Source organism: Stenotrophomonas sp. Steno-Z10-BAI, from assembly GCF_056393115.1.
Window position 1 is genome coordinate 564,680 of record NZ_JBWJOZ010000001.1, and the last position, 57,671, is coordinate 622,350.

Here is a 57,671-nt window from a genome sequence, read left to right on the forward strand (position 1 = left end):
CTGATAGCGCGCCACGATCTGTGCTTCGGTTTCCAGATCAAGGCGCCGCAGCTGATCGCGCAGACGGGCATTGGTGCGGTCCAGTTCGCCCATGGCGCCGCGGAAGGCACCGAGCTGCTGTTCCAGACGCGAACGGTAGATCGCCACTTCGCCGGCGTGGTTGACCAGCCGGTCGAGCAGATCGGCGCGCACGCGCACCTGTTCCTGCTGCGGCCGCGGCAGACCATCCTCCTCGCTGACGGTTTCCAGCGGCACCGGTGCCGACAGCGGCGCCGCCACGAGCGCGGCGATGGCGGCCTCCACCTTGGCATCGCCGGACGGCAGCGTGTCATGGGCGGTCTCGAGCGGCTCGGGCTCGGCGCGGCCCTGGGTACGCTGCTCGAACGCGGCGATCAGGTCATCCGGCATCGCCACGGTGCGGTGCTGGCCGGTACGGGTCAGCAACTGGTGCAGGCGATCGAACCCGCGCTCCAGCAGGTGCACGTCGCTGCGGTCGATATCGGTCCGGTTGGCCGCGACGGCCTCCAGCAGCGATTCAATGCCGTGGCCAAGATCGCCGATCGGGTTGATCCCGGCCATGCGCGCGCCACCCTTGAGGGTATGCAGGTCGCGCTGCAGGCCGGCGATCACGTCGCGGTCCTGGGGCGCGGCGCGCAGCTCGCTGATCAGGCCATCGCAGTGGTCGAGCAGGTCCTTGCCCTCTTCCACGAAGATATCGACCAGCTCCTGGTCGAGCTGGGTGAAATCGAGCGCATCGCCCGGCGCGAGGTCGTCACTGTCGGTGGACTCCACCGGGCGGGCGTCGTCGGCTTCCGGGGCGTTCGTGAAGGTTGCAGCGGGTGCGTCCTCCAGTTCGAAGAAGCGCGCCGGGGAGGCAGCGTCGGCGGAGGCATCGGGCGCCGTGGTCTCGATCGCCTCGGCGAACGCATCGGCTTCGCCGGCGTTCTCAGCCGTGGCGTCCAGACCGAGCACGCCGGTATCGGAGGCATCCAGCGCATCGACGACGGTCAAACCGTCATCCACCGCCTGCTGGGCGTCCACCACCTCGCCGAAGGCCGGCGGCGGCGGCAGGACCTCATCCAGCGCATGGGCGTCTTCGTCGCTGTCCGGATCGGTATCGCTCCAGCTGTCGTTGGCCGCGTCATCGACCGCGACCGCGTAGGCGCTGCCCTGCTCATCGTCATGGGCATGGGCATCGACATCAGCGGCGGCCGGACCGTCGGTGGTCGCCTCTGCCGAGTCGGACCGGCTGTCGGTCGCCGTGTCTGCCACGCCTTCGGCCTCGGCCTCGGCCTCGGCCCTGGTGCTGGTGCTGGTGCTGGTGCCGGTGCCGGTGCCGGTGTCGGTGTCGGTGTCCGAGTTGGCGTCGGTTTCATCGCCGACGTCGACCGGACGCTCCGGCGTGACCGGCTCGGCGAGATGATCGAAGTAGCGCGAGAGATCCTCGGCCGAGGTCAGCTCGACCGCTTCCAGGCCCGCATGCACAGACGCCAGATCCGCGTCCTCGGCTGCGACATCCGGCGAAGGCGGCGCATCTGCTGCGCGCGCGGTGTCCGGCAGCGCGGCATCGAAGTAGGCGGACAGGTCGTCCGTGCCGGTCAGCTCCATGGCGATGAGGGCATCGTCGTCGGCCTCAGCGGCCGCGCGACCGGGCTCGATCACGCTCAGGCCATCGGCATCGATCTCGGCCTGCTGCTCGCCGGTAGCCGTGGTGTCGTCGGCGGTCGCGAGCAGCGGCGCGGCGTCGTCCTGCACGTCATCACCGGTCGCGGCGAACGCATCACCCTGCGCATCGGAGACCGGGGCGAACGGCCCTGCCTCGGCATCCGCATCTGCTGCTTCGACGACTTCGTATGCCTCAACGGGTTCAAGAGCTTCAACCGGTTCAACGGCTTCAACGGTATCCGCGTCTGCTGCCAGGACCTCGACCGCAGCCACGTCGATGGCAGCCACGTCCACGGCATCTGCGGCCGTCGCTTCGGTGACCGCTTCCGCTTCCGCTTCCGCATCCGCTTCAGTCGCCTCGACGGACGCTTCGTCGTCCACCAGGTCAAGATCGTCCTCGACCAGTGCCGGCCAGCGCGCCTCGGGCAACGTATCGGCCAGGGCGACCAGGCGGGCCGCCAACGCGTTCTGCACGGGCACCCGCGGCGCCTCGTCCTGCAGTGCCGCCATGGTGGTGGTGATCGCGACGCTGGTCTCGGCGAGCGCGTCGATGCCCGCCGCGCTGGGCAGTGCATCGGCGGCCAGGGAGCGCTTGATATAGCTTTCCGCCGCACCGGTGACCGCCGTGATCTCCGGCACGTCGGTCATGGCGAAGGCGCCGTTCATGGTGTGCACGGCGCGCAGCAGCCCGTCGGTCACTGGCTGGGGTGCATCGGCGGCGACATCCAGCCACGCCTGCAGCGTCGCCTGATGGATCTCAACCTCGGCTTCCAGGATCTCGCGCAGCACGCTGTCGATGTTGGCCGGCGTGCTCTCGATCACCGGCGCAGCGTCAGGCGTCCCACTGTCCACGGCCGTCGCCACGGCGGCTGCAGCGGCACGCTGCAGGGGCACATGGAAGGTCTCCTCACCGGCGGCCACGCGATCGGCGATGGCCTGCATGGCCTGCAGATCGGCGGTGACACGGCTGCCATCGCGCAGCGCGGCATTGAGCTGCGGCAGCACCTCGTAGGCCTGGCCGACCAGGGCGACCACCGCCGGCGAGGCCGGGCGGCTGCCATCGAGCACGCGGTTGAGCATGCCCTCGACCTTCCAGCTGAACTCGCCCAGGGTGCGCGCACCGACCAGCCGGCCACTGCCTTTGAGCGTATGGAACACGCGGCGGATCGGGCGCAGGCGGTCCAGGTTGTCCGGCGCGATGCGCCAGGCCGGGAGCAGGTTGCCCAGGTTCACCAGTTCTTCGTCGAACTCTTCGATGAATACCTCGCGGATGTCCTGGTCGATGTTCTCGCCATCGTCCTCGAAGCCGGCCTCGATGCTGGTGTCGTCGGCGGGCACGGCCACTGCCGGGCTCGCCGCTGCAGAGGTGGCCGGCACGGTACCGGGGCCGGCGCCTTCCGGGCGGAACTGCGCGGCGGCGGCGTCCAGTTCGGCCAGGAAGCGGGTGGATTCGTCGTCCAGCTCGATACGGCGGATGACCGCATCCTGCACTGCGGGCGGCGGCAGCGCGGCATCTGCCTCGGCCTGCAGCACCGTGTCGGTGCCATCGATGAACGCATCGGTCGGCTCGGCGACACTGTCGTCCACCGAGGCTACCGGAATCTCCTGCAGGAACGTCGGCAGGGCTTCCACATCCACCGCGCTCTGCGCGAACGGGCTGGAAGCAGCCGTCTCCGCGGCAATGCCATCGCTATCGGTGTCGGTGTAGGTGCCGCTGTCATCGATCTGAAGCGACAGCACGTCGTCGGCGTTGCGCAGGTCCTCATCGAAGGTGAATTCGATCGGCTCGTCGCTCAGCTCCAGCATCTCGTGCTCGGCGGCCACCGGATCAAACCCGGTGCCCGTGGCCACGAAGGCCGGCATCTCCAGCGACACGTCCGAAACCTCGGGCGCACGCTCCGACGTCGGCACATCCACCGCGTCGTGCACAGCATCGGCGTGCACGGACGGCAGCGGCGCGACGTCCCACCCGGCGCCGGCGGGCACTTCGGCAATGACCGGATCGAAATGGGCGAACGTAGGCAGTTCGTCCACATCGTCATGGCTGGCCAGCGTCCACTGCGGCGCATCGGCGGCGACCGGGGCGGTGGAGGCGTCGAACACCAGCGCCACCGGTGCCGCGGGCAGCGGGGCGGTGTTCGCCGGCGGCGGATCGAAGGTGACCTCCGGCAGCGGCGGCGGCAGGTTGGCCGGGCGCGGGATGTCGGCAGTGACGCCGAGCTTGATCGGCTCCGGTGCAGGCGTGTCCCACGGCGTGAGCTCGATGGGTTCGGCCGCGACCGGCAACGACGCCGGCCCGGTATCGGGGGTGGGCTGGTTGGCAGCCGGCAGCGGCCAGTAACGCAGGGTTTCCAGGCTGCTGCGGGTGATGTCCAGGATTTCATCGCGGCCCGGGCGACGTTCGCGCAGGGCCTCGAGGTAATACTCCAGGCTGGCCATGGCGTCGGCCAGGGTGTCCAGCTGGCGCCCGCTGGGCACGCGCTGCTTGCCGAGCAGTTCAACGGCGATGTACTGGCGCACGCCCTGCAGGTAATCGGCCGGCACCGTCAGATCCAGCATGCGCAGTGCACCGGCGACCTCGCCGAGCAGGCGCGGTACTTCCTGCAGCTGCTGGTGGTTCCAGTTGGTTTCGATGAAGGCGACGAAATGCTCGCGCGCCGCAGCGAAGTTGGCGATGGCTTCATGCGCCAGCACCTCCACCGTGCGCCGGTTCTCCACCGCGCTCGGATCGTCTTCGCCACTGCCGCCGGCGCCCAGATGGGCGACCTGGTCATCCAGCGAGGCATCCACGTAGAGCAGCGCGCCGGCGATATCCAGCAGCAGCGTTTCATCGATCTGCTGCACGCCCTCGACCACGTCGCGCAGCGCGTCGCGCTGCTGTACGACCACGCCGCGGGCCACGCCCAGGCCCATCATGCCCAGCGTGTCGGCCACCGCGCCCAGCTCGTTGACCTGGGTCTGCAGCTGCACCGGCTCGCCGCCGGTACGCAGGTGCAGGTCCAGCGCATCCTTGATGCGCAGCAGTTCTTCCTTGACCGCATTGCCGACCGTATCGAGCAGCTCGCGATTGCGCCCGCTCAGGCTGCCGCGCGCGTGATCCAGCTCGGCTTCGGTGGCGCTCGCGCTGTCCGGCGCGAAGGCGAACAGCACGCTTTCATTGATGCCCGGCGCGGCGCGCGCCGAGCGGATGTCATTGAGCAGCGGCAGCAGCACGATCGGGATGTCGCGGTGACCGTTCTGCAGGCGCTCCAGGTAATCGGGCAGCAGTACGCTGCCACGCATCAGCGTGGCGCAGGCTTCATCACGGTCGGGCACCTCACCGGCACCGATCGCATTGGCCAGCTGCTCCAGCTCCTCGGCCACCATCGCCGGGGCATACAGCTCGACCATCCGCAGGGTGCCCTGCACCTGGTGCAGGTAGCCGGCGCAGAAGCGCATCCGGCTGCCATCGGCGGGGTCTTCCACGTAGTACTCGACCTCGTTGCGCACCTGGCGCAGGGTCTCGTCCAGCTCCGGCTTGACCCAGCCCAGCGCAGCGTGGCTCATGGCATCGCGCAGCGTGCTCATGCCAGGTCTCCCGGCAGCTCTGCGCACATGGCGTGCGGTGATTTCTCGCGATGCATCATCTGCTTGTTCCTTCCCTCTCCGCCCTGCCCGCGGCTCACGCCGGCAGCTTGAAGTCGGCGACCGAACGGCGCAGGTCGGCCGCCAGCTGTGCCAGGTGGCCGATCGACTCGGCGGTCTGTCCCGCGCCCTGCGAGGTCTGGCCGGTAATCTGACGGATCACGCCCATGGTACGGGTGATGTCCGATGCCGCGGCCGACTGCTGCTGGGCAGCGATCGAGATGTTCTTGATGAGGTTGTTCAACGCGTTGGAGACGCGCTCGATTTCGGTCAGCGCGGTACCGGCGTCTTCGGCCAGGCGTGCACCGGAGACCACTTCGGCGGTGGTCTGCTCCATCGAGCTGACCGCCTCGTTGGTATCGGCCTGAATGGCCTGCACCAGGTTTTCGATCCGTCGGGTCGCACCGGAGGTGCGCTCTGCCAGCCGCTGCACTTCGTCGGCCACCACCGCGAAACCGCGACCGGCCTCACCGGCTGAAGCTGCCTGCACCGCGGCGTTCAACGCCAGGATGTTGGTCTGCTCGGAAATGTCGTTGATCAGTTCCACGATCGAGCCGATTTCCTGCGAGGACTCGCCCAGGCGCTTGATGCGCTTGGAGGTTTCCTGGATCTGGTCGCGGATCTGGTCCATGCCCTGGATCGTTTCGCGCACCACGCCGGCACCTTCGGCGGCGATGATCACCGAGCGCTGTGCCACGTCGGCCGACTCGGCCGAGTTGCGCGACACCTGCTCGATGCTCGAGGCGATTTCGCCGATGCGGTCGGAGGCCGAGGTGATCTGGTTGGCCTGGTGGCCCGCCGCTTCGGCCAGCTGCATCGCGGTGGCCTGGGTTTCCTGGGTCGACACGGCGACCTTGGCCGAGGTGTCGTTGATGGTGGTCACCAGGTGGCGCAGCTCATCCACGGCGTAGTTGATGGCGTCGGCGATGGCGCCGGTCATGTCCTCGGTCACCGAGGCCTTCACCGTCAGGTCGCCTTCACCCAGCGAGCTGATTTCGTCCAGCAGCCGCATGATGGCCTGCTGGTTGCGGCTGTTGTATTCCACCTGGGTCTGGTACCGCAGTTCCTGTTCGCGCGAGCGGCTGCGCACCGTGCTGCCGACGAAGCCGATGATGGCGATCAGCGAGAACGCACCAGAGGCCACGCCCAGCCAGAAGTTGGGGAACAGGCGGGTATCGCGCAGCGAGCCGAACGAAGAGAAGGCTTCGAACAGCTTCTTGCTGTCGCGCAGCATGTCTGCCGAACCACCCGTCAGGGCCGCGGCCGAGGACTGCGCGGCGAACAGCTGGCGCGAGCTGGCCAGGATCGCGTCGGCATCCTGCTTCATGGTGTCCCACTGCTTCTGCGACTGCTCCAGCGCGGCCAGCGCCGGACCGTTGCGGACCGCGGCAATGCCCAGTTCCTCGTTGCCGTTGCGCAGCGCATCGAGCACCTGGGTGAAGACCACCGAGTCGCGGGCGAGCGCATCGCCCGCGGCAGCCGCATTGGCGCCACCGGCGCGCATTTCCGTCACGCGGCGGGCCATCGAGCCGACCACCACGACCTGCTGCAGGGCGTTGTAGACCTGCGAGGACGGCGCGCCACTGGCCGACATCGCGCGGACCACTTCGTTCAGCTGCGCCTGCAGTGCGGGCACGCCGTTGACGAAGTTGTTGGCGTTGCCGGCCAGGGCCAGCACGGCCGGTTCGCTGGCGACCAGCTGGCCGGCGCTCTTGCCGAGCGGCTCCCAGGTCTGGATCAGCGTGTTCAGCGGCCCGGCGACATTGGTCTCGGTGCCGTAGCGGCCCTGCAGGCCACTGACGGTACTTTCGATGTCGCTCTTGGTCAGCTTGAACGCGGTGAACGCCTGCGCGTTGCCCGAGACCGCCTCACGGCCCTGGTTGGCCAGCTGCTGCGAGAGCACCTGCAGGTTCGCCGCATCGGTGCTCGCACTGGCCAGGCGACTGCCCTGCCAGGTCGCTACACCGGTGTTGACGCCGAACACGATCATCGACACGGCCAGCAGGCCGAGCCAGAAATTGGTGCCCACCGAGCCGAGCTTGCCGGCCTTGGCGGATTCCGAAGCAGTACTCATCGTTCAACCTCGATCTTCAATACGGAGAGACAGGCGCCTGCGGTCAGGCCGCGGCCTGCCTGAATTCGGGGGTACGCGACAGCAGCGACAGCGAGAACACGCCCCAGTCATGGCCATCGCCGTGGAACGCACGGTCGATGAAGTGCGCATAGCGGCCGGTAGCCAGATCGCCGGCGACAATGTCCTGGTCCAGCTCGAAGCTGCGCTGGCCGAACAGTTCATCGATGGTCAATGCCACGTCGCCGCCGGCCTGGCGCATGATCAGCACGCGCTGACCCTCCTGCTGCACGGTGCGCTCGCCTTCCAGGAAGAACTTCAGGTCCACCACCGGAAACAGGTTGCCGCGCAGGTTGCCCACGCCCAGCAGCCACGGCTGGGCGCCCGGCACCGGGGTGATCGGCGGCATCGGCACGATTTCCACCACTTCGCGGAAATCCGAGACCAGCCGGCGCTTGCCCACGCGGTAGCCGACGCCACGCCACAGGTCCTGCGAGAACTGCCGCTCGGGCAGCTGCACGGCATGGGCCAGGCTGCGCCGCTCATAGGCCTGGAGGATGTCGAAAGGAGAACGCATCAGACCACCAACTGGTTGATCCGCGCGATCAGTTCCTCCTCGCGCGGCGGCTTGACGATGTAGTCGGCCGCCCCCTGGCGCAGCCCCCACGCCTTGTCGGTTTCCATCGCCTTGGTGCTGACGATGACCACCGGAATGTGCTTGGTGGCCGCGTCGCGCGCCATCGCACGGGTGGCCTGGAAGCCACTCATGCCGGGCAGGACCACGTCCATCAGCACCAGCTGCGGTGACTGCTCGCGCACGAGCTTGAGCCCGTCCTCGGCGTTGTCCGCTTCCAGGACTTCATGACCGGCCTTGGTCAACCACTGCGTGAACACCGCACGGTCGGTCGGTGAATCCTCGATCAGTACGATTCGAGCCATTGTGCCTTTCCCCCCTGGTCAGGCGTTGACGTATGTGCGGATGGCACCCAGCAGTTCTTCACGCGTGAATGGCTTGGTCAGGTACTGCTCCGAGCCGACGATGCGGCCGCGTGCCTTGTCGAACAGGCCGTCCTTGGAGGACAGCATGATCACCGGCGTGGACTTGAACAGCTGGTTGCCCTTGATCAGCGCACAGGTCTGATACCCGTCCAGCCGCGGCATCATGATGTCCACGAAGATGATCTGCGGCTGTTGATCGGCGATCTTGGCCAATGCCTCGAACCCATCGGTCGCGGTCACCACTTCGCAGCCTTCCCGCTTCAGCAGGGTTTCCGCGGTTCTGCGGATGGTCTTCGAATCGTCGATGACCATCACGCGCAGCCCTGCGAGTTCCCCACCCGCAGCCATGTATTCAGTCATTACCTTTCCCCAAGCGCGCGACGCTTGCCTGATCCCCGGCGTCGCTGCGAAAGCGTATCTATATCCCAATACCGCCGCGCGCTTCAAGCACACCCACCGCGGCCCCGGCGCCAGCGGCCCGGCGGGCGCCCGGGCCGGGCCGTTTGCGCAAATCCGGGGCGGCGCCCGCCCGGCCGGACACTGCGTTCCGCGCCCCCGGGCAGGCATTGCGGACCCATTGTCGCTACCATCATCGGCCTGCCCGCCAGGTTGCGACCATGCCGTTGAATGTCATCGTGGTGATGGACCCCATCGCCCATATCAAGATTGCCAAGGACACCACCTTCGCGATGCTGCTGGAAGCCCAGCGCCGCGGCCATGCGCTGCACTACGTCAGCCCCGGCGGGCTGGCCCTGCGCGATGGCCAGGCCATCGCCCGCACCGCCCCGCTGCAGGTGCGCGAGGACAAGAACGACTGGTTCACCTTGGGCGAGTTCAGCCAGACCGTGTTCGGCCCCGGCCAGGTGGTGCTGATGCGCAAGGACCCGCCGGTGGATGCCGAATTCATCTACGACACCCATGTGCTCAGCGTCGCCCAGCAGGCCGGTGCGATGGTCGTCAACGACCCCCAGGGCCTGCGCGACTACAACGAGAAGCTGGCCGCCCTGCTGTTCCCGCAGTGCTGCCCGCCGACCCTGGTCAGCCGCCGCAATGCGGACCTGAAGGCCTTCGTGCTCGAACATGGCCAGGCGGTGCTCAAGCCGCTGGACGGCATGGGCGGGCGCTCGATCTTCCGCAGCGGCACCGGTGATCCCAACCTCAATGTGATCCTGGAAACCCTGACCGATGGCGAGCGCACGCTGGCCCTGGCGCAGAAATTCATCCCGGACATCACCGCCGGCGACAAGCGCATCCTGCTGGTCGATGGCGAGCCGGTGGACTACTGCCTGGCGCGGATTCCGCAGGGCGATGAGTTCCGTGGCAACCTGGCCGCCGGTGGCCGTGGCGAAGGCCGCCCGCTGAGCGAGCGCGACCGCTGGATCGCCGCCCAGGTCGGGCCGGAGATGAAGCGGCGCGGCATGCGCTTCGTCGGCCTGGACGTGATCGGCGATTACCTGACCGAAGTCAATGTCACCAGCCCGACCTGCGTGCGCGAGCTCGACGCTCAGTTCGGACTGAACATCGCCGGCACCCTGTTCGATGCGATCGAGGCCAGCCTGCCGCGATGAGCGCCAGCGTCGTCCCGGCCCCGACGTGGCAGGCGCGCGAATCCCAGCGGCTGGGCGCGACCCTGACGCTGTCCGTGCTCGTGCACGCGTTGCTGCTGCTGGGAGTCGGCTTCGCGGTCAGTGACAGCGCGCCGCTGGTGCCCACCCTGGATGTGATCTTCAGCCAGACCCAGACCCCGCTGACCCCCAAGCAGGCCGATTTCCTGGCCCAGGCCAATCAGCAGGGCGGTGGCGACCACGACAAGGCGCAGCGCCCGCGCGACAACCAGGCCGGGATCGTGCCGCAGGCACAGGCCGGGCTGTCACCGGTGCCGCAACAGCGCCAGGAGGCAGCCAGCGTTCCGCCGCCGCAGACCCGCGTGGTCAACAGCCGCAATGGCGCCGACACCATCGCCGAGGCGCAGCCACAGCCGCTTCCCGAGCACCCCCGCCCGGATGCACCGATGACCGCCCGCGAGCAGCGCGACGTGGAGATGGCACGACTGGCCGCCGAGGTACATCTGCGCTCGGCCCAGTACGCCAAGCGGCCGAACCGCAAGTTCGTCTCGGCCAGCACCCGCGAATACGCCTATGCCACCTATCTGCGCGCGTGGGTCGACCGCGCCGAGCGCGTCGGCAATCTGAATTATCCCGATGAGGCCCGCGCCCGCCGGCTCGGTGGCCAGGTGGTGATCACGGTCGGTGTGCGCCGCGATGGCACGGTCGAAAGTGCCCGCATCCTGCAGTCGAGCGGCACGCCGTTGCTGGATGAAACCGCGCTGCGCGTGATCACGCTGGCCCAGCCGTTCCCGCCGCTGCCCAGGACCGAGGATGCGATCGACATCCTGCAGGTGACCCGCACCTGGGTGTTCCTGCCCGGCGGCGAGCTGCGCGACGACCGCTGATCGGGCGCAGGGCGCAGCCACGCACGGCGTGGCCCTACCGCCCACTACGCAATCTGCATGTAGAGCCACGCCATGCGTGGCTGGGGCATTACAAGGCGACCGGCTTCAAGAAGCCGCCTGCTTCGCCGCCCGCGCCGCCTGTTGTTCCACCAGGGTCAGTGCCACGTTGTTGCGCAGATACGCCGGCTCCACCAGCTCCGGCGCCACGCCTTCGCCGCGCTGGAACGCGGGTACCGCCAAGGCCAGCACGTCCGACGCCCGCGGCAGCGCCAGCGCATCCACGCCGGTCAGTTGATCGGCCAAGCGCGTGGCCAGCACGCCCTCGGCCGCGCCGAACCCGGTGCCGACACCGAACCAGCGCGTGCCCTCAGGCAACACGACCTGCTCCGGCGCGCACACGCTCTCCTCGCCCTGCAGCTGCCACTGCCCGTCCACGCGGATGTGGCGTGCGGCATAGACCTCGCCCATGCGCGCGTCGATGCTGGCCAGTACATGATCGGCCTCGGCCGGCGCACGCAGCGCCAGCGCCTGCAGGGTGGAGACCGCGATCAGCGGGCGGTCCAGCGCGAGGGCGATCCCTTGGGCGATGGCGATGGCCAGCCGCACGCCGGTGAACGCGCCCGGCCCCCGCCCCAACGCGATCGCATCCAGCTGCGAACGGGCCACCCCCGCTTCGGCCAGCAGCGCCTCGGCCCAGGGCAGGCTCAGTTCGGCGTGACGGCGCGGGGCGATCTCGAAGCGCTCGCTGACCTGCCCATCCACATACAGGGCAACGGAACAGGCTTCGGTGGCGGTTTCAAAGGCGAGCAGTTTCATGGCGGTCAGAACAGGGAAGTGGGAAAGTCATCGGTGGACGGCAGACGTTGCACGGGCTGCGGTGAGGCAGGCGCAGCGACAGGTGTGGGGTCAGCGACGGGCCATTGTGGCGCAAAGAAGGCCTGCACATCGGTCAGCGAACGGGTACGCCGGAACGGCGGCAGTGAATCCAGGAAGATCCGGCCATAGCCACGGCTGAGCAGGCGTGGATCACACAGCACCAGCACACCGCGATCGGTTTCGCTGCGGATCAGGCGGCCCACGCCCTGCTTGAGCGCAATCACCGCCTGCGGCAGCTGCTCATCGCGGAACGGGTTGCCGCCGTCGCGGCGGATTGCATCCAGCCGCGCTTCGAACACCGGATCGTCCGGCGCGGCGAAGGGAAGCTTGTCGATCACCACCACGCTGAGCGCATCGCCGACCACGTCCACGCCCTCGCGGAAACTGGCCGAGCCCAGCAGGACGCCGTTGCCCGATTCACGGAAGCGCTGCAGCAGGGTCGCGCGCGGCGCCTCGCCCTGCACGAACAGCGGCCACGGTGCATCGCGCAGGGCCTCGGCCGCTTCGCGCAGTGCGCGGTGCGAGGCGAACAACAGGAACGCACGGCCGTGCGAGGCCTCCAGTACCGGCGTCAGTGCGCGGATCAACGCGGTGCCGAAGCCGCGCGCGGCCGGATCGGGCAGATCGGTCGGCAGATAGCACAGCGCCTGGTGGGCCCAGTCGAACGGGCTGGGCTGCAGCAGGCTGACCGGATCCTCCAGGCCCAGCCGCTGGGAAATATGCTCGAAACCACCGTCCACGGTCAGCGTGGCCGAGGTGAACACCCAGGCCGCCATCGAGCGCTGCCGATGCTCGCGCAGCGGACCGGACACATCCATCGGCGTGCGCTGGCAGCGGAAACCGCGTGGTGTGAGTTCATACCAGAGCACCTCCGCTGGCGGCGGCGCTTGGTCCGGATCGGTGTCGAAATCCAGCATCGGCGCATCGTCGCCCAGCCAGCGCGACAACCGTGAGACCGCTTCCATCGCGCGCGCATGGCAGGCATCCAGACCGGGCGACGCCTCGCGCACGCCGGCCAGCGCATCGCGCAGCTGCACCAGCGTACTCATCGCCGCATCGAAGCCATCGCGCACCTGCGGCACGGTCAACGCGCGCCACTGGGTGCCGCGCGGCGGCAGGCCATCCATCGCCACGCGCAGGTCGCGCAGGGTCTGCTCCAGCGCGGCCGCGGGCTCCTGCAGGGCCGCCTGCGCACCGGCCACGCTGCGGCTCTCTGCCAGGCAGTCGCGTGCCAGCTCCTGCCACGGGCGCATGCCGAAGCCTTCACCGAAGAAGTTGGCCGCCAGTTCGGGCAACTGGTGCGCCTCGTCGATCACGAACGCCTGCGCACCCGGCAGGATCTCGCCGAAACCTTCCTGCTTGAGCGCCAGATCGGCCAGCAGCAGGTGGTGGTTGACCACCACCACGTCGGCCGCCTGCGCCCGCTGCCGTGCCTGCACGACGAAGCAGTCATCCCAGAACGGGCACTCGGTGCCCAGGCAGTTATCGACGGTGGAGGTCACCATCGGGTACAGCGGCGAGTCCTCCGGCAACGCCTCCAGCTCGGCCATGTCGCCGTACTTCGTGCGCCCGGACCAGGCCAGGATGCGCTGGAACTGCGCGACCTGCTCGGGGGAACTGAAACGGGGTTCGCCCCGGGCCTGCTGCAGCCGATAGCGGCACAGATAATTGGCGCGCCCCTTCAGCAGCGCACTGCTGTGGCCCACACCGAGCGCGGCCCGCACGCGCGGCAGATCGCGGTGATACAGCTGATCCTGCAGCGCGCGGGTGCCGGTGGAGATGATGGTCTTCAGCCCGGACAGCAGCGCGGGCACCAGATACGCATAGGTCTTGCCGGTGCCGGTGCCGGCCTCGGCCAGCAGCACGTCGCGCTGGTCGAAGGCTTCGGCGATCGCCGCGGTCAGGCGCAGCTGGGCCGGGCGAGGTACGAAAGCATCGAGCTGGCTGGCGAGCGCACCGCCCTCACTGAGGGCATCGCGGCTGGCGTGGGCAAGTTGGGACATGACGACAATGATAGAGGCTGCCGGGCTGCGCCCGGCGCTACGCCGTCACGCATCCGCTGTCGCGCTGGCCTCAGTAGCGCATGATGCCCGGCACTGTGCAGCCTTCCAGCTGGGCATGCGCCGAGGCGGCATTTTCTTTTTCACCGCGGGCCAGGCGCGACTGCTCGATCGTTGCCCAATGGCGGCGGCACAGCGGGCCGGTCTTGGAGCCCAGTTCGACCGACTTGCGGGCGAAGGTTTCCGCCGCCGCCCAATCGCCCTGCAGCAGGGCGATCTCGGCACGGTCCTGCAGCACCGACGGATCCGAGGCCATGATCGCCAGCGCCTGATCGAGCGCCGCCGCAGCGCCGGTCAGATCGTTGGCCTGGCGACGGGCATGCGCGGCCTGGCGCAGGTCTTCCACCTCGCTGTCGCGCAGCGGCTGCACGGCCAGCTCTTTGTCGTCATTGCCCGCGGCGGCATCCACGGCGGCCAGGCGCTGGGCCGGCGTGGTGGTGTCGACCGGTGCCTTCACCACCGGCGGCGGAGTGACGCAGGCCGCCAGCGCGAGGCACAGCGTGGCAAGCGACGCGGAACGGATCAGGAAACGGGTGGTCATGCAGGCAGGCCTCGATCAGGGTTGACGCGCGGGGGTGGCGGCCGGTGCATTCTGCGCCGGTTCGGGGGCGGGCTCCGGCTTTTTCTCAAGGCCGAACCAACTGCGCCAGCCACCGCCTTCACTCTGTTCGCCACCCTCGCCTTCCGGCAAGGCGCTCGGCGCGGTGCACGGTACATAGGCCGGGGTGTAACCCACCACGAACGGGAAGCGACGCGCGCCGGGGCAGGCTTCATCGGTGGTGGCCGTGCCGCTGGCCTCCACGTACTGCCAGTCCAGGCCCTTGTTGCTGACCTTCAGCGGCGAGCTGGGCAGGCGCTGGAAAATGCCGGACCAGACCCGCATCGACCCGGTCGCACCATACAGCCCGGCCTGTTCGTTCTGGTCATTGCCCATCCAGATCACAGCCAGATGGTCACCGGTGTAGCCGGCGTACCAGCTGTCGCGGCCGTCGTTGGTGGTGCCGGTCTTGCCCGCCGGCTGCAGGCGGCCCAGGCCGTCGGCGTTGAGGCGCTGCGCGGTACCGCTGGCCACGACCTGCTGCAGACCGATGCTGATCAGGTTGGCGGCAATCGAGTCCCCTTCCTGCGCCGGCGCCGGGGTCTTGTCGTAGCGCTTCATCAGCTTGCCCTGCGGATCGAGCACGCCACGCACCGCATGCAGCGGCTGGATCTCGCCGCCCGAGGCCAGGAACTGATACAGCTGGGCCATCGCATACGGGCTTTGATCCGTGGAGCCCAGGATCACCGCGGGATTGGGCTCGGCCTTGATGCCCGCCAGCACATGGATCAACTGCGTGACCCGCTCCGGGCCGACCTGCATGCCTACCCGGACCGTGGCCTGGTTGTAGGAATGGGCCAGCGCATCGATCAGGCGGACCGTGCCGTGGCTGCGGTTGTCCGCGTTGCCGGGGGACCACTGCTTGCCGCGGCTGAGCTGCACCGTCACCGGCGAATCGTCGACCCAGCTGGACAGCGAGTAGCGGTCCGGCTGCGCCAGCGCCAGCAGATACACGAACGGCTTGAGCAGCGAACCGACCGGGCGCTGCGCCTCGATGGCGCGGTTGAAGCCCGGTTCGGAGACGTCACGGCTCCCGACCACGGCCAGCACATCCCCGTTGTGCACGTCGGTCAGCACCAGGCCGGCCTGCAACGCGGGACGGCGCTTGCTTTCCAGTGATTTGATCGTCTTGGTGACCGCGCCTTCGGCATACGCCTGCGCCGACGGTGCCATGCCGGTCATCACGCTCAGGCCGGCGCCCTGCAGCACCGACTCGGGGTAATCGTGACCGAGCTGGCGGCGGACCAGATCCACATAGGCCGGGAAACGATTGGCCGCGATCAGGCCCGGGGTCTTGGGCACGCCCAGCGGCGCATCGACCGCACGCGTGTACTCGGCATCGTCGATCAGATTGGCGTCGCGCAGCTTGCCCAGCACGAAGTTGCGGCGGTCCAGCGCACGTTCGGGATTGCGGCGCGGATCGTAATAGGACGGGCCCTTGACCAGGCCGATCAGCAAGGCGACATGCTCGGTGTTGAGCGAGGCCAGATCGCGCCCGAACCAGAACTCCGCGCCCGAGGACATGCCGTGGATCGCCTGGCTGCCGCGCTGGCCCAGGTAGACCTGGTTGAGGTAGGCCTCCAGGATGGTGCGCTTGTCGTAGCGCGCCTCCATGATCAGCGCGTACAGCACCTCATTGAACTTGCGGGTGACGGTCTGCTCTTTGCCGATCCCGAGCAGGCCGCTGCGGGCCAGCTGCTGGGTCAGGGTCGAGGCGCCCTGGCGGCTCTGGCCACCGGAACGCACGGTCACCCAGATCGCGCGGGCGATGCCGCTCAGGTCGATGCCGTGGTGGCGGTTGAAGTCCTTGTCCTCCACCGCCTGCAGGCCGGTGACCAGCAGCTCGGGGGTCTCTTCAATCCGCACCAGCCGGCGCTCTTCCTGCTTCTGGCCGTACAGCGTGGCGATACGGGCCGGATCCAGACGCGCGGCCTTCAGCGCCTTGCGGGTGTCGGGGTCACGCAGCGAAGCGATCGACCCGCCGGACAGGCTCAGCTCGACGCGGCGCGGGGCGACCCGACCATCGACGTCGTTGTAGCCACGGCTGGAGATGACGAAACGCCCTCCCTCCTGCGTATACGTGGCCGGCGACTTGCCGATCCCGTCATCCCGGTAGGCGGAAGCCGCCAGCTCGGTCTTGAGCGTGGCCGCATCCATCGCCACGCCGGGCGCCAGCGGCAGCGGGCGCGCATAGACACGGGTGGGAATCTGCCAGCGCAGCTCACCGAAGCGCTGGGTGACCTGTTGGTTCAGGTACACCGTATAGGGGATCAGGAAGCCCAACCCCAGCGCGACAGCCGCCATGCTCCAGGTGATCAACCGGCGCCGCCACAGCGGGCCGCGGCTTTCGGTGTCGTCGTCGAACTCGTCGATGTCGTCGGAATCGTAGCGTCGGGGCACGGGGATGCGAGAATATGGATTCCGGCGAGTCTAACGCAGCCACCGCGAGCGGCGCGTTCTCCCGGGTTCCCCCGCTTAAGCTGGAGTTGCAACGGGATGTCGATGTCCTTGGCCGATGCTCGCTATTTCCTGAACCGCATGCTCGGCCTGTTCCGTCGCAGCCTGGCCAGTCTGCGCACCCGGGGCTGGCGTGCTACCTGGCAGCGCATCCGGGTCCATACCCAGGCCGTGCCGGCGTCACGCGGGGCGCCCCTGTACCTGCCGGAGGCCACAGCGTTCGCGCCGTTCACCGTCCCCGCCAGCGAGCGCCCGGTGGTCAGCATCATCATTCCGGTCTACAACCACGCCGCGCATACGTTGGCCTGCCTGCGGGCACTGGCCGCGCATCCACCGCAGGTCGCCTGCGAGATCCTGGTGGTGGACGACGGCAGCAGCGACGCGACGATCACCTGGATGCCGCAGATCCGCGGCCTGCGCTATGAAATACGGGCGAGCAACGGCGGCTTCATCGAGGCCTGCAACGATGGCGTCGCGCGTTCGCGTGGTCAGTACGTGGTGCTGCTCAACAACGACACTGTGCCGCAGCCCGGCTGGCTGGATGCGCTGCTCGCCACCTTCGCCCGGGTGCCGCGCGCCGGCCTGGTCGGTTCACAGCTGCTCTACCCCGACGGCCGCCTGCAGGAGTCGGGCGGGGTGATCTTCCAGGATGGCAGTGGTTGGAGCTACGGCCGCTTCGAATCGCCCGAAGATCCGCGCTACAGCGCGCTGCGCGATGCCGACTACTGCTCCGGTGCGGCGCTGATGATCCGGCGCGCGCTGTGGGAGGAGATCGGCGGCTTCGATCTGCGCTACAAGCCGGCGTATTACGAAGACACCGACCTGGCTTTCGCCGTGCGCGCCAGCGGCCACCGCGTACTGGTACAACCGGCCAGCCGGGTGGTGCATGACGAGGGCACTAGCAACGGCACCGATACCGGCAGCGGGATCAAGGCTTACCAGGTCCGCAACCGCGGCGTGTTCGCGGCGAAGTGGGCCGACGCACTGCAGGCGCAGCCCGCCGTCGGCAGCGTTCCCTCGCCAGTCCTGCTGCACCGTGCCCAGCGCCAGGTCCTGATCCTGGATGAAGAAGTGCCGCAGCCGGACCGCGACTCGGCCTCGCTGCGCCAGTACAACCTGATCGGCATGCTGCTTGAAGCCGGGGTCCACGTGGTGTTCGTGCCGACCCGGCGCGAACACGGCGGCGCGGCCACCGAGGCGCTGCAGGCGCTTGGCGTGGAGGTCTGGTACGCCCCGTATCTGGACGGTGTGGCGCCGTGGCTGCGCGCCAACGGCGCCCGCTTCGATGTGGTGATGATGGTCCGCTACCACGTCGCCCACGAGTGCCTGCCGCTGCTGCGCAGCTTTGCGCCGCAGGCCCGCACGGTCTTCGATACCGTTGACCTGCACTACCTGCGCGAACGCCGTGGTGCGGAGATCGCCGGTGATGCAGGGCTGCTGCGCAATGCCGAGCGCACCCGCGCACGCGAGCTGGCGGTGATGGAACAGGTGGATGTGACGGTGCTGGTCAGCGCGGCCGAGCGCGAGCAGCTGCGCGTCGATGCGCCAGGCGCAACCGTGGAACTGATCTCCAACCTGCACGAGGTTGCTGGGGCCGGCCCTGACTGGGCCGAGCGGCGCGATCTGGTGTTCGTCGGTGGCTTCCGTCATCCGCCCAACCTGGATGCCATGCAGTGGTTCATCGGTGAGGTCTTCGCGCGCATCCGCGCACACCTGCCCGACATCCGTTTCCACTGCATCGGCGCGGCCGTGCCCGATACCCTGCGCGCGCTGGCCGCGACCCAGCCGGGCGTGGAGATCCACGGGTTCGTGCCGGACGTGGTGCCCTACATGGATGGCATCCGCATCGCCGTCGCGCCGCTGCGCTTCGGTGCAGGCGTGAAGGGCAAGGTGAATCTCAGCATGGCGCATGGGCAGCCGGTGGTCGCCACGACCTGTGGCGTGGAAGGCATGCACCTGCGCGATGGCGAGGATGTGCTGGTGGCCGATGATGCCGAGGCATTCGCACAGGCCGTGGTGCAGCTTTACCAGGACAAGGCCCTGTGGCGCCGGCTCTCGACCGCTGGGCTGCAGAACATCGTGGATCATTTCTCGCTGGATGCGGCCCGCGCCACCGTGCAGCGGGTGTTCCTGGATTAAGTGCCCGAGCCACCGCCGGCGCTGCGCAGGCGCTCGGCGAAGGCCGGCAATTCCGGCAGGTCCGGTTGCCAGCGCTGCGCCTGCTGCAGCGCCTGCTGCGCGTAAGCGATGTCACCCGAGCCCAGGCGCTCGCTGCCGATGGCCAGCCAGCGCTGCGCCAGCCGCCGCCGCGCGGCGGCCTGGGTGGCATCATTGGTCGACAGCGTCTGCCAGGCGTCCAGACAGGCCCCCGCGGCCAGCACACGGTTCTCGCGCAGGCGATCTTCAAAGCACTGCCGGCTTGCGGGCAGCAGGCGCTGCGCGGCGGCACGCACCCGCGGGTCCTGCGGCGCGACGCCCTGGGCCTCGCGCAGGGCGTCGTAGGCACTGCGTCCGGGCGGGTCCAGGAAGTTGCCACGGCCCTCCGCCTCCGCCAGGCGCGTGAGCAGACGCTGCAGTGTGCGTTCGCGCTGCGCCCTCGGCACCGCCGGGGTCTTCAGTGCCGCCTGGGAGCGCTGCGCCTGCTCGATCACATGGCGGGCCGCCTCCAGCGAACGCGTGGACGCGCCCAGCGATTGCGCCACCTGAAGCGCCCGGGCTGCGTCTTCGAAGCGGAAGTTGCCGGCCAGCCGCGTCGCACGCGTGAGCTGCGCATCGGCGACCTGCAGCTGGCCACGGCGCGCGGCAGGATCGTCGGGCAGCGCCGAAAGCACCGCGGCGAAGGCATCGGCCGCAACCTCCAGCTTCTGTCGGCGCAGCGCGATCTCGCCCTCGCGCTGGCGTCGCTCCAGCGCGTTGTTCAGCGCTTCCTGGGTGGCCGGCAGATCGACATGGCCGGCATCGAAGCCACGCGCGCTGCGCACCAGCGCCGCAGCCCTGGCCACATCGCCGCGGCCGGCCGCCGTGCGCGCCTGCTGGAGGAGATCGGACAGCGCATCCTCGCGCCCCTCCAGCGCGCGCACCTGGTTGGGGGACAGCGCCAGCACCTGCTGGAACAACGGCAGTGCGCTGTCGGGGCTGCCCTCGAGCCGCTGCGCCTGCAAGGCCGCTTCGGCGCGACCAAGCAACGCCCCGATCCCCGCGCGTGCCTGGTCGTGTGCGTGCAGCTGCTGCGCCACCGCATCGGCGTCGCGCTGCGGCACCTGCAGTTCGCGGGCCAGCGCCAGCGCGGCGGTCGCCGCCGGTGCATTGCCCCGGTCCAGCGCATCCCGCGCCTGCTGCAGGGCAGCCTGGCCCGTGCGTGCCAGACCGCTGCGCGCCTGCAAGCGGTCGTTGTCCAGCGCCAGCGCGGCCTGGAAGGATTCACGTGCGCCACGACCGTCTGCCGCACTCAACCGGCCCGCGGCCAGCGCGCGATCGCCCTGGTCGAGCAGCTGCTCGATCTGCGGTTCGTTCCAGAACCAGTTGGCCAGCGGCCGGCGCAACAGTGCCAGGCTGACGAACAGCAGCACGGCCACCAGCAACGCCCACCGCCAGATGCGCCGGGCATGGCGCGCCTGCAACCACCACCAGCGGCCTTCGCGGCGCACCCGTCGCAGTGCCTCGTGGGCGGCGTCATGCCTGTCATCGTCCCGGCTCATGGCGCGAGCCTAGCGTGGGGCACGTGAGCTCAGCCTAGACGCCGGGCTTCGCTGACACCGGGCAGCGCGTCCAGCTTGCCCAGCAGGGTCGAAAGCTGGCCGTAGTCACTGACCTTCAAGCGCAGACGCAGATGCGCACGGCCACTGTTGCGGACGTTGTCGCTGTGGATGTCCAGCACATAGGCATCCTCCTGCGCGATCAGGTTGGTGATGTCCTTGAGCAGCCAGCGCCGGTCGACCGCGTCGACCACCACGTCCACTTCATAGCCACCGCCGGCCTGGCCCCACTCCACCGGAAGAATGCGCTGCGGGCTGGCCGCGGCCAGACGTGCCAGCGCGGCACAGTCGGTGCGGTGCACGGTGACGCCGCGGGCACGCGTGAGGTACCCGACGATCGGCTCACCGGCCACGGGCTGGCAGCACCGGGCGAGCTGCACGAGCAGATTGCCCACGCCCTGGACGGTGAAATCGGCGCTGCGCACGCTGTCGCGCCGCGCCGTCGGGCGCGGCAGGGCAGGCACCGCCGGCTGGCTGGCGGCGCGCTCGGCTTCCAGCAGTGTGCGGCTGACCTGGTTCGGCCCGGTGTCACCCAAGGCCACCTGGATGTAGAGATCATCGACGCTGTCGGCGTGGAACTTCTTCACCGCGATGGCCAGATCGGCGTGCTGCAGGCCGAGGCGCTTGAGTTCGCGCTCGAGCAGCTCGCGGCCGGCCTGCACATTGCGGGCGCGGTCCAGCTTGTGGAACCAGCCGCGCACCTTCTCACGCGAGCGGTTGCTGGCCAGGAAACCGCTGGAGGCCAGCAGCCAGTCGCGCCGGGGATCGGCCTCCTTGCCGGTCAGGATCTCGACCCGGTCGCCGCTGCGCAGGCGGTAGGTCAACGGCACGATGCGGCCGTTGACCTTCGCCCCACGGCAGCGGTGCCCGACCATGGTGTGCACGTGGTAAGCAAAATCTAACGGCGTGGCGCCCTGCGGCAGGTCCATCACCTCGTCCTTGGGACTGAGCGCGTAGACCCGGTCTTCGGTCAGCTCGGCATCCAGCGCCCCGGCCAGCTCACTGGCATGTCCATCCTGGGATTGCTCCAACAACTGGCGCATCCAGGTGATCTTGCGGTCGAACGCCTTTTCCGCGCCTTTGCTGCCTTCCTTGTAGCGCCAGTGCGCGGCCACGCCGAGCTCGGCCTGGGCATGCATGTCGTGGGTGCGGATCTGCACTTCGATGGTGCGCCCTTCCGGGCCGATCACGGCGGTATGCAGCGAACGGTAATCGTTGGCTTTCGGGCGTGCGATGTAATCGTCGAATTCGCTCGGCACCGGCGCCCACAGTGCATGCACCACGCCCAGCGCGGCGTAGCAGGCGGCCACGTCGTCCACCATCACGCGCACGGCGCGGATGTCGTACAACTGCTCGAACGCCAGCCGCTTCTTCTGCATCTTCCGCCAGATGCTGTAGATGTGCTTCGGGCGGCCGCTGACCTCGGCACGGATGCCTTGCGCCAGCAGTTCACGCGACAGCGCCTTTTTGACGCCCTCGACATAGCGCTCGCGCGCCAAGCGCGTTTCATCCACCTCGCGCGCGATGCGGCGGTAGGTCTCCGGTTCCAGGTGGCGGAACGCCAGATCCTCCAGCTCCCACTTCAATTGCCAGATGCCGAGCCGGTTGGCCAGCGGCGCGTGGATGTCGCGGGTGAGCTGGGCCAGCGCGCGCCGTTCGTCCTCGGGCAAGCGATCGGCACCGCGCATGCGGGCCAGCTGGCGGGCGAGCAGGATCGGCACCACACGCAGATCGCGGATGATCGAGAGCAGCAGGCGGCGCAGGCCTTCGCTGTTGCGCCCGGCCTCGCGCCCGGCGTGCAGCGCCCAGACCTGGTCGGCAGCGTCCAGACCGTCCAGCAGGCCGACGACCACCGGCTTGAGCGCACCGATCGGCAGCGTGTCCAGCCCGGCACGCAACCACGGCAGATCGAACAGCAACGTGGCCAGCAAGGCAGACTCGTCGGCCGAGAGCAATGACAGCGCATCGAGCGTATCGGCCAGCACCGGCCAGCCCGCGCGCCTTTCCAGATCGGCCTCGGGTTGCTGCCAGCGCTGCAGCAATGCCTCGCGCAGCTCAGGCGGCAGCGAAGCCACCGAGGGTCGGGTCAACAAGCCATCCAGGCCGGGGGAGGAAGCGCGGTTCACAGCATCGTACAGACAAGACAGAGGCCACCTACACTAGCGCCGCAGCGCCCCCCCGACAATCGCCATCACCTGCATGTGCACATGCCCCGGCGCTGGCACTACACTGCGGCTATCCCTAGGAGAGACCCTGCCATGCGCTTTTCCCGTCTGCGGTTGTTGGCCTGTGCGGCCGTCATGATGAGCCTCTCGCTACCGGCGCTGGCCCAGCGCGTGGTGGAAGGCGATCTGCAGCAGCAGATGTCGCCGGCCGAGTTCAAGGCCGCCGGGCTGGAGAAGCTCACGCCGCAGGAACTGGCCGAGCTCAACAACTGGCTGCAGGGCAAAGTGGCGGCGCTGGCGGCCGATGCACGCGAACAGGCCCGCGAAGAGGCCCGCGAAGAGGGTCGTCAGGAAGTGATCGTGAAAAACCACGGCTTCTTCGACTTCGGCACCAAGGAGCCGATCAAAAGCGCCTTGACCGGAGAGTTCCGCGGCTTCGGCAAGGGGCAGCGTTACGTGCTCGCCAACACCCAGGAATGGGAGCAGATCGACGACGTCCAGGTCGGTGGTGTCCGCCGCCAGTCGCCGGAGGTCAGCATCGCTGCCGGCGTCGGCGGCGCGTGGTACATGCAGGTCCAGGGCGTCAATACCCGCGCCAAAGTGCGCCGCGTCAAGTAAGCCGGTTCAGGTCCCCCCCAGCGCCCCGCGCCGAATCGGCACGGGGCAGTTGCCGGATCAGGCGTTCTGCAGCGCAGCGACGCGCTGGGCCAGCTTCTTGGCCGAAATGCCGGTCTTTGCGCCCAGCTCCTGGGCGAACAGCGAGACCCGCAACTCTTCCAGATCCCAGCGCAGGTCCTGCCACTGGGGCCGCTTGCGCAGGCCGCGTGCGTCGGCCTGTGCCAGCGCATCCAGGAACGGACGCAGTTCCAGCATGCGGGCCTGATCGCGCGGTGGATCGCGCTTGGCGCGCTCGGTGCGCAGGATCATCGCACGCAGATAGCGCGGGTACTGCGCCAGCGCGTCGGCCGGCGTGTCACGCAGGAAACCGGCATGGACCAGGGCGGCAAGCTGCTGCTCCATGTCATCCAGGTTGCCACGCGCCCAGCCCATCAGCGGCGCTTCCAGCTGTGGTTTGAGTTCGGCCACGTGGGCGAGGATGTTGTCGGCCAGCTTCAGCCGCGCCATCGCCTCGCCGAACAACGCCTTGCCCGCCTCGGCACTGCGTTTGGCGAACGTGGCCGGATCGCGGATATCGCCCAGCCCATCAGCCAGCACGGCGTTCATCGCCGCATCGACCAGATCACCACGCAGCCGCTCCTGCGATTCGATAGCGGCATACAGCAGGCCGGTTTTGGGCGGCACCGGCAATTGTTTGCGCGCTTGCTTGGCCTTGTCGGCCAGCGCGATCTCCAGCAGGCGGCGCACGCCAAGCGGATGCTGCTCCAGCGCCTCGTTGCGATCGGCAAAGATCTTCAACGCGGCGGTCTCGCCCTGGTCGACCAACGCAGGATAGGCCGGCACGCCGGCTTCGCCGGGCACCTGTAGCGGGATCGGGCTGGCGGGGAAATCGCGCAACCCGTCCGCCGCCAGCGCACGCCCGGCACGTGCGGCGAAGGCGTCACCGGCCTGGTCGCCGAAGCGGGCACGCAGTGCATCCAGATCGCGTGAGGTTGCCAGTACGTTGCCGTCCGCGTCGCGCAGGCGCAGATTCATGTGCAGGTGCGTCTCCAGCGACGCGTTGTCGAAATCGGTCGCCGCCAGTTTTGCACCGGTCGCGCGGGACAGGAACCGCGCCAGCTCACCCCGGATGTCATCGGCGGTCGGCTCGGCGAAGGCCTCGGCGAACGCGCGACCGAAGTCCGGTGCCGGTACATAGTTGCGGCGCATCGCCTTGGGCAGGCTGCGGATCAACGCGGCGGCCTTGTCGGCCACGAAGCCGGGCGCCAGCCACGACAACCGTGCCGGATCGAGTGCGTTGAGCAGATGCAGCGGCACCTCCAACGTTACGCCATCTTCGTCGGCGCCTGGTTCGAAGGTGTAGTGCAGCGGCAAGCGCGCATCGCCCAGCGGCAGGTAGTTGGGATAACGCTCGGCGTCGCTGCCGTCGCCCGGCAGCAGATCGGCCAGCGTCCACGACAGCGCGCGGCGCTTCTCCGGTGCCAGCGCCTTCCACCAGGTATCCAGGCCCATCGCCGAATGGATCTCGGCCGGAATCCGGTCCAGGTACCAGCGCGCCTGCCAGCCTTCGTCGGCGACGATGCCGGCACGGCGCAGCTTGGCCTCTTCTTCGCGCGCCTGCTCCAACACCTTGAGGTTGTCGGCGACGAAGCCGGCACGGGTGTTGATTTCGCCAGTCACCAGGCCCTGCCGCACGAAGATATCGTGTGCCTCGCCCGGCGCGATGCGGCCGTAGTGCACCGGCTTCTTCGGGGCCAGCACCAGCCCGAACAGACTGATCTGCTCGGAGGCCAGTACCTGGCCCTGCGCGCGCGACCAGTGCGGGTCGAAGTGCTTGCGCAGCAGCAGATGCGGCAGTTCGTTGATGACCCAGTCCGGCTCGATCGCCGCGTTGGTCAGGCCCCAGATTTTCTGGGTATCGAGCAAGGTCGCGGTGAGCAGCCACGGCGGCGGCCGCTTGGCCAGGGTCGAGCCCGGGAACGGCAGGAAGCGGCGCTGGCGCGGCGCCAGGAAATCGCCCTTGTCGCTGCGGTGGCCGATCTGCGTGGGCAGGCCGGCGATCAAGGCACGGTGGAGGGTCTGGTAGGCCGCCGCGCGTACTTTGTCGCTGAAGGCGTTGCGCGCCTCGGAATCGGCCCCCTTGACCGGCGCCGGCGTGTTCTGGGCAGGGGTCGGCTCGGATTTCCCTTCACGGGCCAGGCGTGCGGCACGGTGCTGCTGGCCACGCGTCGCCTTGATCTTGGCCTCGTCATCGCGCGCCGGGGCAGGCGCCGAGGATCCGGCAAGCAACGGTGCCAACGATGTCTCCGCCGGCTCTTCGCTCCATCCCAGTTCCTCGCACAGCACGCGCAGCTGACGATGCAGCTCCCGCCACTCGCGCATGCGCAGGAAACCAAGGAAATGCCGCCCGCACCAGTCACGCAGCTTGGACTGGGTCAGGTCTTCGTGGGCCTGGCGGTAGCCGTCCCACAGGCGCAGCACGCCGACAAATTCCGAACGCCCATCGGCGAACAGCGCATGCGCATTGTCGGCGGCGGCGCGCGCTTCCGGCGGGCGCTCACGGGGGTCCTGGATACCCAGGAACGAGGCGATCACCAGCATCGGCCGCAGGCAGCCCTGGGCCTGCGCGGCGACCAGCATGCGGGCCAGTTTCACGTCCACCGGCAGGCGCGCCATCTGACGGCCGATCGGCGTCAGGCGGCGCTCGGCATCGACCGCACCCAGCTCACCCAACTGCTGCCAGCCATCGGCGACCGCGCGTTCATCCGGCGCTTCCAGGAACGGGAAATCCTCGATCCGACCGAGGCCGAGCTGCAGCATCCGCAGGATCACCCCGGACAGGCTGGAACGGCGGATCTCCGGATCGGTGAATTCCGGGCGCGACTGGAAATCCGCTTCGGAATACAGCCGGTAACAGATACCTTCGGACACCCGGCCGCAGCGGCCCTTGCGCTGGTTGGCGCTGGCCTGCGAGACCGCCTCGATGTGCAGCCGGTCCAGCTTCTGGCGCGGGCTGTAGCGCTTGATGCGGGCGAAACCCGGGTCGATCACATAGCGGATGCGCGGCACCGTCAGCGACGTCTCAGCGACGTTGGTGGCCAGCACGATGCGCCGGTTGGCGCCCGGGTTGAAGACCAGGTCCTGATCCTTGACCGACAGCCGCGCATACAGCGGCAGCACGTCGGTGCCACGGTACTTGCGCCGTTCCAGCGACTGGTGCGCATCGCGGATTTCGCGCTCGCCCGGGAAGAACAGCAGGATGTCGCCGCGCGGGTCGATCCGGGTGATTTCATCCACCGCCGCGACCACCGCATCATTGACGGTGCGCTCGCCATCGCGCGCACCGTCCGCCTCGCCACCGCCCTCGCCTTCCAGCGGCCGGTAACGCACCTCCACCGGGAACGTGCGGCCTTCCACGCTGATCACCGGGGCATCGTCGAAATGCTGGGCGAAGCGCGAGGTGTCGATGGTCGCCGAGGTGACGATCAGTTTCAGGTCGGGGCGCTTCTTCAGCAGCTGCTTCAGATAGCCGAGCAGGAAATCGATGTTGAGGCTGCGTTCGTGCGCCTCGTCGACGATGATCGTGTCGTAGTTGGACAGCCAGCGGTCACTGCTGATCTCGGCCAGCAGGATGCCGTCGGTCATGAACTTGATGCGGGTATCGTCACCGACGCGATCGGTGAAGCGCACCTGGTAACCCACCGTGGTGCCCAGCTCGGACTGCAGTTCCTGCGCCACGCGGGTCGCCACGGCACGTGCGGCGATCCGTCGCGGCTGGGTGCAGCCGATCATGCCGGCGGTGCCACGGCCGGCGGCCAGGCACAGCTTGGGCAGCTGGGTGGTCTTGCCCGAGCCGGTTTCACCGGCGATCACCACGACCTGGTGGTCGCGGATCAGCGCAGTGATGGCCTCGGCTTCACGCGCAATCGGCAGTTGCTCGTCCAGAGTGATCGTCGGCTGATTCAGCGCACGCGCTTCACGGCGCTGCACGGACGCCTGCAAGGCCTGCTCGAACGCCGCCGCCAGACCCGTATCCGCCGGTTTGGCCCGCCAACGCGAGAGCATCCCCAGCAAACGACCGCGGTCGCGGCTCATGGCCCCGTTGATGGCGGCCTGCTGCTGGGCCAGGCGTGCTGCATGTGGTTTTTCGATAGCGCTCATCAATCGATTCGTTTAGAACTTTTGTTTACTACTGAAAGGGTAGTCTGATCTATTGTGAAGGCCATCCGATTCATCCCATCCATAAGGAGTTCTCCCATGGCGAAGACGACCAAGACCCCGGCAAAGCCCAAGACTGCCAAGCAGAAGCTCGGCGCGGCGGCCCCGTCGGCCCCGAACATCGATATCGGGATCAAGGAGGGCGATCGCAAGAAGATCGCCGATGGACTGTCGGCCTTCCAGGCCGATGCGTTCACGCTCTACCTGAAGACCCACAATTTCCATTGGAACGTGACCGGGTCGATGTTCAACTCGCTGCACACCATGTTCGAGACCCAGTACACCGAACAGTGGGCGGCCCTGGATGACGTGGCTGAACGCATCCGTGCACTGGGCTTCAATGCCCCGGGCTCGTACCGCGAGTTCGCGGCCCTGACCTCGATCGCCGAGGAGCCGGGCCTGACCGACAGCGCGGACTGGCGTGAAATGGTACGCCAGTTGGTCACCGCCAACGAGGCTGTGTGCCGTACGGCGCGCAAAGTGCTGGACGTGGCCGACGATGCGGACGACGCACCGACCGAGGATCTGATGACCCAGCGTCTGCAGACCCACGAAAAGTACGCCTGGATGCTGCGTTCGCTGCTGCAGTAAGGGGTTGTGTTGCGGCAGGCTTGGCTGACGGGGTCTCCGTGTTGGCGAGCGGGGGCCAGGCCCTGCCGGGACGCGCCGTAAACCCATCCCTGGGGGCTCGTGGGCGCCATCCTTGGCGCCCTGACGGTCCCGTCAGGGCCTGGCCCCCACTCGCCAGACAGATCTGGATGGACGGTGGGGCAAGCCAAAGCAGCCCGCCGCAAGTAGCCAAGTCACCCCGTCGAGATGCAACGTCTAGATGCAACAGGCAACAACCCACAGGCGCCGATTGGCGCCTGTGTGCGTTTGACTGGTTCGTGACCGGCTCTTGAGCGGCCCTTGACTTGGCTCTCCTCTGGACACCAGCCACGTGTCGACGGCGCGGTGTGGGTGGGTTTGCAGGACCGTTGGGCGCCATGGATGGCGCACTACGAGCCCCCATGGACGGGTTCACGGCGGGTCCTGCAGGCCCACCCACACCGCGCCAAACCCGTAAGACGGAACGCCCGGCGCTTTGAGCCTCTGCCTTTGAGGCCTTGAGGCTTTGATGCCTTGGCTCCTGGCATCCCTACACGCCGATCCGGCATCAGAGGACACGGCCCGTAGCCTGGGCAAGGTAAACTAGCGCGATGTCTTCCCGCCCCGCGCACGACCTGCTCAGCCGCATCTTTGGTTACGACGAATTCCGCGGTCCGCAGCAAGCGATCGTCGAGCATGTCGCCGCCGGCAATGACGCGCTCGTCCTCATGCCCACCGGCGGCGGCAAATCGCTCTGCTACCAGGTCCCCTCCCTGCTCCGCGACGGCACCGGCATCGTCATCTCGCCGCTGATCGCCCTCATGCAGGACCAGGTCGAAGCCCTGCGCCAGCTCGGCGTCCGCGCCGAATACCTCAACTCCACCCTCGATGGCGAAACCGCCGCCCGGGTCGAGCGCGAACTGGTCGCCGGCGAACTGGACATGCTCTACGTCGCCCCCGAGCGACTCCTGACCGGCCGCTTCCTCTCGCTGCTCTCGCGCAGCCGGATCGCGCTGTTCGCCATCGATGAAGCCCATTGCGTCTCGCAGTGGGGCCACGACTTCCGCCCCGAATACCGCCAGCTCACCGTCCTGCACGAGCGCTGGCCCGACGTCCCGCGCATCGCGCTGACCGCCACCGCCGATCCGCCGACCCAGCGCGAAATCGCCGAACGCCTGGACCTGACCAACGCCCAGCACTTCGTCAGTTCGTTCGACCGGCCCAACATCCGCTATACCGTCGTCCAGAAAGACAACGCCAAGCGCCAGCTGCTGGACTTCCTGAAGGTCCACCGTCAGGAAGCCGGTATCGTCTACTGCATGTCGCGGCGCAAGGTGGAAGAAACCGCCGAATTCCTGTGCAAGGAGGGCATGAACGCCCTGCCCTACCACGCTGGCCTGCCCGCCGAGGTACGCGCCGCCAACCAGCGCCGCTTCCTGCGCGAGGATGGCATCGTCATGTGCGCCACCATCGCCTTCGGCATGGGCATCGATAAGCCGGACGTGCGCTTCGTCGCGCATACCGATCTGCCCAAATCGATGGAAGGGTATTACCAGGAAACCGGCCGCGCGGGGCGCGATGGCGAGCCTGCCGAAGCCTGGCTCTGCTATGGGCTCGGCGACGTCGTGCTGCTCAAGCAGATGATCGAACAGTCCGAAGCCGGCGAAGACCGCAAAACGCTCGAACGGTCCAAACTCGACCACCTGCTCGGCTACTGCGAATCCATGCAATGCCGCCGCCAGGTGCTGCTGGCCGGGTTCGGGGAAACCTATCCCCAACCCTGCGGCAACTGCGACAACTGCCTGCTGCCGCCGGATGCCTGGGATGCCAGCGTCGCCGCCCAGAAAGCGCTGAGCTGCGTCTACCGCAGCGGGCAGCGCTTCGGTGTCGGCCATCTGATCGACATCCTGCGCGGCGGTGACAACGAGAAGGTCCGTCAGTTCGGGCATACCGAGCTGAGTACCTACGGGATCGGCAAGGACCTGGATGCCCGCAGCTGGCGCAGCGTGTTCCGCCAGCTGGTCGCCTCCAGCCTGCTCGAGGTGGACAGCAGCGCGTACGGTGGCCTGCGCCTGACCGATGGCAGCCGCGAGGTGCTCAAGGGCCAGCGCAAGGTCATGATGCGGCGCGAAACACCCAAGGCCGCCCGCGAGCGTGACCGCAGCGGCCAGCGCACCGGCCTGTCGGTGCTGCCGCAGGATCTGGCGCTGTTCAATGCGCTGCGTGGCCTGCGTGCCGAACTCGCGCGCGAGCAGAACGTGCCGGCCTTCGTGATCTTCCACGACAGCACCCTGCGCAATATCGCCGAACAGCGCCCCACCAGCGTTGACGCCCTGGGCCGGGTCGGTGGCATCGGCGGCACCAAGCTGGCCCGCTACGGCGACCGCCTGGTCGAGATCGTGCGCGAGGAAGGCTGATGCCCCGGCGCGTTCAGTCAGACCCGGCTCCAGAGTTGAACCCTGCGTTCAGCCGCGGGTGCGGCCGCCAGGGTTTGGCAGTAAGGTGAGCCCCATGTCCGCCAGTGGCCTGCTCCTGCGAGTCGTCCTGATGCTCAGCCTGTTGCTCAATGGGCTGAACGTGGCCATGGCCGGCCCGATGGCATTGGCCCTGGCCGAACCGGCCGTGGCCGGCAGCGCGGCACCGCCCTGCCATGGCGACGCGCCGATGCCCGCCGCACACGATCACCACACCATGGCCACCGCCGACACCGGCGTGCAGGCACCGCATGATGGCGACCACTGCAAGATCAAGGACTGCCTGCGCAGCTGCGCCCAGCAACCCAGCCTGACCGTCCAGGTCGCCTGGTTGGCGACCCCGCCGCCGGTGTCGATGTCGCCGCCGAACACCACGCCTCCCACCCTGCCGACACCGCCGTTGGACCGTATCACCCGCCCTCCGATCGCCTGATCCGCCGCGCTCTGCGAGCGCCTGCCTGATGCTCTGCGCGCATGCCCCGGTGTGCGTGCGTTGACGGCACCGCGTGTGCCATTCGAATCAGATCCGGAGTTGCAATGTCTTTCATTAAAACACCCGGCACGGGCACCCCGCCCATGCCGTCGCGGCGCCTGTTCGTGCAGGGCGTCGCTGCTGGCGGCGTGGTCGCCGGCCTGGCCGCCACCGGCCTGAGCCCGCGTGCGTTCGCCGCCGCCGGCCCCGGCCTGGCCGCTGCCCCGCAGGTGCTCAGCCACCACGACGTGCAGTTGAGCATCGGCGAATCGCTGGCCAATTTCACCGGCCGCACCCGCCCGGCGATCACCGTCAACGGCAGCGTTCCGGCGCCGATCCTGCGCTGGCGCGAAGGCCAGACGGTCAACATCCGGGTCGCCAATACCTTGCAGGGCCACCCCACCTCCATCCACTGGCACGGCCTGCTGCTGCCGGCCAACATGGATGGCGTGCCCGGCCTGAGCTTCAACGGCATCGCCCCGGGCGAGGCCTACCAGTACCGCTTCACCCTCAAGCAGTCGGGCACGTACTGGTATCACAGCCATTCCATGTTCCAGGAACAGGCCGGCCTGTACGGCGCGCTGATCATCGACCCGCTCGAGCCGGCGCCGTATCACGCCGACCGAGAGCACGTGATCCTGCTCTCGGACTGGACCGACCTGGACCCCGGTGCGCTGTTCCGGCGCATGAAGAAGCTCGCCGAGTACGACAACTACTACAAGCGCACCCTGCCCGACTTCCTGCGCGATGTCCGCAAGGACGGCTGGGCCGCCGCCACCGCCGACCGCGGCATGTGGGGGCGGATGCGGATGACGCCGACCGACATCTCCGACGTCAACGCCCACACCTATACCTACCTGCTCAACGGCACCGCCCCGGCCGGCAACTGGACCGGGCTGTTCCGCAGTGGCGAAAAGGTGCTGCTGCGCTTCATCAACGGCGGCTCGATGACCTATTTCGACGTGCGCATCCCTGGCCTGAAGATGACCGTGGTCGCCGCCGATGGCCAGTACATCCACCCGGTCAGCATCGATGAATTCCGCATCGCCCCGGCCGAGACCTTCGATGTGATCGTCGAACCCAGCGGCCAGGACGCGTACACGATCTTCTGCCAGGACATGGGCCGCACCGGCTATGCCGCCGGCACGCTGGCGGTACGCCACGGCCTGCAGGCGCCGATTCCCGCCCGCGACCCGCGCCCGCTGCTGACCATGAGTGACATGGGCCACGACATGGGCCATGCCTCGAACGGGATGGCAGGCCACGACATGAAGGGCATGGAAGGCGGCTGCGGTGCCAGCATGGGCCACGGTGCGCACGGTGCCGATCCCAAAGCGCCGCGTCACCCGGCCAGCGAGCAGGGCAACCCGCTGGTGGACATGCAGAGCATGGCCACCGAGCCCAAGCTGGATGATCCCGGTATCGGCCTGCGCGACAACGGCCGCAACGTACTCACCTACGGCGCGATGCGCAGCCTGTTCGACGATCCCGATGGGCGTGATCCCGGCCGCGAGGTCGAGCTGCACCTGACCGGCCATATGGAGAAATTCAGCTGGTCCTTCGACGGCATCCCGTTCGCCAGCGCCGAACCGTTGCGCCTGACCTACGGAGAGCGCATGCGCATCGTGCTGGTCAACGACACAATGATGCAGCACCCGATCCATCTGCACGGCGTGTGGAGCGATCTGGAAAACGCGGACGGCGCGTTCCACCTGCGCAAGCACACCATCGACATGCCGCCGGGCACCCGCCGCACCTACCGCGTCCGTGCCGACGCGCTTGGGCGCTGGGCGTACCACTGCCACCTGCTGTACCACATGGAAGCGGGCATGATGCGCGAAGTGAGGATCGAAGAATGAGCCGCGCTCCTCTCACCGCGCTGTCCGCACTGAGCGCCGCCCTGCTGCTGGCGTTGGCCGCACCGGCCTGGGCACAGTCGCATGCCGGCCATGCCACGGCGCCGACCACAACCACAGCCGACACACCACCGGCGGATGACCGCCCGATGGATCACGGCAGCATGGATCACACCAAGATGGACCATTCAACGATGGACCACGGCAGCGCTGATCACAACCAGATGGACCACTCGACGATGGACCATGGCAGCACCGATCACAGCCAGATGGATCACTCGACGATGGACCATGGCAGCACCGATCACAACCAGATGGACCACGCGACGATGGACCATGGCAGCACCGATCACAACCAGATGGACCACGCGACGATGGACCATTCAACGATGGACCACGCCGCGATGGGCCATGGCACGCCGAAGCCGGCTGCCCCTACCGAACCGCTCGAACCGATTCCTGTCGTGACCGCCGCCGACCGCCTCGCCGCGTTCCCGCCGATCGACCACGGCGCGATGGAGCATGCGCCGGAGATCCACAGCCTGCTGCTGGTCAACCGCCTCGAACACTGGGACGGCCAGCACGGCACCGGCCAGGCATGGGAGGCCAGCGGCTGGGTGGGTGGCAACATCAACAGGCTATGGCTGCGCAGCGAAGGCGAGCGCAGCGACGGCCGCACCGGCTCGGCCGATCTGGAGGTGATGTACGGCCGCAGCGTGTCGCCGTGGTGGGACGTGCTGGTCGGCGTGAAGCAGGATTTCCGCCCGGCCGATTCACGCACCTGGGCGGCGTTCGGCATCCAGGGGCTGGCGCCGTACAAGTTCGAGACCTCGGCCACGGCGTATGTCGGCGAAGGCGGTCAGTTCGCGGCCACGGTGGAAGTGGAGTACGAGCTGCTGCTGACCAACCGCTTGATCCTGCAGCCGCTGGTGGAAGCCAGTTTTTCGGCGAAGGACGAGCCGGCGTATGGCAATGGCGCCGGCCTCAACAAACTCGAGGCCGGGCTGCGGCTACGCTACGAGTTCAGCCGCCGCTTCGCGCCCTACATCGGCATCAGCCACGAGCGGCTGTTCGGTGATACCGCCGACTACCACGAAGCAGCCGGCGAACGTGCGCGCGATACCCGCTGGGTGGCGGGCGTGCGCGTCTGGTTCTGATCCAGCAGCCATGACAGGTTCCGGGTACCGACGTACCCGGAACCACGGCCGACCCCAGGCGATGGCGTAAGCTGCCGGCCCCACCTGCCTGCCTTGCGCCATGATGTTGACCCTCCGCCGTGCCACCGTTGCCGATGCCGACGCCCTCTCGGCGATCGCCATCGCCACCTATACCGAAACCTTCGGCGATTCCTACCCGCCGCAGGATCTGCACGCGTTCCTGCACAGCCACTATTCGGTCGAGCCGCAGCGTGATGAGCTCGCCGATCCACGCAACGCGGCGTGGCTGCTGGAAGCCGGGGAACGTGTGGTGGGGTATCTCGCCGCAGGGCCCAACAGCCTGCCCCATGCGGATGCCGCCGAGGGCGATATCGAGCTCAAACGCCTGTACCTGCTCGCCAGTCACCACAGTGGCGGCCACGGCGCGCGCCTGATGGACGCCTTCCTGGCGTGGCTCGATCAGCCACAGCGGCGCACGCTGTGGATCGGCGTGTGGTCCGGGAACGTTAGTGCGCAGCGCTTCTATGCGCGCTATGGCTGCAGCAAGGTGGGCGAATACGGTTTCCCGGTCGGCGACAGCGTCGACCGGGAATTCATCCTGCGCCGCGCCTGAGCGCGGCGCAGGCGTACATCAGAAGTCGAACAGGTCCGACAGGAAGCTCTCTTTCTTTTTCTTGCGGTAGCCCTGCTGGTCGCCGTACTGCTGCTGGCCCAGGTGGCGGGTGTCACGGTGCTGCACGGCGGCCGGCGGCGGCGGTGCGGCCGCGCGCACCGGCGCGGGTGCGGCGGCACCGGCCGAGCGCTCGATGATCTTGTCCAGCTCGCCTCGGTCCAGCCACACGCCACGGCACTGCGGGCAGTAGTCGATCTCGATGCCCTGGCGCTCGGACATCTGCAGCGCTTGGGTCTTGCATACGGGGCATTGCATGGGCGGTCGTCCAAGGGGTAAAGCCGCACTCTAGCCGGTCGCACCTGACCGTGGTGCAACGCGGGCATGACCGATGGCCCCCCGACCTATGCCCCATGCTGCTGGTGTGGCAATGGCGAACAATCCACGCCGTCCCTGGATATGGAGCGTCCCATGCCGTCCCTTCGCCTGCGCACCTGGCTGGCCACCTTCGTGGTGGTGCTGACCCTGGCCGTGTCGATCAATCTGCGCGACCTCGCCGCGTGGCTGGGCACGCCAATTCCGACGCTGCCGATTCCCTATGGCGGGGCCATCCTCGACAACGGCCTGGGCGTGCTGCTGGTGCTGGCCGTGGCTGCGCTGCTGCTGCGCCCCGGGCAACGCCTGCACGCGCTGCTCGGGTTGCGCTGGAATGGCTGGCAGGGCCCGGCGCTGGCCCTGCTGGCGACCCTGCCATGCTGGCTCGGCCTGTGGTGGCTGGGCGGTGTGAATCCCACCCAGGACCTGCTCGCCCTGCTGATGCTCGGCGTGCTGTTCCCGCTCGCCGAGGAGATCATCTTCCGCGGCTTCGGCTTCATCTTCGCGCACCGCCAGCAACGCTGGCCGTGGCTGGCCGCCGCGCTGGTGCAGGCGGTGATCTTCGGTGCGATCCACTGGTGGTCGTTCGGTGGCGGCGGCGGCATGGCGCTGCAGGTGTTCGCCATCACCGGCATCGGCGGGCTGGTGTTCGCCGGGCTCAATACGCTGGACGATTACACCCTGTGGAGCGGGCTGGCGCTGCACGTCTCGCTCAACCTGGCCTGGAACGTCTTCGTGATCACCGAGGCGACCGCCGTCGGCTGGCCGGCGACGGTGCTGCGCCTGTCGGCGGCGGGCCTGGCGGTCGGGCTGGTCTGGGCCTGGCAGCGTCGTCGAAAACGTTCACTCGCCCTCGCCTGACCCGCGCTGACGCGGGCAGCACGGCCGGTTCACCGGGCATTTCGGCGCCGTCGACGATCTCCTCACCATCGCCCCGCGATACTTGCGCGCCCCTGTCCGGGGGTAAGCAGGAACCACGCTCCATGTTGTTGTCCAAACACCATCCCGAACCCCGCGTGCTGTTGATCGAAGACACCGAAGACACCCGTGAGCTCAGCCGCATGGCCCTGGAAAGCCAGGCGTGCGAAGTCGTGGCGGTCAGTTCCGCCGAAGCCGCGCTGGGCCTGCTCCAGGCCGGCGAGCGCTTCGATCTGGTGTTCACCGATGTCTGCCTGGGCGCGGTGAGTGGCATCGAGGCGGCGCATCGGGTCAAGCAGGAACAGCCCGGGCTGCCGGTGCTGGTCACCTCGGGCCTGGAGCCCTCCGTGGTGGTGCCGCAGCTCGGCCCGGGCATGCACTTCCTGCCCAAGCCTTACAGCATGAGCGAGCTGCTCGACGCGATCCGTGCCTGCTTCCAGCACCCGCTGGCCGCCTGCGCCTGAGGCGAGTCGCCGGCGGCCGTCCGGGCGCAGCTCAGTGATCTTCATCCGGATTTCATGTCCGCGTGCCCATCGTCGGTGCCGGGAACAGGGGTCTCCCGCTTCCCATACGATGCGACGCGCTCCTTTTCCTTGCCGGAATCGACGACATGCTCTTCCGTATGCTGCTGGCCACGCCCTTGCTGTTGATGCTGCCGTTGGACGACGCACGCGCGGATGACTTCGTCACCTGTGAGAGCCGCGACAACCGGTATCAGTCCTGCACCCTGCCCCGCGCCGGCTACGTCACTCTGGACCGCAAACTGTCGGGTGCGGATTGCCGCCAGGGCCGCAACTGGGACTACGACCGCCGCGAGGTGTGGGTCGACGATGGCTGCCGCGCCTCGTTCCGGGTGCACGGCGGCGGCGATCGCGATGACCGCCATGACGATGACAACCACGACGCCAAGGTCGCCGCCGGCGTGTTGATCGGTGCGGCGATTCTCGGCGCGTTGGCCCACAACGCCAACAAGGATGACGCGCGCTACGACGACGAGAACTACCAGGGCGCACGCCACACGTCCTACGTGCCCAACTGGATGATCGGCGAGTTCGAGGGCTACAACCCGACCTTCAACGCCGACATCCGCATGCGCATCGACAGCGAAGGCCGCATGAGCGCACAGACGCGTGGGCAGTCGTTGAATGGCTGGGTCAATGGCGGCCAGCTCAACGTCGGCAGCAGCGTGTTCGACATCAGCCAGAGCCGCGAGGGCTTCGTCACCACCGAGGTGGGCGACCGCCAGAACGAGGTGCGTTACCGCCGCGTGCCTTGAGCTACGCGGCGATGGCCGCCATCACTTGGCGATCTGGCACTGCAGCGTGGTGCCGTAGAACTCCAGCGTGGTCTGGTCGTTGTGGATCCGCAGGTCGACACCTTCGCGCCCCCAGCGGCCACCGTTGTTTTCCTCACGGGTCACCGGCACCGGGAACACGATCGCCTGATCGTTGCCCCAACTGACCACGGCCGCGGTCGGGTCGATGTCGTTGTAGAACACCGCCGTCACCGGCTTGCTGTTGTCATCGCAGCGGTACTCGACCTTCGCCGGCACCTGGATGCCGCCAGCGTTGAGGGTCAGCTCGACCAGCCGGGTCTGATAAGACTCCACGAGACAACGGTGCGGATCGACCGCGCGCGAACAGGCATCACGCCCCTTGATCCAGCCCCGCTGTTCGGCCGCGATGTCCAGCTCGTCCGGGCTGGTCTGCACCCGCTTGTAGAGCGCGGCCAGCTGGCGATCCAGTGCGGCCAGGCGCGCGTCGCCGCACACCAGCGTCTCCGCCTGGGACTGCGCCTTGGTGCAATCGAACGACGGCGGCTGCAGGGTCGGGCTGTCGGGGGCGGCGGGCGCGCTGGCAGCAGGGGCCGACGTGGCCGGCGCGGCCGGCTCTGCCGGAGTCGCGGTATCGGACGGCGCCGGCTTGGAACAGGCCGCGAGCGCAAGCGCCCCCACACCCAGCAGGACGAAACGGTTCATGGCACCTCCAACATCGATCAACGAATGACTGGCTATTGTGCCCCCGTAAGCGGTTCTGCGGTGTGCACAGGCAGACCGCTCATGGCCACGCCTGCATCTCTGCTCACCGTCATTCGAGAACAACCGATTGCCGGGCACCCGCAGGATGCCCCGGCGAGGCATGCTGCGCACCGGGTTGCCGCCCTGCCCCGGCTCACCTACGCTCCATGCCCGAATCGATCCAAGGACCATGCCCCGGATGAGTGGCAGCCCGTTTTCTTCTCTCACGCGACGACTGGCATGGCCGGCGCGTGCGCCTGCACCGACACCGCTGGGCGCGGCCCTCCTCGTTATGTTGCTGGTCGCCTCGCCCGCAGGTGCCGATGACATACCGCCGCAGTTCATGGCGCAGTACGAAGCCACGCGCGATTACCTGCAAATGCTGCAGCAAGCCGACGCCGACAACGCACCGGAGCAGCTCGACAGCCCACGCGCCATGCAACTGCTGGCGGCGGTGACCAACACGACCGACGTCCTGGCGCCGGACTACGCGACGGCGGACCTGGGGCTGCTGACCAACGCGTGCCAGTACGGTGTAACGCTGTCCACCCGGTTGATGCAGTTCGGCATGGGTGCGATGCCAGCCGCGGTGCTCCTCCATTCCGGCGAGCAGGCCCGCCAAGGCAAGCACAACGCCGAGCGCTTCCAGGCACCGCTGGGCCTGCTGCTGCCGTATCTGCTCCAGTGCGGTGCACGGATGCAGCCACTGGTGGATACGTGGCTGACCGTTGCAACGCCCGCAGAGCTCGCCGGTCTGGGACCGGGCGGCACCGACACCCTTCGCCGCAATGCGCAACGTCAGTATCTGGAGATGCTGGAGGTGATGCGTGCCCAGCCGGCGGGCAGCACGCTGAAGCGGACCCTGGTCGGTGCGCTGGCGGAGACGGCGGCGCCTTACGCGCAGATGCTGCAGCCCGCGCAACGGCAGCCGGTGCGCGAGGCGTTGAAGGAAGCGCTGGAACAGGTGGACCCAAGCGAGGTTCCGCTCCTGCAGCAGGCCATTGCCGCGTTCAGCAGCGACCATTGCGGGACACTCTGCCAATCCTGATACATCGACGGCCGCAGCCTCCAACTCGGCGCCGGGGATGAAGGCACGTTGTGGACCAGCAGCGCGGTGGGTGGTCACGCCCACGCGGTGTAGCACCTGGTCATGAGACTACCCTGACCCGATGCTCATCCCAGTGCGACCCTCGCGTAACAGCGGCAGGTCCACGCTGGGGTTGCGACATCACGTCGCCTTGGAGTCACACCATGTCCAACATGCAGAACAACGAAAACAACGTCAAGAATGCTGCTGCTGCACAGAAAGGCCCGCAGTCCGAACAGGACCGCAAGGACGCGCAGGCCAAGCAGCAGAAGCAGGAACAGGACACCAAGAACGCCCCTGACGCAGGCAACAAGCCGCAGCAGAAGTAATCGCTCTGCCGCATGGTGGGGCTGCGCATCCGCGCAGCCCTCACATGCAGACGGCGACCAGGCGCACTCGGCGCCATCCCGCACCCTTCAACGTCTCGCGTCCTTCAATCTCCTGCATCCTTCACTACGAAGCTCATTCGCGACGCTGTTGATTCGCGACGCTGCGCATGCGCGTGCTTCCTTGAAGGTGTGGGTAACGGTGTGGGTGACTATGCATCCCGGCCCCGCAGGTCATCTACCTCCTGGCGCATGTCGTCCCAACCGAGCCGCGTCTCCAGCAGCATGCCGTTGAGCGTTCGTCGCGCATGTGCCGTCAGTGCGCCATCGCGCGCGGCCACTTCGAGTGCCCTCACCAGACGCGCTTCAGCTGCCTGGCTCTCGCTGGCGTACTGGATGTCCGCATCCCCGAGTACGGTACCCAACCTGCCAAAGCCGCCACGGAGGCTGCCGGCCAGGGTACGGTGGCGGGAGGGCTGGCCACCGGCGTCGCGCACCAGCCGCGTGACCCCATCGATGACCTGCATTTTCGCTGCGGCCATCCGCATCATCAGCGCGTTCAACTGCGGATCCTGCGTCCCATCGTCGGCGACGGCTCTGGCGTAGATGTCGTGGCCGTCACGCGCGATGCCGATGATCTGGTTGAGTTCGCGTATCGCGTGGCCGGATTGGACGGTACTCATCACAGCGCTCCGTGGGATCGTGGGCCCACTGTGGCCGGGGATCGCCTGATCGTGCGCGCGTCGTGGGGACGGTAGCGTGATGCGATACCGGGACTTCCGGGGAACACGCGCATTGGCTACGATCGACCGGAGTCGATCGCACACACGGATCCCGTCACCCTTGCCCCGTGCGGCACTGCGCCGGGTCGCAAGGAGGCTGTATGGCAGGGTTAAGTGGCACTGTATTCATGCTCGCGATGCTGGGTGTCGCCGCACCGGGGGCATCCGTTGCCGCGCCGGCATTCGATCGCAGCGTCTGGCAGGCCGACCATGTGGCGCTCAAGCGCGCCTTGGAGCAGGACTACGCGCATCTGGCATGGGCCGCCTCGCCACAAAGCGGTGTGGAACTTCGCGCACTGGATGTCGCGGCGCGGCGTGCGCTGGCTGAAGCACGTACGGATACGCAGGCGCGCCAAGCCCTGCGCACTTTCCTGGCCGGGTTCCAGGATGGTCACCTCAGCCTGCTCGACCCGCTTGAACAGGCGTCCGACACGGCCTCGCCCACTGCTGTGGACCCGCGCACGCTGGGCGCGAGCGCAGGGTGTGCCGCGCTCGGCGTGGCCGATGAAGGCCGGCACGATTTCAGCCTGCCGCTGGAAACGCTGGCCGGTTACCACCCCCTCAACGACGACGCCGATCCTGTGCTGCGCGCCGGCATTCTCTCGCTGCCGGATGGCCACACGGTGGGTCTGCTGCGCCTGCATGAGTTCGATGCCCTGCGCTATCCGGGCCTCTGCCACGCGCTGTGGCCGCAACTGCGGCATGCGGACTCCACCGACGACATGCGCGGCACCTTGGCCCGGGGCTGGGTCGCGGTGATCGCCGCCAGCCTGCGGCGTTTCCAACAGGACGGAGTGGACGCCGTGCTGGTGGATGTCGGCGACAACCCGGGGGGCGACGACAGTGGCGATACGCTGACCCGGCTGTTCACCCCGCAGCCGGTTGCCTCCGCCGTGCTCCAGGTCAGCCAGTCCCCGGCCGGCAAGCCCTATCTGGACGAGCAATACGAGCGGCTCGACGACGCACTGCGCAATCACCGCCCCAACGCCGCAGCCCGCAGGCTGCTCACTACGGAGCGGCAGGCGTTCCAGGCGTCGCGGCGGGCCACGGCGCTGCCGGCCTGCGATCTGTCATGGGCCTGGCGGGTACAGCACGACTGGAACGGCCCCACATGCCGGCGCCTGGTGCCCGCAGGTACCTCCGGGGGCCCGTTGCCGAGCCCTGCCGTGGACACCCTCGATGATTTCCTCATCGCGCACCGCCTGGACTGGTCACAGGATCTGCGCGAGCACTGGGGCGCCTGGAAGGGGCCGGTATATGTCCTCACCAATGCAAAGACGGCGTCCTCCGCCGAGATGTTCGCGGCGCGGATGCAGGACAACCACATCGCGCGCATCGTCGGGGCGCACAGCGGAGGGTACGGCTGCGGCTTCATGAGTGCGCAGGCGATGCCTGAACTGCCCCATTCGCATCTGCGCCTGCGCGTTCCGAATTGCGTGCGCCTGCGTGCCGATGGCAGTGACGAGGTGGCCGGCATCCGCCCGGACCTGCCGGTCGCGCCGCGTCGTGGCGAAGGCGCACGGGCCCGCGCGCAGCGGCTGGTCGATACGCTCATCGGCGACATCGCGCTGCATTGAATGCGGGCCGCGGCGGAGCCAATCCGGCACGCAGGCACGCGGTGAGCGCCGCTACACTGTGCACGCTGCAGGATCCGCAGCCTTCGGCATCGCCTGTCCCATGGAAAGACGCTACTTCGCCACCCTGCTTGCCTTGATCCTTCATCAGATCGACGCCGCATTCTGGCGTGAGTGGGAGATATTCCTGCTGCCCGGTGGCGTGCAGGGCTTCCTGGTCTTCAACCTGCTGGCCATCGGCGTGGTGCTGCTCGGCTACCGCCACGTGCTGCTGCAGACCAGCAAGGCGCGCGGCTTTGCGATGGTCTGCGCGGCGCTGGGCATCGCGACGTTCCTCATTCACCTCGGCTTCGCCGTGTTCGGCCACCGCGCTTTCCACCTGCCGTTGTCGATGGCGGTGATCGCAGCCTGCCTGGTCTCGGCGGTGTGCCTGTTGCGCTCGCTGCGCACCGATGCGCAGGGACGCCCACGCGCCTGACCGGTACCCTGGAGACACTGCGCCGGTGTGCCAATGCCAGGCGCGCAGTAGGAGAGCAAAAACAGACAGTACCGTCGCAAAGACGACGGCGGTCTGCAGGACATCGATCACCAGTGCCATTCCACTGCTCCGGATCGACCGCCGGCATGCACGCGTTCTCCGAGAAGCGGCATGTCGTGCTCAAGGTCGGGAGGTACAGCGTGCGCGTCCGGGCGATGGACAGGCATCGGTTCTTGCCCTGCTGCGCCTCAGTGAAAGGCGCAATTCGCTGTGATGAAGCTCGGTAGCGCGGACTTGAGCTCCCATGGCGCGTGCGCCCCGCTGGAGGCATGAAAAAGGCGACCTCGCGGTCGCCTCGATCATGATGCAATTGGTGGGCCGTGATGGATTCGAACCATCGACCAAAAGATTAAAAGTCTTCTGCTCTACCAACTGAGCTAACGGCCCATTGCATCCCCGACGTGACGCCGGGGGTGCGCATTCTAACGCATCTTCGCGCTCATGCGTACCCGTCCCGCATCACACGTAGTGGGTCGGGTCCGGCACGCCGGCATCCGTGAAGCCCTGCGCGCGCAGGCGGCAGGCATCGCAGTGCCCGCAGGCGCGGCCCTGGTCGTCGGCGTTGTAGCAGGACACGGTCAGGCCGAAATCCACGCCGAGGCGGACGCCTTCACGCACGATATCGGCCTTGCTCAGGAACTGCAGCGGCGCGTGAACCTGGATACCCGCACCTTCCACGCCCGCCTTGGTGGCCAGGTTGGCCAGCGTCTGGAAGGCTTGGATGAATTCAGGGCGGCAATCCGGGTAGCCGGAATAGTCCACCGCGTTGACGCCGCAGAAGATGTCGTTGGCACCCAGCACCTCCGCCCAACCGAGTGCGACGGACAGCATGATGGTATTGCGCGCCGGCACGTAGGTGACCGGGATGCCCTCGCCGCCCGCTTCCGGGACGTCGATGTCATCGGTCAGGGCCGAGCCGCCGATGCTGCGCAGGTCGACATTGACGGTCTTGTGGGCGACCGCACCCAGCGCGCTGGCGACCGCCGCGGCGGCATCGAGTTCGGAGGTGTGACGCTGGCCGTAGCGCACGCTCAGGGCGTGAACGGCAAAGCCCTGCTCGCGGGCGATGGCGACAACGGCGGCGGAGTCCATGCCGCCGGACAGGAGGACGACTGCTTTTTTCATGGGGGGTGTTTCCGGTGGTTTGCGGGGAACCAGCACGCTGTCCCGCGCCGGACGTCTTTACTGATGGTGAGGCGTGGTCGATGGCATGCGCAGCGCCGTAGCGCTGCAGCCGGCGTTACCTCCCGGGTTCGTCATTCCACAACAGCTTGTGCAGCTGCATCTGGAAGCGCACCGGCAGGCGATCGGCCACGATCCAGTCGGCCAGCTCGCGCGGGCTGACCTCGCTCTTGCTCGGCGAGAACAGCACCATGCTGCGCTCGTTGAGCCGGTGCTCGCGGACCATGCCGCGGGCCCACTCGTAATCCTCGCGGCTGCACAGCACGAACTTGATCTGGTCGCGCTTGGTCAGCAGCGGCAGGTTCTCCAGCCGGTTGCGGGCCATTTCGCCGGAGCCGGGAGTCTTCAGGTCGACCACGCGCGACACGCGCGGATCCACGCCACTGACATCCAGCGCACCGGAGGTCTCCAGCGAGACGTCCAGGCCGGCGTCGCAGAGCTTCTCCAGCAGCACCAGGCAGCGCTTCTGCGCCAGCGGCTCGCCACCGGTCACGCAGACGTGGTGCACGCCTTGGGCCAGCACTTCGTCCACGATCGCGTCGATGTCCCACCAGGTGCCGCCGTGGAAGGCGTAGGCGGTATCGCAATAGGTACAGCGCAGCGGGCAGCCGGTCAGGCGCACGAACACGGTCGGCCAGCCGGCGGTATCGGCTTCGCCCTGCAGGGACAGGAAGATCTCGGTGATCTTCAGTCGCGGCAACGGGGACTGCACGATCTCACTGGGGAGTGCGGCGGCAGCGGACAGGGTCGTGGTCATGGCGGTGATTCTTGGCGGACGGCTTCGGAAACGACAACAGCCGGGCATGGCCCGGCACGGAAGACCGGGCAGCGCCCGGTTGGCGATCCATCAGTATACCGGGCCCGGCCGCTCCAGCGGCCCAGGCGGGTTCAGCGGATCTGCTGACCCAGCCGGATCGACTGCAGACGGTCCTGCGCGGTGCGCGCGGCGTCGGAGCCGGGATACGTGGACACGACCTGTTCGAGGGTCGCCTGGGCCTGGTCGACCTTGCCTTCGCCGTACTGGGAAAGGCCGATCTTGAGCAGGCCACCGGACGCCTTGTCATGGGTCGGGTAGCGCGAGATGAGGTCGCGGAACTGCGCCTCAGCCAACGGGAAATTGCGGGTGGCGTAATAGCTCTCGCCCAGCCAGTACAGCGCGTTGGGGGTATAGACGCCGTTGGGGTACAGCTCGAGGAAGCTCATGAACAGCTGCGCCGAGTCGTCGTACTTGCCGGCCTTGAGCGAATCGAAGGCGACATTGTAGGCGGTGCGTTCATCGCCACTGGCGGCCAGGCTGCCGGCATCGCCGTGCACGCTTGGCGGCCGCTCGGAAGCGGCCGTTGCCGGTTTCGGGGATGCAGCGGGGGCAGGCGCGGCTGCGGCCGGGGCGGCAGGAAGCACGGGGGCTCCACCTTCCAGGCGGTTCAGGCGGCTGTCCAGGTCCAGATACTGGTCCTTGGCGGACTGCTTGAGCTGGTCATTGTCGTGCTGCAGCTGCTCGACCTGCGACTGCAGGGCCTGCAACTGGGTACGCAACTGATTCAGCTGGTTGAGCATGTCCATGTTGGACTGGTTGTTGTTCGCCTGCTGCTCAAGCGCGCCGACGCGGTCGGCCAGACTCTGGCGCTGCGCATTGGCCGGTGCGGCAGCCACGAGGGCTGCCGCAACGATCATCGATAGAAATCGAAAGCGCATCTATTACTGAGCCGTGTACACGATCTCGACGCGACGGTTCTGCGACCAGCAGGACTCGCCCGACTCGGTGCAGACCGGACGCTCTTCACCGTAGGACACGACGGTCAGCTGCGAAGCCGAGCCACCGTTGGCCTGCAGTGCCGAGGACACGCCGTTGCCACGACGCTCGCCCAGAGCCTGGTTGTAAGCACGCGAACCGCGCTCATCGGTGTGGCCCTGCAGGGTCATGCGCGAGGACGGACGGTCACGCAGGTACTTGGCGTGGCACGCCATGATGGCCTGGAACTCCGGCTTGACGCTGTCCTGGTCCAGATCGAAGTACACCACGCGCTGGCGCAGGCAGGAATCGGTATCCAGATCACCCGGACCGTACAGACCCGAAGTGGACGGGCCGGTCGGAGCGGTGGTGCTGCCGGTATCAACCGGGGCAGCCGGCACTTCCTTGACCTTCTTGGAACAACCGGCCAGGGCGGCCACGGACAACAGGGAGACAAGCAGAACGCGGGTGGTCTTGTTCATGGCGATACCTTTGAGGCTCCTAAAGCCGGATGAGGGATGAATACGGCGAAATCTTAACACTCTGTTAGCGCTTTGTACGGTATGGCGACCAAGAAGGCTCACGAACATCACCGTCGGCCAGAACCAGCCGCTGGCGCACGCGCGCATCGGCCGATACGGCGTACAACACTCCACGACCACCCTCACGGGCGGCGTACAACACCATGCTTGCGTTGGGCGCGAAGCTCGGCGATTCATCCAGCGACCCTGGCGACAGCGTGTTCCAGCGGGCCGAGCCCGTGCTGCTGTCCATCATCGCGATCTTGTAGGTATTGCCGCTGCCCTGGGCGACCACCAGCTTCTTGCCGTCGTAGGACAGGCTCGGGGTGGCGTTGTAGTTGCCCTGGAAGGTCACGCGCGAGGCGCTGCCACCGCTGGAGGCCACCTGGTAGATCTGCGGGCGGCCGCCGCGGTCGGAGGTGAAGTAGACGCTGCTGCCATCCGGGCTCCAGGTCGGCTCGGTATCGATGGCGAAGTGGTTGGTCAGCTGGGTCAGCTGCTTGCTGCCCAGATCCATCACGTAGATTTCCGGGTTGCCACTGCGCGACAGCGACAGGGCCAGGCGGCGGCCATCGGGCGAGAACGACGGGGCGCTGTTGATGCCGCGGAAGCTGGTGACCAGTTCACGGGCACCGCTGGAGATGTTCTGGATGTAGATCGCCGAGTTGCCGCGCTCGAAGCTCACATAGGCCAGCTTGTTGCCGTCCGGGCTCCAGCTCGGCGAGAGCAGCGGCTCGGCCGAGCGCACAATGGTCTGCGGGTTGAAGCCGTCCGAATCGGCCACCATCAGCGCATAGCGCATGGCATCGCCCTTGCCGCTGGCGGTCACATAGGCGATGCGGGTCCAGAAGGCGCCGCGGACACCGGTGATCTTTTCGTAGATGGCATCGGCCATCTGGTGGGCGACATCGCGCATGGCGTTGCCACGGGCGGTCATCGCCAGGCCCAGCAGGCGCTCGCCCTTGGGCACGTCGTACAGCTCGTACTCGACGCGGTAGGCGCCAGCGCCGGCGTCCATCACCCGGCCGACCACGATGTAGTTCTGCTTCAGCGCACGCCAGGTGGCGAACTGGATCTCGCTGCCACGGGTCGGCTTTTCGACGATCTGGGCTTCCGGCAGGTTGCGGAACTGACCCGAACGGTCCAGATCGGCACGCACCACGGCGGCCACATCGGTCTGCGGTGCACCGGCCGACCCCTGGTACGGCATGGGGACGACGGTGATCGGCGTGGCGGAGGCATTGCCGCCAATGATGTCGATATCCAGCCCCTTCTGCTGCGCCATGGCAGCGAAGGGCAACAACAGGGCCGCAACAACGGCAAGCCAACGAGGCATTTTTTTCATGGAGCGCTCAATAGGGGGAAACCAGAACGAGGGATAACAGGACCGCGGTGAACAGTTTCGCAATCATGAACCAAGGCCGTGTGAATTCCGAGTCACCTGGCGCACAAAACTCACACACCGTTAACCCCTTCAGGCGCCGTTGGGCTGCGCAACGGCGGGCGGTGCGCGCCTGCCAGGACCGCTGATCCGGCGGGATCAGCGGTCTGCCGGGTCAATCCTGGGCGGTGAACGTGAAGTTGATGGTGCGCGCGAATACCGACTCGAAGCCGCGGTACGGCAACGGCTGGGCATTCAACACAGCGGCCTCGATCGAACGGCGGCCTGCCTCGTCGAACGGGCAGCTGCCGCTGACCTTGGCCTGGATCACCTGTCCACCCGGAATCTGGGTGATCGAGACCTGGCAGCGCTGGCCCAGCGGCACCGAATCCGGACGGGTCCACTGTGCGGAGACCTTCTGCTGGATGGCCGCCGCGTATTTGGCGCTGAGATCGTCACTGGTGCCACCGGCACCGGCGGCCGGCTTGGCGGCACCGGTCGCCCCGGCGGTCGAGGCCGAGGCATTGGCGGCACGCGCGGCCGTGACCTGGCGCAGCTTCTGTTCGGCCAGCTTGGCTTCGTTCTCGGCCTGGGCGCGCTTGCGGCGGATTTCGGCAAGCTTCTTGTCGCGCTCGGCGTCGGCCTTGGCATCATTGGCCTTCTGTTCCTGCTCGGCCAGCTTCTTCTTTTCCGCCTCTTCCTGCTGTTTGGCCAGGCGCAGCTTCTGCTCGGCCTGTTCCTGGCGCTTGCGCTCGGTCAGGTCGATCTGTTCCTGGCGGCGCTTGGCTTCCTGCTCCTGCTTGGCCTTTTCAGCCGAGATCGCCAGCGCGTTGACCGCTTCCTGATCGACCGTATCGGGCTGGGCGATGCGCTCCTGCGCCTGCGATTGCTGCGGCGTCGGCGCGTCCTGCGGGCGCGGCTCGGGCAACGGCTGCGGCGGCGGCACGGTGTCTTCCGGAATCGGCTCGGGCTCGGCGACCGGCTCGGGCAGGTCCGGCAGCGATTCGGAGGCACGCAGGGCCTGGCGCGCGGCCGAGGCTTCGGACGCGGACAGCTGCAGGCTGGCTTCGATGGCCGGATCGCCCGCGGCCGCTTCGGTGGTGCGCTGCGGCGACCACAACCAGGCGGCGATGAAGATCAGTGCCAGCAGCAGATGGACGCCGAGCGCCAGCGCGATCGGCAGGCCCCACTCCTCATCCCGTGCGCGCTGCGGTGGCAGGGCTTCAGTGTGCATCGGTCGCCAGGCCCACCTTTTCCACGTTGGCGCGCTTGATCACGTCCATGGCCGCGACCACCTTTTCATAGGCCACGGCCCGGTCGGCGGCGACGATCACGCGCAGGTTCTTGTCCTGCGAGGAAAGCGCGGACAGCTGGGCCTGCAGGCGGGCCGCATCCATCGGCTCCGGGTCCTTGGCCTCGGGCAGCTTCAGGCTGAGCTGGCCATCCAGGCGGACGGACACGACGACCGGATCCTGCTTGCTCTCCAGCGCCTTGGCCTGGGAGGTCGGCAGATCCACTTCAAAGCTCAGCGTGAGCAGCGGCGCGGTCACCATGAAAATGATGAGCAGCACCAGCATGACGTCGATGTACGGCACGACGTTGATTTCGGATTTGAGCTTTCGGCGCTTGCGGCGGCCAATGGCTGCGGTCATGGCAGGACTCCTGTGCTGGGCGCTTACTCGTCGCCCGCGGTCTGGCGCTGCAGGATCGAGCTGAACTCTTCTGCGAAGGTTTCAAAGCGCACCGACATGCGCTCCACGCGGGTGGTGAAGCGGTTGTAGGCCCACACGGCCGGGATCGCTACGAACAGGCCGATCGCGGTGGCGAACAGGGCTTCGGAGATGCCCGGGGCAACCGAGGCGATACCGGCCTGCTCACCGCTGTTGATCATGTCGTGCATGGTCACCATGATGCCGAACACGGTACCGACCAGGCCCACGTACGGGGCGGTCGAGCCGATGTTGGCCAGCAGCTCCAGGCTGCGCTCCATCTGGTCCACTTCACGCGTATAGGTGGTGCGCATGGCGCGCTGCGCACCCTCGAGCTGGGCCCGGCCATCCAGCCGACGCTTGTCGCGCAGGCGGGTGAACTCGCGGAAACCGGCTTCGAAGATCGCTTCCAGGCCGCCGACCTTGCGGTTGCGGTCGGTCGCCGAGCTGTACAGCTTGCCCAGGTCCGCACCGGACCAGAAGCGACTTTCGAACTCGTCGGCCTCACGGTTGGCGGCATTGAACACGCGCGCCTTGCGGAAGATGATCACCCAGCTGATGAACGAGCCGGCCAACAGCAGCAGCACGATGATCTTCACCGGGATGCTGGCCTTGATCATCAGGTCCAGGTAATTGATGCCACCGCCATGCGCGGCTTGGGCGACAGTCTGCGCCGCGGCGCTGGTGACTTCCTGCGGCAGCGCTTCGGTCACCGTGGCCTGCAGGGCCAGGAGCATTGCGATCATCCGTTGTTCCTCAGTATGCGGATTCTGGAAATTCGAGGTGTTTCAGCGCGGCATGCAGTGCATCGTCCATGCCACGCGGTTTGAAGGTGGTTGCATCCAGCGCGGCGATCTTCACCTGCGCGGTCAGCAGTGTTTCCCCGCCCCGGCACACGGCCTGCGCGAACACCATGCTGGCGCGCTTGCACTGCACCAGCGTGGCGGTGACATCCAGCGCATCATCCAGGCGCGCCGGTTTGAGGAAATCCAGGGTCATGCTGCGCACCGCGAACACCAGGCCATGGTCGCAGCGCATCCGCTCCTGACCATACCCCAATGCGCGCATCCATTCCGTGCGCGCCCGTTCCATGAAGGCCACGTAGCGGGCGTGGTACACCACCCCGCCAGCGTCGGTATCTTCCCAGTAAATGCGTGTCGGCCAACTGAATCGGGGCTCAATCCGGGGCTCAACCGACATCCGGGACCTCCGCGAACAGGTCCGCCGGCGGGTTTTTCGGCTTCAGCCCCATGTGCCGGTAGGCCTTGTGCGTGCACATGCGGCCCCGCGCGGTGCGGATCAGGAAACCCTGCTGGATCAGGTACGGCTCGACCACGTCTTCCAGCGTGCCACGCTCTTCGGACAGGGCGGCCGCCAGCGACTCGATGCCGACCGGGCCACCGTCGAAGTAATCGACCATGGTCCGCAGCAGGCGCCGATCGAGCTCGTCGAAGCCCTCCGGATCGACCTTGAGCATCTGCATCGCGGCCTGGGCAACGTCCTGATCGATGTGGCCCGCCGCCTTCACCTGGGCGAAGTCGCGCACGCGGCGCAGCAGCCGGTTGGCGATACGCGGGGTGCCGCGCGAGCGCCGTGCGATCTCGGCCGCGCCTTCGGCGGTGCAGTCGATGTTGAGGATGCTGGCCGAACGCCGGACGATCTTGGTGAGCTCTTCCGGCGTATAGAACTCCAGCCGGTGCACGATGCCGAAGCGGTCGCGCAGCGGCGCGGTCAGCAGGCCTGCACGGGTGGTCGCGCCGATCAGGGTGAACGGCGGCAGATCGATCTTGATCGAGCGGGCCGCAGGGCCCTCACCGATCATGATGTCGATCTGGAAATCTTCCATCGCCGGGTACAGCACTTCCTCCACGACCGGCGAGAGGCGGTGGATTTCGTCGATGAACAGCACATCGTGCGGCTGCAGATTGGTCAGCAGCGCAGCCAGATCGCCCGCCTTTTCGATCACCGGGCCGGAGGTGACGCGCAGCGCGACCCCCAGCTCATTGGCGATCACATGGCTCAACGTGGTCTTGCCCAGACCCGGCGGCCCGAAGATCAGCACGTGGTCCAGCGCGTCGCCACGGGCCTTGGTCGCCTCGATATAGATCGACAGCTGCTCGCGCACAGGGGCCTGACCGAGGTAATCGGCCATGCGCTTGGGGCGGATGCTGGCGTCGGTGCCCTCGTCTTCGCGGGTGGCACCGGCGGCGATGATGCGGTCGTCGGTCATTCGGCAATTATGCGGCAAAAGCGGCGCGATCCGCGCCCGGTAGTGCCGGCCGCTGGCCGGCTCCTCATGACATCTGCATCCCGCGGAGCCGGCCAGCGGCCGGCACTACCGGGATCGAATCGGAGGAAGAGCCCCCTTGTTGTTCAAGGGGGCGCGCCGAAGGCGCGGGGATAAGGTGGAATGCGCGGACACCCCAGTCCGCCAAGGGCGGATGGGGTGTTCAAGGGGGCGCGCCGAAGGCGCGGGGATAAGGTGGAATGCGCCCGGGTCCCAAGGTTTGCGAAGCAGACCTTGGCCGCAGGTGGCGATCTGACGGCGTCAGATCTCCACCTGCGCCCCGAGTTCGACCAATCGATTACCCGGAATCCGGAAGAACCCGGTCGCCGGGGCGGCGTTGCGGTGCATCAGCGCGAACAGCTTGTCGCGCCAGATCGGCATGCCGCGGTTGGCGGTGGCTACGATGGTCTCGCGGCTGGCGAAGAACGTGGTGTCCATCGGGTCGAAGTAGATCCCGCCGTGGTCGCACGAGCGCATCAGCGCCAGCGGCACGTCCGGGGTCTCCATGAAGCCGAAGCGCACGTAGATCCGATAGAACTCATCGCCCACCGATTCGATCTTCAGGCGCTGGCCCGAGGGCGCGTACGGCACCGGCAGGGTCACCACGTGCAGGAACACGTTGCGCTCATGCAGCACCTTGTTGTGCTTGAGGTTGTGCATCAGCGCGTGCGGCGCCACCGAGGGGTCGGCGGTCAGGAACACGGCGGTGCCCGGCACCCGCACCGGAGGGGCCAGCATCAGGCCCGGCAGGAAGGTATCGATCCGGATGCCGTCCTTGCGGATCTCATCGCGCAGCAGCTCGCGGCCACGCCGCCAGGTGCGCATCATGGTGAACAGCACGATGCCCAGCACCACCGGGAACCACGCGCCCTGCAGCAGCTTGGCGCCGTTGGCGATCACAAAGCCCAGGTCGATCACGAAGAACACCGCGCACAGCGGGATGATCCAGTAGCGCGAGGTCGGCCACAGCGCGCGGGCCACCAGGGCCAGCAGCAGGGTATCGATCAGCATCGTCGCCGAGACCGAAATGCCGTAGGCCACGGCCAGGTTGGAGGAGCTGCGGAACGCCAGCACCAGCCCGATCACCATCACCGCGATACCCCAGTTGATGCCCGGGATGTAGATCTGGCCGATGGTGTCGTGCGAGGTGTGGGTGATGCGCATGCGCGGGATGTAGCCCAGCTGCATGGCCTGGCGCGACACCGAGAACGCACCGGTGATCACCGACTGCGAGGCGATCACCGCCGCCATCGTGGCCAGCACGATCATCGGGTACAGGCCCCACTCCGGCACCGCCTCGAAGAACGGGTTCTTGACCGCTTCGGGGTTCTTCAGCACCAGGGCGCCCTGCCCCAGGTAGTTCAGCACCAGGCACGGCAGCACGAAGTAGTACCAGGCATGGCGGATCGGCTTGGCGCCGAAATGGCCCATGTCCGCATACAGCGCTTCGCCGCCGGTCACCGCCAGCACCACCGCGCCGAGGATGAAGATGCCGTGCCAGCCGTGCTCCATGAAGAAGCGCAGCGCCCACATCGGGTTGAAGGCCTTGAGCACTTCCGGCGCATCGACGATGTTCCAGATGCCGATCGCCGCCAGCGAAATGAACCAGATCGAGGTGATCGGGCCGAACAGCTTGCCGATCTTGGCCGTGCCGAAGCGCTGCACCGCGAACACCGCCAGCAGCACCACCACGGTGATCGGCACGATGAAGTTGTGCAGGCCCGGGGCCGCGACCTCCAGGCCTTCGACGGCGCCCAGCACGGAGATCGCCGGGGTGATCACGCCATCGCCGAAGAACAGCGAGGCGCCGAAAATGCCGAGGATGCCGACCACATAGGCCGAGCGCGACCCGTTGCGCAGCGTGCGCTGGGTCAGCGCCATCAACGCCATGATGCCGCCCTCGCCTTCATTGTCGGCACGCATGATGATGGTGACGTACTTGAGAGTGACCACGATGTTCAGTGCCCAGAAGGCCAGCGACAGCACCCCCAGCACGGTGTCATGGTCGCTGTTGAGCCCGTAGTGCGGGGAGAACGCTTCCTTCAGCGTGTACAGCGGGCTGGTGCCGATATCGCCGAACACCACGCCGATGGCGCCGATCATCAGCGCCATGCCACCGGCGGCCGGCGCGTGCCCGTGCGGGGCCTGGCCGTCGCTGTGCTGGGAAGAAGTGGTGGACATGGGGCTCCGGGCGGACGCGGTGGGTAGTGTCGGAATCAGGAAACGGCAGGCGCGCGGCTCAGCGCAGCGCGGCCTGGAGGGCCTTGCGGATCACCGTGGCGACATCGTCACCCTCGGCGTTGGCATCGCGCGCCATGCGCGCGGCCTCGGTCGGCTTGTAGCCCAGCTGCTGCAGGGCCACGGTTGCCTCGGAGACCGGATCGGTGGCCGGTGCCGCACCGGCGATCGGCGCGCCGCCGCTACCGAAATTGGCCGCGCGGTCGCGCAGCTCCAGCACCATGCGCTCGGCGGTCTTCTTGCCGATGCCCGGGATGCGGGTCAGCGCGGTGATGTCACCGGCCTGCAGCATGCGCGCGAACTCGTCCACGCTGACGCCGGACAGCACCGCCAGCGCGATCTTGGCACCGATCCCGCTGACCTTCTGCACATCGCGGAACAGGCGCCGCTCGCCCTCGCGCAGGAAGCCGTACAGCGAGACGCTGTCTTCCTTCTGCGCGTAATGGGTGAACAAGGTGACCTCGCGGCCCAGCTCGGGCAGATCGTAGAAGGTGCTCATCGGCGCCTCCAGCTCGTAGCCGACGCCATTGACGTCCACCATCAGCCAAGGCGGCGCCTTGTAGGCCACGATCCCGCGCAGACGACCAATCATGCAGTGTTCCTCATTTCCGGCTCCAGGCCTGGCGCGCATTGACGCCCAGGCGCAGCGCCGTCGCCCGGACATGGGCGTGGGTGATCGCCACGGCCAACGCATCGGCAGCGTCGGCCTGCAGCTTGGTTTTCAGGTTGAGCATGAGCCCGACCATGTGTTGGACCTGTTGTTTTTCCGCGCCACCGCGGCCGACCACGGCCAGCTTGATCTCGGTGGCGGCGTACTCGCTGACCGGCAGGTCGCGCATCACCACGGCCGAGATGGCGGCGCCGCGCGCCTGGCCCAGCTTCAAGGCCGAATCCGGGTTGCGCGCCATGAACACCTTTTCGATGGCCACTTCGTCGGGGCGGTATTCCTCGACCAGGGCAGTCAGGCCGACCACCAGCAGCTTCATCCGCTGCGGGAAGTCGTCCGCGCCCAGCAGGACCAGCGGCAGGTGATGCACATGCACCACCTTGCCGGCGGCGTCCACATCAATGATGCCCACCCCGGTGCGCTGCGAACCGGGGTCGATGCCGAGAATGCGCGTCATGCGGCACACAGACGGGGATAACAGGGAACGGCTGGAGTCATCATGGTCCGCATTGTCCGCTCACCGGTCGCGCAAAGCGACCGGTGAAGCGCCTGCTCAGGCGTAGACGTCCGCGCCGAGATCGGCGTTGGAGAACACGTCCTGCACGTCGTCCAGGTCTTCGAGCATGTCCAGCAGCTTCTTGACCTGCAAGGCGGTGTCGCCTTCGACCTTGATGTCGTTGTCAGCGCGGTAGGTGATTTCGGCATGGTCCGGGGTGAACCCGGCGGCCTCCATCGCATCCTTGACGGCGTGATAGCTGTCGGCCGCGGTCACCACATCGATCGCCCCGTCTTCCGGGTAGACCACGATGTCGTCCGCGCCGGCCTCGATCGCCGCCTCGGTCACAGCTTCTTCGTCCGCACCGGCGGCGAAGTGCAGCACGCCCAGGCGCTTGAACATGAACGACACCGAGCCTTCCGTGCCCATGTTCCCGCCGCACTTGCTGAACGCATGGCGGACATCGGCCACGGTGCGCACGCGGTTGTCGGTCAGGCAGTCCACGATCACGGCCACGCCACCGGGGGCATAGCCCTCGTAGCGGATCTCTTCGTACTCGACGCCTTCCAGCTCACCGGTCGCCTTCTTGATGGCGCGCTCGATCACGTCCTTGGACATGTTCGAGGACAGGCCCTTGTCCATGGCCACCCGCAGGCGCGGGTTGTTGTTGGGGTCGCCTCCACCGCCGCGCGCGGCAACGCCGATCTCGCGGATGATCTTGGTGAAAATCTTGCCGCGCTTCGCGTCAGACGCGTTTTTGCGGTTCTCGATGGAGGGGCCTCTACCCATGGGGTGACTCTCGTGTTTCTGTCAGGAACAGGGCGCGAATTCTACCTGATCCGTCGGCCTGCCCGTGTCAGTGCCGGGCCCGATCAGGCAGCGTGGGCCGCGTCGTCCCGGCGGAATCGGCCATCGCGCAGGAACGCGGCGGTCTGGCGCGCGGCATCCGGTGAGAACACCAGCCCGCTATGGCTGGCCGGGATCACGCAGTGGTCGGCCAGGCCCGGCAACTGCGTCTCATCCAGCGCCACGGTGCCATCGGAGGCATCGCCACAGGCGCCCAGCAGGCTGCCCAGCCCGTGCGGGACGGAGCCGGCGATCAGGCCGACCTGCGCCCTGCCCTCCCAGGCCGGCAGGCCATCCAGCAGCAGTTCCGAGCTGCGCCCCAGCGCCAGCGACCAGCCGTGATCGCTCAGCGAGCGCGCGGTCACACTGCCACGCAACGGCGAGCCGAGGCAGACCACCCGCGAAACCGGCAGTTCCGGCGCGCGCCGCAGCGCCTCCAGCGCGACCAGCCCGCCCAGGCTGTGCCCGACCAGCGAGACCGGACCGCTGCCCTTGAGCCGCTCCAGCAGTTGCGGCACCGCCACCTCCGGCCCCCCGAACACACTGGAATACCCGAAGGTATCCACGGCGAAGCCACGGGCACGCAGACGCCAGGCCAGCGGGCCGACCCACGCGCGCGCATTCCAGATGCCATGCAGCAGTAAAACAGGGGGATTCATGGTGTCAGCCTAGCCCGTTGGGCGGGGCGCCTGCAGAAGGAAACAGCGTCATTAGACGAATGGACCGGACAACGGCAGGTGAAGCCATCGCGGCCCGTCAGGATCGGGCTCAGGCGGCCGTTGGCGGGCGGCGCAGGATGAACTCCAGGTCGCGCACCTTGCCGACCGGGAACTCATAGGTGCCGACCTTGCTGAAGCCGTAGCGGGCATAGAAGCGCTGCGCGCCGAAGTTTTCCGACCACACCCCCAGCCACACCGTGCGGGGGCCCTCGCGTTCCAGCCAGGCCAGCGCGGTTTCGAACAGACGGCTGCCCCAGCCACAGCTCTGCTGGTCCTTGATCAGGTACAGGCGCTTGAGCTCGCCATCGCCGGGCTGCACCTCGGCATGCGGCAGCCCACAGGGGCCGGCAGCGGCGTGGCCCACGGCAACACCGTCCAGCTCGAGCAGCCAGACCGCGTAATCGGGGTGTTCGAGGATGGTGCGCTGGCGCTGCGCCGGGTAGGCCTCGTCGAGGAAGGCCTGCAGGTCCTCGGGCGGGTACAGATGGCCGAAGGTTTCCACGAAGGTACGCGCGGCCAGCACCGACAGGGTCTGGGCATCGTCCGGGGTGGCGCGGCGGATGGTGTAGCGGCCTGGGGTCACGGCGGGAGCATCGGCATCGGCGGGAGCCGCCAATTTACCTGAACGCTGCGGCGATGGCGCGGTCCGGCACCGACCTCCGGTCGGTACCTGCCGCACCCCACGCCGACCGATGGCCGGCGCTTGCCGGCTTATTCCTTGACGGCGCGCGGACGCACCTGGACGTGCACTTCGGCCAGCTGCTCGTCCGGGATCGGCGAGGGGGCACCGGTCATCAGGCACTGCGCGCCGGTGGTCTTCGGGAACGGGATGACGTCGCGGATCGACTCGGTACCGGCCATCAGTGCCGCGATGCGGTCGATACCGAAGGCGATGCCACCGTGCGGCGGCGCGCCGAAACGCAGCGCGTCGAGCAGGAAGCCGAACTTGCCCTCGGCCTCTTCGGCCCCGATGCCCAGCAGGTCGAACACCGCGCTCTGCATGTCCGAGCGGTGGATACGGATGGAACCACCGCCGATCTCGTTGCCGTTGAGCACCATGTCATAGCCCCGCGACACGGCGGTCTTCGCATTCGCGCGCAGATCGGCAATGTCGTCCACCGCCGGTGCGGTGAAGGGGTGGTGCAGGGCGACGTAGCGCTGGGCTTCGTCGTCGTACTCGAACATCGGGAAATCGGTGACCCACAGCGGTGCCCAGCCGGCGGCGACCAGGTTGAAGTCCTTGCCGGCCTTCAGGCGCAGGGCGCCCATGAAGTCGGAGACCTTGTTGTAGCCACCGGCGCCGAAGAACACGATGTCGCCGTTACCGGCACCCACCTGGGCGACCAGCGCGGCGAAGGCCTCTTCGCTGAAGAACTTGGCGATAGGCGAGGCAACTTCGCCGCTCTCGCTGATCTTGATGTAGGCCAGGCCCTTGGCGCCGTACTTGGCGGCATGCGCGGCGTAGTCGTCGATCTGCTTGCGCGACAGGCTGGCACCACCCGGGATGCGCAGCGCGGCGACGCGGCCATCGGCATCATTGGCGGCGGCGGTGAACACCGGG

The 57,671-nt window shown here is 67.7% G+C and carries 49 protein-coding genes and 1 tRNA gene (2 of these 50 running past the window's edge); 17 read left to right on the forward strand and 33 right to left on the reverse strand.

The annotated features are described in order from the left end of the window. The 5 genes from AC06E9_RS02675 to pilG all read right to left on the reverse strand — a co-directional run. Positions 1-5,232, reverse strand: partial view of an Hpt domain-containing protein gene (locus AC06E9_RS02675; RefSeq protein ID WP_478055432.1) — the 5' portion only. Its footprint begins 1,602 nt before the window's first position; the window shows 5,232 of its 6,834 coding nt (coding positions 1-5,232); its start codon is at positions 5,230-5,232; its stop codon lies beyond the left edge, outside the window. Between the two features lie 94 nt (positions 5,233-5,326). Further along, positions 5,327-7,363 (reverse strand): methyl-accepting chemotaxis protein, encoded by a 2,037-nt coding sequence (locus tag AC06E9_RS02680; RefSeq protein ID WP_088432920.1) that lies wholly within the window; start codon positions 7,361-7,363, stop codon positions 5,327-5,329. Between the two features lie 43 nt (positions 7,364-7,406). Continuing rightward, entirely contained in the window at positions 7,407-7,937 is a 531-nt protein-coding gene (locus AC06E9_RS02685; RefSeq protein ID WP_088432919.1) for a chemotaxis protein CheW, read from the reverse strand. Next, entirely contained in the window at positions 7,937-8,299 is a 363-nt protein-coding gene (locus AC06E9_RS02690; RefSeq protein ID WP_019185138.1) for a response regulator, read from the reverse strand. The genes AC06E9_RS02685 and AC06E9_RS02690 overlap by 1 nt, the downstream gene beginning before the upstream one ends. 18 nt (positions 8,300-8,317) lie before the next feature. Next, entirely contained in the window at positions 8,318-8,719 is a 402-nt protein-coding gene (gene pilG / locus AC06E9_RS02695) for a twitching motility response regulator PilG (RefSeq protein ID WP_121039045.1), read from the reverse strand. Positions 8,720-8,976: 257 nt separating this feature from the next. Between pilG and gshB the strand changes: the two genes are divergently transcribed. Then, complete coding sequence (gene gshB / locus AC06E9_RS02700; protein ID WP_121039048.1) at positions 8,977-9,927, forward strand: glutathione synthase; 951 nt, start codon at positions 8,977-8,979, stop codon at positions 9,925-9,927. Next, a complete protein-coding gene (locus AC06E9_RS02705; protein WP_121039053.1) occupies positions 9,924-10,811 on the forward strand; it encodes an energy transducer TonB family protein in 888 nt (295 codons plus the stop codon). The genes gshB and AC06E9_RS02705 overlap by 4 nt, the downstream gene beginning before the upstream one ends. Positions 10,812-10,916: 105 nt before the next feature. On the opposite strand, the gene tsaB is transcribed toward AC06E9_RS02705, so the two are convergent. The 4 genes from tsaB to mrcB all read right to left on the reverse strand — a co-directional run bounded on the left by tsaB (position 10,917) and on the right by mrcB (position 16,745). Beyond that, the gene (gene tsaB / locus AC06E9_RS02710) at positions 10,917-11,627 is read right to left on the reverse strand and encodes a tRNA (adenosine(37)-N6)-threonylcarbamoyltransferase complex dimerization subunit type 1 TsaB (protein ID WP_346468727.1); all 711 of its coding nucleotides are present in this window, start codon (positions 11,625-11,627) and stop codon (positions 10,917-10,919) included. Positions 11,628-11,632: 5 nt separating this feature from the next. Further along, positions 11,633-13,690, reverse strand: coding sequence for an ATP-dependent DNA helicase (locus AC06E9_RS02715; protein ID WP_478049446.1), 2,058 nt, complete (start codon positions 13,688-13,690; stop codon positions 11,633-11,635). Between the two features lie 70 nt (positions 13,691-13,760). Beyond that, positions 13,761-14,288, reverse strand: a complete 528-nt coding sequence (locus AC06E9_RS02720; RefSeq protein WP_121039063.1) for a hypothetical protein — start codon at positions 14,286-14,288, stop codon at positions 13,761-13,763. Between the two features lie 15 nt (positions 14,289-14,303). Further along, complete coding sequence (gene mrcB / locus AC06E9_RS02725; protein ID WP_478055433.1) at positions 14,304-16,745, reverse strand: penicillin-binding protein 1B; 2,442 nt, start codon at positions 16,743-16,745, stop codon at positions 14,304-14,306. Positions 16,746-16,841: 96 nt separating this feature from the next. On the opposite strand from mrcB, the gene AC06E9_RS02730 reads away from it, so the two are divergent. Further along, positions 16,842-18,941: a glycosyltransferase gene (locus AC06E9_RS02730; protein ID WP_478055434.1), complete on the forward strand. Its 2,100-nt coding sequence runs from the start codon at positions 16,842-16,844 to the stop codon at positions 18,939-18,941. Here the strand turns inward: AC06E9_RS02730 and AC06E9_RS02735 are convergent. Both AC06E9_RS02735 and AC06E9_RS02740 read right to left on the reverse strand, forming a co-directional pair. Then, complete coding sequence (locus AC06E9_RS02735; RefSeq protein WP_478055435.1) at positions 18,938-20,500, reverse strand: hypothetical protein; 1,563 nt, start codon at positions 20,498-20,500, stop codon at positions 18,938-18,940. The two genes, AC06E9_RS02730 and AC06E9_RS02735, sit on opposite strands and share 4 nt — an antisense overlap. Before the next feature lie 29 nt (positions 20,501-20,529). After that, a complete protein-coding gene (locus AC06E9_RS02740) occupies positions 20,530-22,683 on the reverse strand; it encodes a RelA/SpoT family protein (protein WP_121039075.1) in 2,154 nt (717 codons plus the stop codon). A 132-nt stretch (positions 22,684-22,815) separates the two neighbouring features. Here AC06E9_RS02740 and AC06E9_RS02745 point away from each other — a divergent pair, with 132 nt between their 5' ends. Beyond that, positions 22,816-23,340 (forward strand): hypothetical protein, encoded by a 525-nt coding sequence (locus AC06E9_RS02745; protein WP_121039078.1) that lies wholly within the window; start codon positions 22,816-22,818, stop codon positions 23,338-23,340. Between the two features lie 57 nt (positions 23,341-23,397). On the opposite strand, the gene hrpA is transcribed toward AC06E9_RS02745, so the two are convergent. Continuing rightward, positions 23,398-27,501, reverse strand: a complete 4,104-nt coding sequence (gene hrpA / locus AC06E9_RS02750) for an ATP-dependent RNA helicase HrpA (protein ID WP_478055436.1) — start codon at positions 27,499-27,501, stop codon at positions 23,398-23,400. A 96-nt stretch (positions 27,502-27,597) separates the two neighbouring features. On the opposite strand from hrpA, the gene AC06E9_RS02755 reads away from it, so the two are divergent. The 6 genes from AC06E9_RS02755 to AC06E9_RS02780 all read left to right on the forward strand — a co-directional run bounded on the left by AC06E9_RS02755 (position 27,598) and on the right by AC06E9_RS02780 (position 34,718). Next, positions 27,598-28,149, forward strand: a complete 552-nt coding sequence (locus AC06E9_RS02755) for a Dps family protein (protein ID WP_019185151.1) — start codon at positions 27,598-27,600, stop codon at positions 28,147-28,149. A gap of 608 nt (positions 28,150-28,757) precedes the next feature. Further along, positions 28,758-30,563 (forward strand): DNA helicase RecQ, encoded by a 1,806-nt coding sequence (gene recQ / locus AC06E9_RS02760; RefSeq protein ID WP_121039083.1) that lies wholly within the window; start codon positions 28,758-28,760, stop codon positions 30,561-30,563. A gap of 94 nt (positions 30,564-30,657) precedes the next feature. Beyond that, complete coding sequence (locus tag AC06E9_RS02765; protein WP_478055437.1) at positions 30,658-31,053, forward strand: CopL family metal-binding regulatory protein; 396 nt, start codon at positions 30,658-30,660, stop codon at positions 31,051-31,053. Positions 31,054-31,157: 104 nt separating this feature from the next. Further along, positions 31,158-32,951 carry a copper resistance system multicopper oxidase gene (locus AC06E9_RS02770; protein WP_478055438.1) on the forward strand — a complete coding sequence of 598 codons (1,794 nt, stop codon included), beginning with the start codon at positions 31,158-31,160 and terminating at the stop codon, positions 32,949-32,951. Positions 32,952-33,172: 221 nt separating this feature from the next. Then, entirely contained in the window at positions 33,173-34,105 is a 933-nt protein-coding gene (locus tag AC06E9_RS02775) for a copper resistance protein B (RefSeq protein WP_478055582.1), read from the forward strand. Positions 34,106-34,205: 100 nt separating this feature from the next. Next, positions 34,206-34,718, forward strand: coding sequence for an N-acetyltransferase family protein (locus tag AC06E9_RS02780; RefSeq protein WP_478055439.1), 513 nt, complete (start codon positions 34,206-34,208; stop codon positions 34,716-34,718). A gap of 18 nt (positions 34,719-34,736) precedes the next feature. On the opposite strand, the gene AC06E9_RS02785 is transcribed toward AC06E9_RS02780, so the two are convergent. Then, a complete protein-coding gene (locus AC06E9_RS02785; protein ID WP_088432901.1) occupies positions 34,737-35,033 on the reverse strand; it encodes a TFIIB-type zinc ribbon-containing protein in 297 nt (98 codons plus the stop codon). 153 nt (positions 35,034-35,186) lie between these two features. Between AC06E9_RS02785 and AC06E9_RS02790 the strand changes: the two genes are divergently transcribed. The 3 genes from AC06E9_RS02790 to AC06E9_RS02800 all read left to right on the forward strand — a co-directional run bounded on the left by AC06E9_RS02790 (position 35,187) and on the right by AC06E9_RS02800 (position 37,284). Beyond that, entirely contained in the window at positions 35,187-35,951 is a 765-nt protein-coding gene (locus AC06E9_RS02790; protein WP_478055440.1) for a CPBP family glutamic-type intramembrane protease, read from the forward strand. A gap of 122 nt (positions 35,952-36,073) precedes the next feature. Next, entirely contained in the window at positions 36,074-36,472 is a 399-nt protein-coding gene (locus AC06E9_RS02795; protein ID WP_152151904.1) for a response regulator, read from the forward strand. Between the two features lie 146 nt (positions 36,473-36,618). Then, complete coding sequence (locus AC06E9_RS02800) at positions 36,619-37,284, forward strand: DUF3011 domain-containing protein (protein WP_478055441.1); 666 nt, start codon at positions 36,619-36,621, stop codon at positions 37,282-37,284. Positions 37,285-37,305: 21 nt separating this feature from the next. Here AC06E9_RS02800 and AC06E9_RS02805 read toward each other — a convergent pair whose 3' ends face one another. Beyond that, positions 37,306-37,986: a lysozyme inhibitor LprI family protein gene (locus AC06E9_RS02805; RefSeq protein ID WP_478055442.1), complete on the reverse strand. Its 681-nt coding sequence runs from the start codon at positions 37,984-37,986 to the stop codon at positions 37,306-37,308. Positions 37,987-38,146: 160 nt separating this feature from the next. Here AC06E9_RS02805 and AC06E9_RS02810 point away from each other — a divergent pair, with 160 nt between their 5' ends. Both AC06E9_RS02810 and AC06E9_RS02815 read left to right on the forward strand, forming a co-directional pair. After that, complete coding sequence (locus AC06E9_RS02810) at positions 38,147-39,073, forward strand: hypothetical protein (RefSeq protein ID WP_478055443.1); 927 nt, start codon at positions 38,147-38,149, stop codon at positions 39,071-39,073. Between the two features lie 203 nt (positions 39,074-39,276). Then, complete coding sequence (locus AC06E9_RS02815; protein WP_183073690.1) at positions 39,277-39,441, forward strand: hypothetical protein; 165 nt, start codon at positions 39,277-39,279, stop codon at positions 39,439-39,441. A gap of 209 nt (positions 39,442-39,650) precedes the next feature. Here the strand turns inward: AC06E9_RS02815 and AC06E9_RS02820 are convergent, their stop codons facing one another. Continuing rightward, entirely contained in the window at positions 39,651-40,121 is a 471-nt protein-coding gene (locus AC06E9_RS02820) for a PA2169 family four-helix-bundle protein (protein WP_478055444.1), read from the reverse strand. Positions 40,122-40,348: 227 nt separating this feature from the next. On the opposite strand from AC06E9_RS02820, the gene AC06E9_RS02825 reads away from it, so the two are divergent. Next, positions 40,349-41,797, forward strand: a complete 1,449-nt coding sequence (locus AC06E9_RS02825; RefSeq protein ID WP_478055445.1) for a S41 family peptidase — start codon at positions 40,349-40,351, stop codon at positions 41,795-41,797. Positions 41,798-41,897: 100 nt separating this feature from the next. Beyond that, complete coding sequence (locus tag AC06E9_RS02830; RefSeq protein ID WP_121039122.1) at positions 41,898-42,272, forward strand: DUF6713 family protein; 375 nt, start codon at positions 41,898-41,900, stop codon at positions 42,270-42,272. A 371-nt stretch (positions 42,273-42,643) separates the two neighbouring features. On the opposite strand, the gene AC06E9_RS02835 is transcribed toward AC06E9_RS02830, so the two are convergent. The 18 genes from AC06E9_RS02835 to aspS form a co-directional block, all read right to left on the reverse strand. Further along, positions 42,644-42,719, reverse strand: a tRNA-Lys gene (locus AC06E9_RS02835). A gap of 72 nt (positions 42,720-42,791) precedes the next feature. Further along, entirely contained in the window at positions 42,792-43,457 is a 666-nt protein-coding gene (gene queC, locus AC06E9_RS02840) for a 7-cyano-7-deazaguanine synthase QueC (RefSeq protein ID WP_121039125.1), read from the reverse strand. 115 nt (positions 43,458-43,572) lie between these two features. Next, positions 43,573-44,271, reverse strand: coding sequence for a 7-carboxy-7-deazaguanine synthase QueE (gene queE / locus AC06E9_RS02845; RefSeq protein WP_121039128.1), 699 nt, complete (start codon positions 44,269-44,271; stop codon positions 43,573-43,575). A 131-nt stretch (positions 44,272-44,402) separates the two neighbouring features. Further along, entirely contained in the window at positions 44,403-45,209 is an 807-nt protein-coding gene (gene ybgF / locus AC06E9_RS02850; RefSeq protein ID WP_193222762.1) for a tol-pal system protein YbgF, read from the reverse strand. A 3-nt stretch (positions 45,210-45,212) separates the two neighbouring features. Next, positions 45,213-45,728, reverse strand: coding sequence for a peptidoglycan-associated lipoprotein Pal (gene pal, locus AC06E9_RS02855; protein ID WP_121039134.1), 516 nt, complete (start codon positions 45,726-45,728; stop codon positions 45,213-45,215). A 64-nt stretch (positions 45,729-45,792) separates the two neighbouring features. Beyond that, positions 45,793-47,112 carry a Tol-Pal system beta propeller repeat protein TolB gene (gene tolB, locus AC06E9_RS02860; protein WP_046272625.1) on the reverse strand — a complete coding sequence of 440 codons (1,320 nt, stop codon included), beginning with the start codon at positions 47,110-47,112 and terminating at the stop codon, positions 45,793-45,795. A 211-nt stretch (positions 47,113-47,323) separates the two neighbouring features. Next, positions 47,324-48,382, reverse strand: coding sequence for a cell envelope integrity protein TolA (gene tolA, locus AC06E9_RS02865; protein WP_121039137.1), 1,059 nt, complete (start codon positions 48,380-48,382; stop codon positions 47,324-47,326). Further along, complete coding sequence (gene tolR, locus AC06E9_RS02870) at positions 48,372-48,800, reverse strand: protein TolR (protein ID WP_121039140.1); 429 nt, start codon at positions 48,798-48,800, stop codon at positions 48,372-48,374. Before tolR ends, tolA begins: the two co-directional genes overlap by 11 nt. Positions 48,801-48,823: 23 nt before the next feature. After that, positions 48,824-49,603: a protein TolQ gene (gene tolQ / locus AC06E9_RS02875; RefSeq protein WP_121039143.1), complete on the reverse strand. Its 780-nt coding sequence runs from the start codon at positions 49,601-49,603 to the stop codon at positions 48,824-48,826. Positions 49,604-49,613: 10 nt separating this feature from the next. Next, positions 49,614-50,057, reverse strand: coding sequence for a tol-pal system-associated acyl-CoA thioesterase (gene ybgC / locus AC06E9_RS02880; RefSeq protein WP_152151888.1), 444 nt, complete (start codon positions 50,055-50,057; stop codon positions 49,614-49,616). After that, positions 50,047-51,087, reverse strand: a complete 1,041-nt coding sequence (gene ruvB, locus AC06E9_RS02885) for a Holliday junction branch migration DNA helicase RuvB (protein ID WP_121039149.1) — start codon at positions 51,085-51,087, stop codon at positions 50,047-50,049. Before ruvB ends, ybgC begins: the two co-directional genes overlap by 11 nt. A gap of 318 nt (positions 51,088-51,405) precedes the next feature. Then, entirely contained in the window at positions 51,406-53,325 is a 1,920-nt protein-coding gene (locus tag AC06E9_RS02890) for a potassium transporter Kup (protein WP_121039157.1), read from the reverse strand. Between the two features lie 58 nt (positions 53,326-53,383). Further along, on the reverse strand, positions 53,384-53,974 hold the full coding sequence (gene ruvA, locus AC06E9_RS02895; RefSeq protein WP_478055446.1) for a Holliday junction branch migration protein RuvA: 591 nt from the start codon (positions 53,972-53,974) through the stop codon (positions 53,384-53,386). A 10-nt stretch (positions 53,975-53,984) separates the two neighbouring features. Then, a complete protein-coding gene (gene ruvC, locus AC06E9_RS02900) occupies positions 53,985-54,506 on the reverse strand; it encodes a crossover junction endodeoxyribonuclease RuvC (protein ID WP_121039160.1) in 522 nt (173 codons plus the stop codon). 96 nt (positions 54,507-54,602) lie between these two features. Beyond that, complete coding sequence (locus AC06E9_RS02905; protein ID WP_478049453.1) at positions 54,603-55,334, reverse strand: YebC/PmpR family DNA-binding transcriptional regulator; 732 nt, start codon at positions 55,332-55,334, stop codon at positions 54,603-54,605. Between the two features lie 83 nt (positions 55,335-55,417). Continuing rightward, positions 55,418-56,050 carry an esterase/lipase family protein gene (locus AC06E9_RS02910; RefSeq protein ID WP_121039166.1) on the reverse strand — a complete coding sequence of 211 codons (633 nt, stop codon included), beginning with the start codon at positions 56,048-56,050 and terminating at the stop codon, positions 55,418-55,420. Positions 56,051-56,159: 109 nt separating this feature from the next. After that, complete coding sequence (locus tag AC06E9_RS02915; RefSeq protein ID WP_461770194.1) at positions 56,160-56,693, reverse strand: GNAT family N-acetyltransferase; 534 nt, start codon at positions 56,691-56,693, stop codon at positions 56,160-56,162. Positions 56,694-56,821: 128 nt separating this feature from the next. Next, positions 56,822-57,671, reverse strand: the 3' end of a protein-coding gene (aspS, locus tag AC06E9_RS02920) for an aspartate--tRNA ligase (protein ID WP_121039169.1). 908 nt of this gene lie beyond the right edge of the window; only the last 850 of its 1,758 coding nucleotides appear in the window; its start codon lies off the right edge, out of view; its stop codon occupies positions 56,822-56,824.

Bases quoted from the DNA above. Each gene is read 5' to 3' on its own strand.
- ybgC (WP_152151888.1), bottom strand. From the start codon at position 50,057: ATGTCGGTTGAGCCCCGGATTGAGCCCCGATTCAGTTGGCCGACACGC.
- AC06E9_RS02810 (WP_478055443.1), top strand. From the start codon at position 38,147: ATGCTGCGCACCGGGTTGCCGCCCTGCCCCGGCTCACCTACGCTCCAT.
- AC06E9_RS02815 (WP_183073690.1), top strand. From the start codon at position 39,277: ATGTCCAACATGCAGAACAACGAAAACAACGTCAAGAATGCTGCTGCT.
- pal (WP_121039134.1), bottom strand. From the start codon at position 45,728: ATGAACAAGACCACCCGCGTTCTGCTTGTCTCCCTGTTGTCCGTGGCC.
- AC06E9_RS02715 (WP_478049446.1), bottom strand. From the start codon at position 13,690: ATGTCCCAACTTGCCCACGCCAGCCGCGATGCCCTCAGTGAGGGCGGT.
- recQ (WP_121039083.1), top strand. From the start codon at position 28,758: ATGTCTTCCCGCCCCGCGCACGACCTGCTCAGCCGCATCTTTGGTTAC.
- AC06E9_RS02735 (WP_478055435.1), bottom strand. From the start codon at position 20,500: ATGAGCCGGGACGATGACAGGCATGACGCCGCCCACGAGGCACTGCGA.
- AC06E9_RS02910 (WP_121039166.1), bottom strand. From the start codon at position 56,050: ATGAATCCCCCTGTTTTACTGCTGCATGGCATCTGGAATGCGCGCGCG.
- pilG (WP_121039045.1), bottom strand. From the start codon at position 8,719: ATGACTGAATACATGGCTGCGGGTGGGGAACTCGCAGGGCTGCGCGTG.
- queE (WP_121039128.1), bottom strand. From the start codon at position 44,271: ATGACCACGACCCTGTCCGCTGCCGCCGCACTCCCCAGTGAGATCGTG.
- AC06E9_RS02685 (WP_088432919.1), bottom strand. From the start codon at position 7,937: ATGCGTTCTCCTTTCGACATCCTCCAGGCCTATGAGCGGCGCAGCCTG.
- hrpA (WP_478055436.1), bottom strand. From the start codon at position 27,501: ATGAGCGCTATCGAAAAACCACATGCAGCACGCCTGGCCCAGCAGCAG.
- queC (WP_121039125.1), bottom strand. From the start codon at position 43,457: ATGAAAAAAGCAGTCGTCCTCCTGTCCGGCGGCATGGACTCCGCCGCC.
- ybgF (WP_193222762.1), bottom strand. From the start codon at position 45,209: ATGCGCTTTCGATTTCTATCGATGATCGTTGCGGCAGCCCTCGTGGCT.
- AC06E9_RS02800 (WP_478055441.1), top strand. From the start codon at position 36,619: ATGCTCTTCCGTATGCTGCTGGCCACGCCCTTGCTGTTGATGCTGCCG.
- AC06E9_RS02805 (WP_478055442.1), bottom strand. From the start codon at position 37,986: ATGAACCGTTTCGTCCTGCTGGGTGTGGGGGCGCTTGCGCTCGCGGCC.
- AC06E9_RS02705 (WP_121039053.1), top strand. From the start codon at position 9,924: ATGAGCGCCAGCGTCGTCCCGGCCCCGACGTGGCAGGCGCGCGAATCC.
- AC06E9_RS02795 (WP_152151904.1), top strand. From the start codon at position 36,074: ATGTTGTTGTCCAAACACCATCCCGAACCCCGCGTGCTGTTGATCGAA.
- AC06E9_RS02755 (WP_019185151.1), top strand. From the start codon at position 27,598: ATGGCGAAGACGACCAAGACCCCGGCAAAGCCCAAGACTGCCAAGCAG.
- AC06E9_RS02680 (WP_088432920.1), bottom strand. From the start codon at position 7,363: ATGAGTACTGCTTCGGAATCCGCCAAGGCCGGCAAGCTCGGCTCGGTG.
- AC06E9_RS02765 (WP_478055437.1), top strand. From the start codon at position 30,658: ATGTCCGCCAGTGGCCTGCTCCTGCGAGTCGTCCTGATGCTCAGCCTG.
- tolR (WP_121039140.1), bottom strand. From the start codon at position 48,800: ATGACCGCAGCCATTGGCCGCCGCAAGCGCCGAAAGCTCAAATCCGAA.
- AC06E9_RS02780 (WP_478055439.1), top strand. From the start codon at position 34,206: ATGATGTTGACCCTCCGCCGTGCCACCGTTGCCGATGCCGACGCCCTC.
- ruvB (WP_121039149.1), bottom strand. From the start codon at position 51,087: ATGACCGACGACCGCATCATCGCCGCCGGTGCCACCCGCGAAGACGAG.
- AC06E9_RS02830 (WP_121039122.1), top strand. From the start codon at position 41,898: ATGGAAAGACGCTACTTCGCCACCCTGCTTGCCTTGATCCTTCATCAG.
- AC06E9_RS02720 (WP_121039063.1), bottom strand. From the start codon at position 14,288: ATGACCACCCGTTTCCTGATCCGTTCCGCGTCGCTTGCCACGCTGTGC.
- AC06E9_RS02690 (WP_019185138.1), bottom strand. From the start codon at position 8,299: ATGGCTCGAATCGTACTGATCGAGGATTCACCGACCGACCGTGCGGTG.
- AC06E9_RS02825 (WP_478055445.1), top strand. From the start codon at position 40,349: ATGCTCGCGATGCTGGGTGTCGCCGCACCGGGGGCATCCGTTGCCGCG.
- gshB (WP_121039048.1), top strand. From the start codon at position 8,977: ATGCCGTTGAATGTCATCGTGGTGATGGACCCCATCGCCCATATCAAG.
- AC06E9_RS02770 (WP_478055438.1), top strand. From the start codon at position 31,158: ATGTCTTTCATTAAAACACCCGGCACGGGCACCCCGCCCATGCCGTCG.
- AC06E9_RS02775 (WP_478055582.1), top strand. From the start codon at position 33,173: ATGGACCACTCGACGATGGACCATGGCAGCACCGATCACAGCCAGATG.
- tsaB (WP_346468727.1), bottom strand. From the start codon at position 11,627: ATGAAACTGCTCGCCTTTGAAACCGCCACCGAAGCCTGTTCCGTTGCC.
- ruvC (WP_121039160.1), bottom strand. From the start codon at position 54,506: ATGACGCGCATTCTCGGCATCGACCCCGGTTCGCAGCGCACCGGGGTG.
- AC06E9_RS02890 (WP_121039157.1), bottom strand. From the start codon at position 53,325: ATGTCCACCACTTCTTCCCAGCACAGCGACGGCCAGGCCCCGCACGGG.
- AC06E9_RS02905 (WP_478049453.1), bottom strand. From the start codon at position 55,334: ATGGGTAGAGGCCCCTCCATCGAGAACCGCAAAAACGCGTCTGACGCG.
- ruvA (WP_478055446.1), bottom strand. From the start codon at position 53,974: ATGATTGGTCGTCTGCGCGGGATCGTGGCCTACAAGGCGCCGCCTTGG.
- AC06E9_RS02785 (WP_088432901.1), bottom strand. From the start codon at position 35,033: ATGCAATGCCCCGTATGCAAGACCCAAGCGCTGCAGATGTCCGAGCGC.
- AC06E9_RS02745 (WP_121039078.1), top strand. From the start codon at position 22,816: ATGCGCTTTTCCCGTCTGCGGTTGTTGGCCTGTGCGGCCGTCATGATG.
- AC06E9_RS02820 (WP_478055444.1), bottom strand. From the start codon at position 40,121: ATGAGTACCGTCCAATCCGGCCACGCGATACGCGAACTCAACCAGATC.
- AC06E9_RS02790 (WP_478055440.1), top strand. From the start codon at position 35,187: ATGCCGTCCCTTCGCCTGCGCACCTGGCTGGCCACCTTCGTGGTGGTG.
- tolQ (WP_121039143.1), bottom strand. From the start codon at position 49,603: ATGATCGCAATGCTCCTGGCCCTGCAGGCCACGGTGACCGAAGCGCTG.
- tolA (WP_121039137.1), bottom strand. From the start codon at position 48,382: ATGCACACTGAAGCCCTGCCACCGCAGCGCGCACGGGATGAGGAGTGG.
- tolB (WP_046272625.1), bottom strand. From the start codon at position 47,112: ATGAAAAAAATGCCTCGTTGGCTTGCCGTTGTTGCGGCCCTGTTGTTG.
- AC06E9_RS02730 (WP_478055434.1), top strand. From the start codon at position 16,842: ATGTCGATGTCCTTGGCCGATGCTCGCTATTTCCTGAACCGCATGCTC.